55 protein-coding genes, 1 tRNA gene and 1 pseudogene (1 of these 57 only partly in view) are annotated in these 57,177 nt (G+C 67.5%); 29 read left to right on the top strand and 28 right to left on the bottom strand.

Annotated features, from left to right (window positions below; translation table 11 throughout):
* From GD1_RS11085 to GD1_RS25640, 5 genes are all read right to left on the bottom strand, one after another.
* Window positions 1-420: the 5' portion of an HK97 family phage prohead protease gene (locus GD1_RS11085; protein WP_162128904.1), read on the bottom strand. The gene continues 591 nt to the left of window position 1, outside the view; the window shows 420 of its 1,011 coding nt (coding positions 1-420); the start codon lies at window positions 418-420; its stop codon lies beyond the left edge, outside the window.
* A 122-nt stretch (window positions 421-542) separates the two neighbouring features.
* On the bottom strand, window positions 543-797 hold the full coding sequence (locus tag GD1_RS11080) for a hypothetical protein (RefSeq protein WP_059037048.1): 255 nt from the start codon (window positions 795-797) through the stop codon (window positions 543-545).
* Window positions 794-1,036 carry a hypothetical protein gene (locus GD1_RS11075; RefSeq protein WP_059037047.1) on the bottom strand — a complete coding sequence of 81 codons (243 nt, stop codon included), beginning with the start codon at window positions 1,034-1,036 and terminating at the stop codon, window positions 794-796. Before GD1_RS11075 ends, GD1_RS11080 begins: the two co-directional genes overlap by 4 nt.
* A 1,237-nt stretch (window positions 1,037-2,273) precedes the next feature.
* A complete protein-coding gene (locus GD1_RS11070) occupies window positions 2,274-3,950 on the bottom strand; it encodes an AAA family ATPase (protein WP_162128903.1) in 1,677 nt (558 codons plus the stop codon).
* A 173-nt stretch (window positions 3,951-4,123) separates the two neighbouring features.
* The gene (locus tag GD1_RS25640) at window positions 4,124-4,336 is read right to left on the bottom strand and encodes a helix-turn-helix transcriptional regulator (RefSeq protein ID WP_059037045.1); all 213 of its coding nucleotides are present in this window, start codon (window positions 4,334-4,336) and stop codon (window positions 4,124-4,126) included.
* A gap of 53 nt (window positions 4,337-4,389) precedes the next feature.
* Between GD1_RS25640 and GD1_RS11060 the strand changes: the two genes are divergently transcribed.
* Window positions 4,390-5,007: a hypothetical protein gene (locus GD1_RS11060; protein ID WP_059037044.1), complete on the top strand. Its 618-nt coding sequence runs from the start codon at window positions 4,390-4,392 to the stop codon at window positions 5,005-5,007.
* Entirely contained in the window at window positions 5,004-6,158 is a 1,155-nt protein-coding gene (locus GD1_RS11055; protein WP_059037043.1) for a site-specific integrase, read from the top strand. Before GD1_RS11060 ends, GD1_RS11055 begins: the two co-directional genes overlap by 4 nt.
* A 91-nt stretch (window positions 6,159-6,249) precedes the next feature.
* Here GD1_RS11055 and GD1_RS11050 read toward each other — a convergent pair.
* Both GD1_RS11050 and GD1_RS11045 read right to left on the bottom strand, forming a co-directional pair.
* Window positions 6,250-6,322 (bottom strand) — tRNA-Ala (locus tag GD1_RS11050).
* Window positions 6,323-6,446: 124 nt separating this feature from the next.
* Window positions 6,447-7,190 carry a DsbA family protein gene (locus tag GD1_RS11045; protein WP_174519041.1) on the bottom strand — a complete coding sequence of 248 codons (744 nt, stop codon included), beginning with the start codon at window positions 7,188-7,190 and terminating at the stop codon, window positions 6,447-6,449.
* Between the two features lie 483 nt (window positions 7,191-7,673).
* On the opposite strand from GD1_RS11045, the gene GD1_RS11040 reads away from it, so the two are divergent.
* A complete protein-coding gene (locus tag GD1_RS11040; RefSeq protein ID WP_059037042.1) occupies window positions 7,674-9,389 on the top strand; it encodes a flavin-containing monooxygenase in 1,716 nt (571 codons plus the stop codon).
* Between the two features lie 51 nt (window positions 9,390-9,440).
* Here GD1_RS11040 and GD1_RS11035 read toward each other — a convergent pair whose 3' ends face one another.
* The 3 genes from GD1_RS11035 to GD1_RS11025 all read right to left on the bottom strand — a co-directional run bounded on the left by GD1_RS11035 (window position 9,441) and on the right by GD1_RS11025 (window position 13,286).
* On the bottom strand, window positions 9,441-12,005 hold the full coding sequence (locus GD1_RS11035) for a patatin-like protein (RefSeq protein ID WP_059037041.1): 2,565 nt from the start codon (window positions 12,003-12,005) through the stop codon (window positions 9,441-9,443).
* A gap of 256 nt (window positions 12,006-12,261) precedes the next feature.
* Window positions 12,262-12,603 (bottom strand): histone-like nucleoid-structuring protein Lsr2, encoded by a 342-nt coding sequence (locus GD1_RS11030; RefSeq protein WP_020793321.1) that lies wholly within the window; start codon window positions 12,601-12,603, stop codon window positions 12,262-12,264.
* 128 nt (window positions 12,604-12,731) lie between these two features.
* Window positions 12,732-13,286: a hypothetical protein gene (locus tag GD1_RS11025; RefSeq protein ID WP_174519040.1), complete on the bottom strand. Its 555-nt coding sequence runs from the start codon at window positions 13,284-13,286 to the stop codon at window positions 12,732-12,734.
* Between the two features lie 259 nt (window positions 13,287-13,545).
* Here GD1_RS11025 and trhO point away from each other — a divergent pair, with 259 nt between their 5' ends.
* The 6 genes from trhO to GD1_RS10995 all read left to right on the top strand — a co-directional run bounded on the left by trhO (window position 13,546) and on the right by GD1_RS10995 (window position 19,145).
* Window positions 13,546-14,403 carry an oxygen-dependent tRNA uridine(34) hydroxylase TrhO gene (trhO, locus tag GD1_RS11020; RefSeq protein WP_053778714.1) on the top strand — a complete coding sequence of 286 codons (858 nt, stop codon included), beginning with the start codon at window positions 13,546-13,548 and terminating at the stop codon, window positions 14,401-14,403.
* Window positions 14,400-15,488, top strand: a complete 1,089-nt coding sequence (locus GD1_RS11015) for a CobW family GTP-binding protein (RefSeq protein WP_059037061.1) — start codon at window positions 14,400-14,402, stop codon at window positions 15,486-15,488. Before trhO ends, GD1_RS11015 begins: the two co-directional genes overlap by 4 nt.
* 219 nt (window positions 15,489-15,707) lie before the next feature.
* Window positions 15,708-16,733 (top strand): N-acetylmuramoyl-L-alanine amidase, encoded by a 1,026-nt coding sequence (locus tag GD1_RS11010; protein ID WP_373855311.1) that lies wholly within the window; start codon window positions 15,708-15,710, stop codon window positions 16,731-16,733.
* 88 nt (window positions 16,734-16,821) lie between these two features.
* The gene (locus GD1_RS11005) at window positions 16,822-17,757 is read left to right on the top strand and encodes an SDR family oxidoreductase (protein WP_059037038.1); all 936 of its coding nucleotides are present in this window, start codon (window positions 16,822-16,824) and stop codon (window positions 17,755-17,757) included.
* On the top strand, window positions 17,754-18,533 hold the full coding sequence (locus tag GD1_RS11000) for a fructosamine kinase family protein (RefSeq protein ID WP_059037037.1): 780 nt from the start codon (window positions 17,754-17,756) through the stop codon (window positions 18,531-18,533). The genes GD1_RS11005 and GD1_RS11000 overlap by 4 nt, the downstream gene beginning before the upstream one ends.
* A 24-nt stretch (window positions 18,534-18,557) precedes the next feature.
* On the top strand, window positions 18,558-19,145 hold the full coding sequence (locus GD1_RS10995; protein ID WP_244882665.1) for a nucleosidase: 588 nt from the start codon (window positions 18,558-18,560) through the stop codon (window positions 19,143-19,145).
* 76 nt (window positions 19,146-19,221) lie between these two features.
* Here GD1_RS10995 and GD1_RS10990 read toward each other — a convergent pair whose 3' ends face one another.
* From GD1_RS10990 to GD1_RS10975, 4 genes are all read right to left on the bottom strand, one after another.
* Window positions 19,222-20,256 carry a DUF6542 domain-containing protein gene (locus tag GD1_RS10990; RefSeq protein WP_059037036.1) on the bottom strand — a complete coding sequence of 345 codons (1,035 nt, stop codon included), beginning with the start codon at window positions 20,254-20,256 and terminating at the stop codon, window positions 19,222-19,224.
* A gap of 106 nt (window positions 20,257-20,362) precedes the next feature.
* Window positions 20,363-21,511, bottom strand: a complete 1,149-nt coding sequence (locus GD1_RS10985) for a DNA recombination protein RmuC (protein ID WP_059037059.1) — start codon at window positions 21,509-21,511, stop codon at window positions 20,363-20,365.
* A gap of 578 nt (window positions 21,512-22,089) precedes the next feature.
* Complete coding sequence (locus GD1_RS10980; protein ID WP_059037035.1) at window positions 22,090-22,626, bottom strand: methylated-DNA--[protein]-cysteine S-methyltransferase; 537 nt, start codon at window positions 22,624-22,626, stop codon at window positions 22,090-22,092.
* Window positions 22,623-24,134 carry an Ada metal-binding domain-containing protein gene (locus tag GD1_RS10975; protein ID WP_059037034.1) on the bottom strand — a complete coding sequence of 504 codons (1,512 nt, stop codon included), beginning with the start codon at window positions 24,132-24,134 and terminating at the stop codon, window positions 22,623-22,625. The genes GD1_RS10980 and GD1_RS10975 overlap by 4 nt, the downstream gene beginning before the upstream one ends.
* A 167-nt stretch (window positions 24,135-24,301) precedes the next feature.
* On the opposite strand from GD1_RS10975, the gene GD1_RS10970 reads away from it, so the two are divergent.
* The 5 genes from GD1_RS10970 to GD1_RS24265 all read left to right on the top strand — a co-directional run bounded on the left by GD1_RS10970 (window position 24,302) and on the right by GD1_RS24265 (window position 28,050).
* Window positions 24,302-24,556 (top strand): hypothetical protein, encoded by a 255-nt coding sequence (locus GD1_RS10970; protein WP_053778707.1) that lies wholly within the window; start codon window positions 24,302-24,304, stop codon window positions 24,554-24,556.
* A gap of 102 nt (window positions 24,557-24,658) precedes the next feature.
* A complete protein-coding gene (locus tag GD1_RS10965; protein ID WP_082366124.1) occupies window positions 24,659-25,903 on the top strand; it encodes an AI-2E family transporter in 1,245 nt (414 codons plus the stop codon).
* A 22-nt stretch (window positions 25,904-25,925) separates the two neighbouring features.
* The gene (gene ychF / locus GD1_RS10960; protein ID WP_059037033.1) at window positions 25,926-27,005 is read left to right on the top strand and encodes a redox-regulated ATPase YchF; all 1,080 of its coding nucleotides are present in this window, start codon (window positions 25,926-25,928) and stop codon (window positions 27,003-27,005) included.
* A gap of 191 nt (window positions 27,006-27,196) precedes the next feature.
* Window positions 27,197-27,451, top strand: a complete 255-nt coding sequence (locus GD1_RS10955; RefSeq protein ID WP_059037058.1) for a HigA family addiction module antitoxin — start codon at window positions 27,197-27,199, stop codon at window positions 27,449-27,451.
* Window positions 27,452-27,498: 47 nt separating this feature from the next.
* Complete coding sequence (locus GD1_RS24265) at window positions 27,499-28,050, top strand: putative immunity protein (RefSeq protein ID WP_244882662.1); 552 nt, start codon at window positions 27,499-27,501, stop codon at window positions 28,048-28,050.
* A 105-nt stretch (window positions 28,051-28,155) separates the two neighbouring features.
* Here the strand turns inward: GD1_RS24265 and GD1_RS10950 are convergent, their stop codons facing one another.
* Together GD1_RS10950 and GD1_RS10945 are read right to left on the bottom strand one after the other, a co-directional pair.
* Window positions 28,156-30,357: a DEAD/DEAH box helicase gene (locus tag GD1_RS10950; RefSeq protein ID WP_059037032.1), complete on the bottom strand. Its 2,202-nt coding sequence runs from the start codon at window positions 30,355-30,357 to the stop codon at window positions 28,156-28,158.
* Between the two features lie 6 nt (window positions 30,358-30,363).
* Entirely contained in the window at window positions 30,364-31,605 is a 1,242-nt protein-coding gene (locus GD1_RS10945; RefSeq protein ID WP_157079439.1) for a hypothetical protein, read from the bottom strand.
* Between the two features lie 139 nt (window positions 31,606-31,744).
* Here GD1_RS10945 and GD1_RS10940 point away from each other — a divergent pair, with 139 nt between their 5' ends.
* The gene (locus tag GD1_RS10940) at window positions 31,745-32,377 is read left to right on the top strand and encodes a class I SAM-dependent methyltransferase (RefSeq protein ID WP_059037057.1); all 633 of its coding nucleotides are present in this window, start codon (window positions 31,745-31,747) and stop codon (window positions 32,375-32,377) included.
* Window positions 32,378-32,575: 198 nt separating this feature from the next.
* On the top strand, window positions 32,576-32,983 hold the full coding sequence (locus GD1_RS10935; RefSeq protein ID WP_059037056.1) for a styrene oxide isomerase: 408 nt from the start codon (window positions 32,576-32,578) through the stop codon (window positions 32,981-32,983).
* 87 nt (window positions 32,984-33,070) lie between these two features.
* Here GD1_RS10935 and GD1_RS10930 read toward each other — a convergent pair whose 3' ends face one another.
* Window positions 33,071-33,943, bottom strand: coding sequence for an RCC1 domain-containing protein (locus GD1_RS10930; protein ID WP_238403450.1), 873 nt, complete (start codon window positions 33,941-33,943; stop codon window positions 33,071-33,073).
* 121 nt (window positions 33,944-34,064) lie between these two features.
* Between GD1_RS10930 and GD1_RS10925 the strand changes: the two genes are divergently transcribed.
* From GD1_RS10925 to GD1_RS10905, 5 genes are all read left to right on the top strand, one after another.
* Window positions 34,065-34,544, top strand: a complete 480-nt coding sequence (locus GD1_RS10925) for a GNAT family N-acetyltransferase (RefSeq protein WP_244882659.1) — start codon at window positions 34,065-34,067, stop codon at window positions 34,542-34,544.
* A gap of 52 nt (window positions 34,545-34,596) precedes the next feature.
* The gene (locus GD1_RS10920; protein ID WP_244882657.1) at window positions 34,597-35,166 is read left to right on the top strand and encodes a pyridoxine/pyridoxamine 5'-phosphate oxidase; all 570 of its coding nucleotides are present in this window, start codon (window positions 34,597-34,599) and stop codon (window positions 35,164-35,166) included.
* Window positions 35,167-35,479: 313 nt separating this feature from the next.
* A complete protein-coding gene (locus GD1_RS10915) occupies window positions 35,480-36,088 on the top strand; it encodes an imm11 family protein (protein WP_157079438.1) in 609 nt (202 codons plus the stop codon).
* 60 nt (window positions 36,089-36,148) lie between these two features.
* A complete protein-coding gene (locus GD1_RS10910; RefSeq protein WP_059037028.1) occupies window positions 36,149-36,727 on the top strand; it encodes a hypothetical protein in 579 nt (192 codons plus the stop codon).
* A 95-nt stretch (window positions 36,728-36,822) separates the two neighbouring features.
* Window positions 36,823-37,491: a DUF6891 domain-containing protein gene (locus GD1_RS10905; RefSeq protein WP_059037027.1), complete on the top strand. Its 669-nt coding sequence runs from the start codon at window positions 36,823-36,825 to the stop codon at window positions 37,489-37,491.
* 322 nt (window positions 37,492-37,813) lie between these two features.
* Here the strand turns inward: GD1_RS10905 and GD1_RS10900 are convergent, their stop codons facing one another.
* Both GD1_RS10900 and GD1_RS10895 read right to left on the bottom strand, forming a co-directional pair.
* On the bottom strand, window positions 37,814-38,668 hold the full coding sequence (locus GD1_RS10900; protein ID WP_059037026.1) for an aldo/keto reductase: 855 nt from the start codon (window positions 38,666-38,668) through the stop codon (window positions 37,814-37,816).
* Window positions 38,665-39,099 carry a cupin domain-containing protein gene (locus GD1_RS10895; RefSeq protein ID WP_059037025.1) on the bottom strand — a complete coding sequence of 145 codons (435 nt, stop codon included), beginning with the start codon at window positions 39,097-39,099 and terminating at the stop codon, window positions 38,665-38,667. Before GD1_RS10895 ends, GD1_RS10900 begins: the two co-directional genes overlap by 4 nt.
* Before the next feature lie 172 nt (window positions 39,100-39,271).
* Here GD1_RS10895 and GD1_RS10890 point away from each other — a divergent pair, with 172 nt between their 5' ends.
* Window positions 39,272-40,165 (top strand): helix-turn-helix domain-containing protein, encoded by an 894-nt coding sequence (locus tag GD1_RS10890; RefSeq protein WP_059037024.1) that lies wholly within the window; start codon window positions 39,272-39,274, stop codon window positions 40,163-40,165.
* Between the two features lie 200 nt (window positions 40,166-40,365).
* On the opposite strand, the pseudogene hchA reads toward GD1_RS10890, so the two are convergent.
* Window positions 40,366-41,223 (bottom strand): annotated as a pseudogene (hchA, locus tag GD1_RS10885) (glyoxalase III HchA).
* Between the two features lie 128 nt (window positions 41,224-41,351).
* Window positions 41,352-41,705: an HNH endonuclease gene (locus GD1_RS10880; protein WP_059037023.1), complete on the bottom strand. Its 354-nt coding sequence runs from the start codon at window positions 41,703-41,705 to the stop codon at window positions 41,352-41,354.
* 86 nt (window positions 41,706-41,791) lie between these two features.
* Between GD1_RS10880 and GD1_RS10875 the strand changes: the two genes are divergently transcribed.
* Window positions 41,792-43,060: an MFS transporter gene (locus tag GD1_RS10875; protein ID WP_059037053.1), complete on the top strand. Its 1,269-nt coding sequence runs from the start codon at window positions 41,792-41,794 to the stop codon at window positions 43,058-43,060.
* A 37-nt stretch (window positions 43,061-43,097) separates the two neighbouring features.
* On the opposite strand, the gene GD1_RS10870 is transcribed toward GD1_RS10875, so the two are convergent.
* From GD1_RS10870 to GD1_RS10860, 3 genes are read right to left on the bottom strand one after another with little or no spacing between them, the layout of a single operon-like run.
* Complete coding sequence (locus tag GD1_RS10870) at window positions 43,098-43,448, bottom strand: hypothetical protein (RefSeq protein ID WP_053778592.1); 351 nt, start codon at window positions 43,446-43,448, stop codon at window positions 43,098-43,100.
* 54 nt (window positions 43,449-43,502) lie between these two features.
* Window positions 43,503-44,543: a 2Fe-2S iron-sulfur cluster-binding protein gene (locus tag GD1_RS10865; protein ID WP_059037022.1), complete on the bottom strand. Its 1,041-nt coding sequence runs from the start codon at window positions 44,541-44,543 to the stop codon at window positions 43,503-43,505.
* A 1-nt stretch (window position 44,544) separates the two neighbouring features.
* Window positions 44,545-45,756 carry a cytochrome P450 gene (locus GD1_RS10860; RefSeq protein ID WP_059037021.1) on the bottom strand — a complete coding sequence of 404 codons (1,212 nt, stop codon included), beginning with the start codon at window positions 45,754-45,756 and terminating at the stop codon, window positions 44,545-44,547.
* 237 nt (window positions 45,757-45,993) lie between these two features.
* On the opposite strand from GD1_RS10860, the gene GD1_RS10855 reads away from it, so the two are divergent.
* The 3 genes from GD1_RS10855 to GD1_RS10845 all read left to right on the top strand — a co-directional run bounded on the left by GD1_RS10855 (window position 45,994) and on the right by GD1_RS10845 (window position 49,477).
* Complete coding sequence (locus GD1_RS10855) at window positions 45,994-46,926, top strand: AraC family transcriptional regulator (RefSeq protein WP_059037020.1); 933 nt, start codon at window positions 45,994-45,996, stop codon at window positions 46,924-46,926.
* A gap of 101 nt (window positions 46,927-47,027) precedes the next feature.
* A complete protein-coding gene (locus GD1_RS10850) occupies window positions 47,028-48,269 on the top strand; it encodes an acyl-CoA dehydrogenase family protein (protein ID WP_059037019.1) in 1,242 nt (413 codons plus the stop codon).
* A gap of 74 nt (window positions 48,270-48,343) precedes the next feature.
* Window positions 48,344-49,477, top strand: coding sequence for an acyl-CoA dehydrogenase family protein (locus tag GD1_RS10845; protein ID WP_059037018.1), 1,134 nt, complete (start codon window positions 48,344-48,346; stop codon window positions 49,475-49,477).
* Window positions 49,478-49,489: 12 nt separating this feature from the next.
* Here the strand turns inward: GD1_RS10845 and GD1_RS10840 are convergent, their stop codons facing one another.
* From GD1_RS10840 to GD1_RS10825, 4 genes are all read right to left on the bottom strand, one after another.
* Window positions 49,490-50,527: a hypothetical protein gene (locus GD1_RS10840; protein ID WP_059037017.1), complete on the bottom strand. Its 1,038-nt coding sequence runs from the start codon at window positions 50,525-50,527 to the stop codon at window positions 49,490-49,492.
* A 102-nt stretch (window positions 50,528-50,629) separates the two neighbouring features.
* Entirely contained in the window at window positions 50,630-52,057 is a 1,428-nt protein-coding gene (locus tag GD1_RS10835; RefSeq protein WP_373855309.1) for a S1C family serine protease, read from the bottom strand.
* Between the two features lie 132 nt (window positions 52,058-52,189).
* Window positions 52,190-52,999 (bottom strand): ABC transporter permease, encoded by an 810-nt coding sequence (locus GD1_RS10830; protein ID WP_059037016.1) that lies wholly within the window; start codon window positions 52,997-52,999, stop codon window positions 52,190-52,192.
* Window positions 52,999-53,919, bottom strand: a complete 921-nt coding sequence (locus tag GD1_RS10825) for an ABC transporter ATP-binding protein (RefSeq protein WP_059037015.1) — start codon at window positions 53,917-53,919, stop codon at window positions 52,999-53,001. The genes GD1_RS10830 and GD1_RS10825 overlap by 1 nt, the downstream gene beginning before the upstream one ends.
* Before the next feature lie 126 nt (window positions 53,920-54,045).
* On the opposite strand from GD1_RS10825, the gene GD1_RS10820 reads away from it, so the two are divergent.
* The 3 genes from GD1_RS10820 to GD1_RS10810 all read left to right on the top strand — a co-directional run.
* Window positions 54,046-55,215 carry a sensor histidine kinase gene (locus GD1_RS10820; RefSeq protein ID WP_059037014.1) on the top strand — a complete coding sequence of 390 codons (1,170 nt, stop codon included), beginning with the start codon at window positions 54,046-54,048 and terminating at the stop codon, window positions 55,213-55,215.
* Between the two features lie 16 nt (window positions 55,216-55,231).
* Window positions 55,232-55,885: a response regulator gene (locus GD1_RS10815; RefSeq protein ID WP_059037051.1), complete on the top strand. Its 654-nt coding sequence runs from the start codon at window positions 55,232-55,234 to the stop codon at window positions 55,883-55,885.
* A 338-nt stretch (window positions 55,886-56,223) separates the two neighbouring features.
* The coding region (locus GD1_RS10810) for a DUF222 domain-containing protein (RefSeq protein ID WP_169798190.1) at window positions 56,224-57,177 on the top strand (954 nt) is incomplete at its 3' end.

Raw genomic sequence — 57,177 nt, 5'->3', positions numbered from 1 at the left:
GGCGCTCTTGCGCTGGTCTCGCACCGAGTAACCGATCGAGAGCGCTCCCACGCGGCGGGCCTTCACCTGCCTGTAGGCCGCCTGTCCGGCGTCGGTGTCCATGTCGAACTGTCCAACGATCTTGAGCCCTTCGTCGGTCTCCTCGGCGGACTTGACCTCACCGACGAACGCGCGAGGGTCCTTGCTCTGGTGTTCCCAGATGAGGGGCGTCACGCGGCCGGAGTCCAGGCTCTTGCTGAACGCTCCACGCCGGACGATATCGCCCTGGTGGTCGAGGTGGTCGAATACCGAGGCGAAGCCCTCGAACTGGCCTTCACCGAGGCCGCTGGTCTTGATTCCCGTCAGAGCGACGGTCTTGTGCTTGGTATGCACGGGATAACCCTCCTTGAGGGATGAGAAATGGAGTGAATCAACGAACACGAAATATGAACTCCCCCTGGGAGTTTCGTGTCGGATAGCGTTCGCGGTCGGACTACGCGGGCCGTCCCGCTGGGACGATGGCGGCCGATCTGGCGACGTGCTCCGACACTGATGTTACCGGGTCACGCGGCCTGGAGGCGGTAGCCGACGACGGCGAGTAGCCAACGATCGTCACCGGCGTTGGACTCGCGGAACTCCCGTCGAGATCCGTCAGCGTCGAGCACGGTCACCAACGCCGTTCGGTCGCGGTGCCGGGTTATGACGATCTCGCCGCCGTCGTCGGCGCGGTAGGTGCTGTGCCAATGCCGTTTACCGCCTCGTCCGGTCGTGTGGCTCTCCTCGATCAGACGAGCGCCGACGATCTCGGGCGCGCTCATCGACCGGCCTCCCCGGCGAGCGCGTCGAGGTGAGCCGAGGCCATCGCCACCACTCGCTCGGCTGGCAGGTGGTCCGCGAGGACCGTGGCCAGGACACCGGCGAGACGGCCGCCCAGGCCCGCCCGCTCGGCCTCGTCGGTGATTCTGGCGAGGTTCTCGCGGTCGCCGTCCTGTGCCGCGAGGATGATCCGAGCGACCAGCGCGGCGAGACGGTCGGCGTCGGGAGATGGCTTGCTCATAGCGAATGCTCCTTGTTGATATTGGTGGTCATTTTCAGTAGCGGAATATGCGCTGGTCAGAGGTCCGCGTTTTTCAAACGCCAGGTAACCGGCGGAGCTGGGAAAGAGGTCGCGAGTTCGTGGCACCGACCCCCCTGGGCCTAGACGACCCGCTCGAACACGGGTCAAGTGTCGGGCGACCCGCGAGGACGACGAGCGTGGTGGTGACCGCAGCTACGGACCGCGCCGCCGGTGAGTCGTGCCGTCGCCACGAGCCGAGCACGACCGCAGTCACACTCACACCGCCACCGCCGACGCCCGCCATCCCAGCCGGTGGCCACGAGATCCCCGAACCGGCGGCCGACGAGATCGACGCGAGGCGCGACGGTCGGCGGGTCAAGCTCGTCAGCTCGCCATCGGCGGAGATAGCAGCGGGAGCAGAGCCCACGCGCCGAGACCGTGCGGTCGCATTGCTCGATCGAGCACGTTGTCGCACTCATCGTCTGCGCCGGTTCCGTCGTCGCTTGCGATTGATCGACGGCCGGACCTTGGACCGTGCGCCGCGCCGCTGCGCTGGCCGCTGGGCCTCGATCCCGCTCTCGGGCTCCCCGGGTGCCGGAGCAGGAGCAGCACGCCGCCGAGGCCCACGCCAGCGCATAGCACCGGCGATCGAGGTACTCGCGGCCGTCGGTCCGGTCACACGGTTGCCTGGGATCGAGGTCGCCCAGGCCCAGCAGGAGGAGCGGACCGGGCAACCGATACACAGCGCCTCGACGGCTCGCTCTCGGTCAAGAGCCGTACGGAAGCCGAGCGCCTCGGCCGTGCGATCGGGGTCGAACAGCGGACCACGACCGACACAGGCGGCACCGCGCAGATCTGCCGATCCGGCGACAATCGCCGCGATGAGCGCGACAGGTCCCTCGTGGGCAGTCTTGCCGTGGATTGCTTGTGGCCTACCCACGCGGTGCTCCTTGCTCGGGTAGCCCATGCCGCCCGTTGGGTTGGTGGTTGGTTTGGAGTTCTGTTCGTCTGCTCGCGCCAGTTCGCCCACTTCGCCAACCGCTGGCCCCCTCCCTACGGGAGAGGGGGGACCGGCGGCGAGGTCGATGGCGAGGTCGATGGCGAGGTGCGGCGAGGTGGTGGTGTTTATGGCGTTGATGCTGGTGAGAGTCGGTTTTGACCTCGCCGCCTGACCTCGCCGCCTGACCTCGCCGTGACCTCGCGGCGAGGTGGGGCCTTGGCGAGGTCGTTGGCGAGGTCACGACGGGCTCGCCAAGCGGTAGAGAATGGCCCCTCGGTCGCCGTTGGTCTCGGTGAAAGTGCCGTCGTCCACGAGCGAGGCGTAGGCGTCTCGAACCGCTCGACGCGGTGCCAGGCCAGCGGCCTTGGCGAGGTCCTCTAGCCGCTTCTGGCTCACCGGCCCCGAGTCGGTGACGATGGCTACCACCACCGACCGCGCGGCCTCCAGCTTGGCGCTGGCCTCCTCGGCGGCGTCGGCCTCCCGCTTAGCGGCCCGTTGCTCGTGCAGCTCCGTCACGGTCGAGTCCTGGACCTCGGGCTCCTCGTGGACGACTACCGGCGCTGTCGGGTAGACGGCGTGATCGACGGCCACCTCTGCCAGGCGCAGTTCACGAGGCGCAGCTCGTGGGAAACTGCGTTGCTTGGCCGTCGTCAGGTGGAGCCGGTTCCCTTTGGCCGACAAGCGGAATACCGACTCGGCGCTGTCCTCCCACGTTCCCGATCCGCGCCCCTGGGCACCTTGTCGCCCTGGATGATGAAGGATGAGGGTCGCCGCGCCGGTGAGCTGGCGAATCCGCTGGAGCTTGGCCTGGGTGGCGGTCGCGGCCGACGTCGCGTTCTCGTCAGTGCTGGACTGGTGAGCGGTCAACGTGTCGATGATGATGAGGTCAGGGTCGAAACGCGCCAGGGCGGTCGTCAGGGCGTCCCACGCGGGTGACTGGAAGTGCGGCGAGGGGTCCACCACCTTGAACCATCCCCGTATGTCGTCCCACGTCTTGCCGTGGTGGTTGAGCCAGGCGTCCACCCGGACCCGGAAGGCGTCCCCTCCGCCCTCACCGACCAGGTACGCCACGCGGCCGCGCGTGGTGTAGTCCGATCCCCACGGCGTCCCCGTCGATATGCACAGACCCATATCCGTAGCCACGGCCGTCTTGCCGGTGTTGTTCGGAGCCGTGAACATCGCACTAGTACCGCTGACGAGGTGACCGGCGATCAGCGCTTTCACTGGTCGGCTGGTGACCTCATCGGCGTCAGACAACGCCACGACCGTCCCGCCAGTGGCGGCGAGCTTCTCGGCCTCGAATCGGTCGGAGGCGTCGGCGCTGGTCCGTCGGCGTACCAACGCCGCCCGCTCCCGGGCCTCGGCTACGGTGCGGCCGGTGAACAGCTTCTTACGGTCACGATCGACCAGTGGCTCCAGCGGCGTGATCGGGTAGGCCCCCAGCGGTGGCCCGGTGGGGTCCACGATGTGCAGGTGCATATCGGGATTACGGTCGTCGGGGTCGGCACCTCCGCTCACCGTCGCCTCACGAGCCAGCTCGTCCAGAACCTCGGGGTCGGTCAACGGCTGATCGAGCGGACCCGATAGCCCGCCGGTCAGGTCGTCCGAGGCGACGACGACGTGGATCTCGTGGCCCGCGTACCGCGACCACTCGATCCCGAGCGGGTTCGCGCCGGATCGGTTGACGATCTTTCGATCGGGCACCGAGTCGAACGGGGTCGCGTCGCGGCGGGTTAGGTTGACCCACACCACCGGGTCGTCGTGCTTGGTGGTCGATCCGTGAGCCGTTACCCTGGGCTTACTCGCTTTTGAGTTGGCTGAGTGATCGGTGGCGACGGTTTGGCGGACCATCTCATCGAGCAGATCGGGAGTGCCGTCGGACAGTGTTCCGACGGTGCTTTCGTTTCTGGACACGCTAGGTCTCCTGTTTCTCAGATAGGTTGTGCCGCAAAGGCATTGGCGTGTCCTATGCATGTGGGTTGGTAGTCAGAAGTGGCGCGGCCGACGCCCCGCGAGGGAACCGAGGGCGGTCCCGACTGGCCAGGCCGCGAGCGCGACGAGCACGAGGGCGAACACGACGGCCGCGCTCATGCGTCCACGCCCAGCATTGCGAGCAACTTGGCCGACGGCACGCGTACCCGGCGAGGGCCGAGGTGGATTACCGGGAGCCGACCCTCTCGGGCCATGAGGTAGGCGTAGGCCCGCGAGACGCCGAGGTACTCCCCGGCGCGCTCGACCGAGACCGTCGGAATGGTGCGGAGTTCGTTTATGTCCAGTGGCGCATGGCGTTGTGTTTTCATGACTCAAGCGTGGGCTATTGATTGCGAAGTGTCGAGTACGTTAAGCTATCAACATGCGCACACACCGAGAAGAGAAGCGAACCGGCGACGTGATCCACGTAGACCGGGTGGAGGGATCTCCCGGCGACCTCGCCGGTATCCGCGTGACCCTCCACGGCCACGATCACCAGTACGTCGTCGGCGTCGTCACCGGGAAAGGCGGGCCGCGTCTGGTGGACCTCCAGATCCGCTCCGAGACCGACGCCGCGATTTCGCCAGAAACGTTGCGCGCCATACCCTCCCGACGCCTAGCACACGCGGCGGCGAAGTTCGCGTATACGCACGACGGCAAGTTCGGGACGCCACTCCTCGACGTCGGGACTCAAACAGCCTTGGAGCATATGGACGATCCCGCCGAGGCCGACGCCGAGTATCGACGTCTCGCGTCGGCCGCTAAGCAACGTCCCGAGGAGCGGACCGCCCGAGGCAAACTCCCCGACTCGCACTTTCAGGAGGTGGCCCAGCGCGTAAGGGCGGCCGTCGTCGCCGGGTTCCCGGTCCGGGAGACCGTCGCCGGTGACATGCATACCACCGTGCCGACCCTGGACCGCTGGATACGCAAGGCCAAGGATCTCGGCTACCTGGACGAGGACGAGCTTCCCCGACGCAAGAATCCGGAGAACAACCGATGAACGAGGAGAAGCGGACCCGCCGGTCCGAGCCGATCACCCGACGCACGGCCAAGAACGGCACCGTGAGCTACGAGTTCCGCGCCGACGTCGGCGTGAAGCCAGACGGGAGCCGGGACCGGCGTCGGTTCACCTATCGCACGCTGACCGAGGCCCGTAAGGAGTACAGAAGGATAACTACCGAGGTGACTTCGGGCTCCTACGTCGGCCGCTCTCGTGTCACGGTGGCCGAGCACGTCGAGGCATGGCTGGCAGGCAAGCGCGATATCCGGCCGAATACGTTGCGCAACTACACCGACGCCGCGAAGCCGATCGTCCGCGAACTCGGCGGCCTGGAACTCCAGAAGTTGACCAAGGCGCATATAGACAAGTTCCTCGGCGGGCTCACCCGGCGCGACGGGCGGCCGTATTCTGCCGACTCGGCCCGGTTGGTTCTCGCCGTGCTCCGACAGGTGACCAAGGACGCGCACCGACAGGGGATCATCGCCCGCGACCCGGCCGAGTTCGTGGAGCCGCCCAAGGCCAAGCGTCGCACCTCCGAGGACCTCGACGTCTGGACGCGCGAGGAGGCCAACCTGTTCCGCAAACACGCGGCCGAGGACCGCTTGGCGGCGTGCTGGCTCCTTACGCTGTGCGGGCTCCGCCGGTCCGAGGTGCTCGGTCTCCGCTGGAAAGACGTGGATCTCGACGCGGGGACGATCACCGTCGCCCAGGGGCGCGTCGAAGTCACCGCGACGTTCATCGACACCGCCGAGCCAAAGACGGCACGCGGGTACCGCACCCTACCGATCTCGGGCGAGATCACCGAGGCACTGCGAGCCCTACGCGTCGCCCAGTCGGCCGAGCGGGTGGAGATGGGCGGCGGGTACGTCGAGACGGGACTCGTCTCGGTGGAGGCCGACGGGACCGCGACGCTGCCACGGACGTACTCGGATCGGTTCCGGCGATTGGCGGCGTCCGCTGGAGTCCCGGCCATCACGCTCCGCAACGTGCGACATACGTCGGTGTCGGTGATGTTGGACGCCGGTATCCCGCCGACGGTGGTCGCCGCCTGGCATGGGCACGACCCGAGAATGACCGTCTCGGTGTACGGCCGGACCTACGACGACTCGCTCAAGTCGGCCGGGGCGGCATTGTTCGGGACGTCGGCGTAGGCCGCGACTCACTGGGACACTCTTGGGACACTGGCCTCGGCGACGAAAAAGCCAGGCCCGAGGATTTACCCTCTGACCTGGCTTTATTCTGTGGAGCTAAGGGGACTCGAACCCCTGACCCCCACACTGCCAGTGTGGTGCGCTACCAGCTGCGCCATAGCCCCTTGTCAACTTCTTGTTTGCCCTCTCTGCGGGCAAGAGAAAAGTTACACCACCGTCGTTACGGGTACCAAATCGCCTGGTCAGGGGGCTGCAGCCGAAAACGGTCGCTGCACGGCTGCGCCGCGATCACTTGGTCTCCTTGGTGAGGATCTCGGTCAGCCAGCCCGGGCCGTCCAGGATGCCGGGAACCGGCTCGCCGTTCAGCAGGACCGTGGGGGTCGCGGCAGGGCCCTCGAGTGCCTTGGTGAGCTGATTGCGGGAGATCTCTGCGGCCTCGTCGGCTTCGGCGACCATCGCGCCGGTCGAGATGCACTGCTGGGTGGCCGGGGTGGCGCCCTGGGCCGCGGCGATCTGGGCCAGCTGGGCGTTGGAGTGGTCGGAGGAACCGTTCTCCTCCGGCTGGTCGTCGAACAGGGCGGTGTGGAAGCGGAAGAACACCGCGGGGTCCTTGGCGGCGCCCACACATTGCAGTGCGCCGGCGGCTCGGGACGAGTAGTCGCCCGACGAGGACATGCGGTTGAGGAAGGTCAGCATGTGATATCGGACACGCAGGGTGCCCGCGTTCACGGCGTCGACGATCGCCTGCCCGGACTTGGATTCGAATTCCTTGCAGGCGGGGCACATGAAGTCCTCGAACACGTCGATCGTGGTCGGCGCGGCCGGCTCGCCGACGATGAGTGCGGCGTTCTCGTTGAGCACCTTCTCGCTGACCTCGCCCCGATCGGGCTTGTTCGCGTTCCACACGAAGCCGCCGATCACGAGTGCCGCCACGATCACGACAGCTGCGCCGATGAGCACATATGTCGCCCTGCTGGACGTCGCACGTGGTTGGTGGCGCGACGCGCCCGATGATTTCCGCCGGTCAGTCACCCGCTCGACTCTAATGTGTGTCGGCCGCGTGGATGGTCGGCGGGCGGAGTGCCCACCGGGCGGTGCGTGGGAGAGCCGTCGGCGGCGAACGTCTGCGGTCGGGGAGTGGCGCCGGGCCGGTCCTCGCGGCCGTGCATTCGGGGCCGCTGTTCGCAGCGAATCTGTGGAGTTGCTGCCAATGTGCTGAACAAAAGTGACCCGACAAAAGTTAGTCAGACCTAATGGATCGGAACCGGACGCATTTCCGGGAATCCGAGGTCGGGCGGCGAGCGGGCATGAATTACGTGTGTTTTGTCTGATTTACGCGATACAGAAGTAGACATATAGCTTTGGTATGCCTACCCTTACCACTCGCTGGTTCGAGCGATCTCGGGCCGCTGACCGACCCGCTATCCGATGCCGGTGCGACGCCTTCGACGACGCCGCCGACAACCGAGCGGGCGGGCACTCACCACTTGGGCTTGTTCATGTTCGGAGGAATTCATGAAGGTGTGTGTCGTCGGAGCGGGCCCGTGCGGCCTGACGACCATCAAACAGCTGCTCGACGAAGGGCATGAGGTGGTCTGCTTCGACAAGAATGCGGATATCGGCGGTCTGTGGCTGAGGCACAACGGCGACGACGAACAGATGAAGGCATACGACAACCTTCACCTCACCATCTCGATGAAGCTGATGGCCTATTCCGACCATCCGTTCTCCGGCGACCGGGTCTTCTACACGCGCAAACAGTATTTCCGGTACCTCGCCGAATACGCCGACCGCTTCGGGCTCCGTCCGGCGATCCGATTCGGCAGCCAGGTCACCGACGTCCGACGGGACTCCGGCGGGTGGGCGGTGACCGTGCGTCACGACGGCGTCGAATCGCAGGAGACCTTCGACGCGGTGGCGGTCTGCTCCGGACCGTTCAAGACACCCAACCGGGCGATCCCCGAGATCAAGGGCTTCACCGGCGAGATCGTGCATTCCTCGGAATACCGGAACAACAAGCGATTCCAGGGCAAGAAGGTGCTCATCGTCGGACTCGCCGAGTCCGGGGCCGACATCGTCCGGGAGATCGGAGACGTCGCCGACACCGCCACGTTGTCCATCCGGTCGCGGGCCTATCTGCTGCCGCGGGTGTTCAACAGCACCAGGACCACCGACCACGGCACCATCCGGTCCCATCACCACGAGATGCTCCGTCGGGCAACCGATTACCCATTCGCCTACGAATCGTTCTGGGGCCGCACCACGATTGCCGAGGTGGTCTTCACCGTGGTGTCGATCATCTACGGGATCGCCACGACCGCGCTCGGCGCGCTTCGGGTCCTCACGGAGAAGATGGTTCCCGGCCGGCGTCCGGCCGCGCCCACCGTCAACCCGTTCGGACAACCCGCACACCCGCCCCAGCTCGACATCGACACCCCGCACACCGACGAGAACTGGGACTTCATCCGGACCTGGAACCGGAAATCGCATCCCGACGGCAGCTGGGCCCAACGCAGCATCTTCAGCAAGAACGTCAGCTTCGTCCCGAGCATCACCAGCGGCAAGGTCTTGTTGAACGACTCGGGAATCGCCGATGCGGACGGCACCACGGTGCGGTTCCAGGACGGAACGGCCGCCGAATTCGACACCATCGTGTTGTGTACCGGATTCAGCACCGACGAGATCTCGATCGGTGAACTGCGGGTCCGGGACGGCAATGTGCGCAACCTGTACAAGCATTTCCTGCACCCCGACCACCAGGGCACCGTCGCATTCATCGGCTTCGTCCGGCCCTTCTCCGGTGGCATTCCGATCTGTGCGGAAATGCAGGCCCGCTACTTCGCGCAGGTGTGCAGTGGGACGCTGAGGGTTCCGCGGAACATCGACGAGGTGATCGACCGCGAGAAGAAATGGGAGGAGCACTGGACCGCGCTGAGTCCCCGACACACCGAGTCGATCCCGTCGAACATCGTCTACCTCGATTCGCTCGCACGAGAAATCGGTTGTCTGGTGCCGATGTGGCGGATGATCCTGAACCCCAAACTCTTCATCCAACTCTGGTTCGGCCCGTTCAACCAGGCCGGCTACCGAATCGTCGGACCGCATGCCCTCGGCCGTTCGGCCGTCGACGACCTGTACTCCGAGCTCGTCGACAACCGACGCGAGATGGCATTGCGGATGTCGCTGCTGCAGCTGATGCCGTCGCATGTGCACCCCGAGCACATGATGTGAGCCCACACCGGCCGACGGCGAGCCGACCGGCTCGTCGTCGGCCGGCGGGTGTCAGTCGCCGAAGAACCCTTGCAGCCACTGTCGGGATTCGGCCGGGATGTGGGTGAGACCGCCGATCTCGGCGCGGTAGATCGTGTCGAGGACAGGGCGCGCGAGCTGGGCGACGAGGGCGTCGTCGCCGGTGGTCTCGGCGAGCAACCGGATGATCAGGTCCGCGCCGTCGAGACGTCCGTTGAGGTAGTCGCTCTCGCGGTATCCGGGCTCGAGGAATGCTGCGAAGTGGGCGAGCTTGGCGCCGTACAGCTCCGGACGCGCGGTGGGGTGGCCGGACAGGGTGGCGGCCTGGCGCGGACTGAACTGGCTCACCGGGATCGGCGTCAGCTGCGGAATCCGCGACAGCGCCGTGATCGGGAACAGGGCACCGTCCCACTTCGGGAAACCGAGGTAGCGCGATGCCAGCAACCGGAAGTGCTCGTCGGTCCAGCCGTCGCCGAGGCGAAGTGTGCCGGCCGCGTCGTGGGACCCGGCCGACACCGCAGACAGTGCGGTCTTCTGGAACGTCGACCAGATGGTGTCGTTGTCGTTGCCGATGCGGACGTCGACCAGAGCCGCATACCGGGTGAAGAGGTCGTCGAGCAACGCGGTGAACTCCGCAGGCAACTCGTCGGTCCCGACCGGTCGTGGGGTCTCGGCATAGGCGACCGCAGCATTGGTGATGCCACGCGTACCGATGGTCGTGACGATCTTCTCCGGCGCGTCGTGCAGTTTGGTCAGTTCATCCCAGACCGCGGCCTTGAGCTTGTCCACCGCGGCGCGGTCGGGTCCGCCGTCACCGTAGAGCTTGTTGATGCCGTCGATGATGAACATGTACCGCCGGACCCGATAGGGGGTGTCGGCGGGTTTGAGGAACCTCTCCGCCAGTCCCTGTCCACCGTCACGCCATTCGGCGGTGGCGCGCATATGCGACGACAACGCGTCGCGAATCGCGCTGGCGGTCAACGATTCCGGTGGCAGCTGTTCGACGTCGATGATCGCATCGGCCACGCGGTCGGCGATCGCCAGTGCCTTCATCCGCTGGTAGGTCCGCCACGTCTCGGACAGGTCGGTCTCGGCGTCCTGATAGAAGCTGTCGGAGACCTGCTGCGCCGACGCCAGCGTCAGCAACTGTTCGAGGAAGGAGGCGGGCGGAGTCGCCTCGACGCCAGGAGAACTCGCCGCGTCGGCTTCCACCACCTGCTGTGCGGCGTCCCGGACCCGCTGACTGATCACCGCCTCCACCTCGGCGCGCTGGAGCTCGGCGATGCGGCCGATCTCGGCGATCCGCCCGTTCATGTCCCGCAGGTGCAGCAGATCGCCCAGGTAGGAGTGGCTGGTCAGCGGCGCCTTGATCGCCATCAGGTCGTCGGCGAAGCTGTGTGAGCGCCGCTGGTACTCCTCGACGGCCGCGGTCAGCGACTTACCCGGGTCGGGTTCGATGTACACCAGGCGCCGGATCACCTCGTGCTGTGCCGGTTCGCGGGCGATCGCATCGACCACGAGGTCGAACGGTGCGTTGTCGAGGAGCCCGCCGTCGATGAAGTGACGCTCGGAGTCCTCGACGGTGCTGCCCCGGGGGAGCAGTCGCGCCCACCACGGCCGCTTCTGTTGGCTCGACGTGTCGGTATCGGTGTCGGTGCTGTGATACCGGAACAGGAACATCTCCCCGAACCGCTTGGGGTCCAGGGAGATCGCGTTCTTGACCTCCTGGAGGAAGCCGCTGCGGGTGACCGGGGCGAACGCCGCCGGGAACGCCGACGTCGCGCGCGCCGCGAAGGCGAGCGCAGGGGTGTCGTCGGAGCCGAAGCCGGACGGTTGCACCCGCGGATCGGGATTGCTGCTGCGGAACTCCATCACCTGCGCGTAGGCCCGGTCGCGTTGCCCGATCCCGCCCGCACCCGAGGGCACGACCACATCGAATCCGGACTGGTCGGTGGTGGTCACGAACAGTTGGAGCCGACGCAGCCGCGGGATCAACGACGACGACTGCACCACGGCATTGGGCCGAGTGCTCGAATCCATGGTGGCCAGCGCGTGGACCAGGTTCTGCGACATCACATCCGAGCGCAGCAGCGAGGTCGGCCGCCACGCATTGGCCACCGCCCACACCGCCGCGGTGGCCGCCTGGACGGCCAGACCCGCGAACTGCGGGCCGCGGAGCAGCTTGCGGAGGTCGCCCTCGTTGATCCACAGACTCCGCAGCGCATCCTGGGACGCGTTGATCGCGAGAGCCTTCGCCAGCACCACGCCGTTGATGCCACCGGCGGAGGTGCCACCGATGATGTCGATGGCCACCGACAACGGCCGGCCCGCATCCTCGAGCCGACGCAGCGCATCGAAGTAGAGGGCCTCGGAGTCGAAACCGTCGAGGATCTGCGTCGGATCGGTGGCCGAGCGGAACGGGTTGGCCGTGGCCCCGGCGACCCGGGCGGCATCGAGCGCCCGGGACGCCACGACGAGCTTGTGTAGTTCCTTGGTCACACCGTGCATGTAGACCGCCAGGGACACCCCGCCGTAGCAGACGAGGGCCAGCCGGAGTTCGACGGTCTCGGGGTCGGGATGACTGGCGGACTCGGGCATCGGGTCTCCACTCGGGTTGATTCGTCGGCATCGGCGCGTGCGGATCGAATTCTGCCCCGATCCGGCGCCGAACGGGAGTCCCGAGTCGGCTACTCGGACCACCTCCGGCGCGCACCCCGCCGCCGGGGTTGCCGGCACGACCGGCATATCGGCACAACCGGACAGCGAAAACGGCCGGTGCCGGGAGGGTTGTCCCTCCCGGCACCGGCCGGTGAAGCCTCTGGTCTTCGGCTCGGCGACCTCTCTGGTCGTCGACTCAGTGAGCGGCTTCGAAGGCCTCGAGAACGTGCGCCGGAATGCGGCCGCGCGAGCTCACCTCGTACCCGTTCTTGGTCGCCCATTTCCGGATGGCCTGGGTTTGCTCTTTGCTTCGCGAAGCATCTGCCGTACGACGCTTCGCCGCAGAACTACGAGCGGTACCCGCGGTCCGGGAGACCTCGAGGTATTTCGACAGGGAGTCACGGAACTGCTGGGCGTGCTTCACCGAGGTGTCGAATTCGTACTCTTTGCCATCGACGGCCCAACGAACGGTTTCGTACTTGTCGAGTACCTTACCGTCGATGTCGTCGATGACCTGGACGGTCTGGACCTTTGCCATCTGGCCTCCCGGGGCTTTCCTCTTTGGGGTGATCGGTGGACGCCGATCAATCTCGCCGTTGATTATAGGCATAGGAAAATGAGAAATTCCTGGGTGTCGCAGGTCGGCGTGGTGGGAAAGCTGTGAATTCACCGCGTGGGTGAAGTAGTGGTGGTCACATCCTCGTCGTCGGCACTATCGGTCCGGGTGGTCGTCGACTCGGAATCGATGGTGCCCAGCAATGCGCCAGGAGCTCTTTCGTTGGCGTAGATCTTCTGGTAACCCTTTGCGGTACTGGAGAATCCGGTCTTCGAACGGGATTCGAGGCAATAGATGCCGGAGCTTTCGACCAGGCACGAGAATCTGCCCACCGCGATGGTCGTCCCATAGTCGACAATCGCGCTGCGATAAAGAACCGGGAACTCTTCGGCACACGCCCCGTGCTGCGGACCGGAGGCGTCGAGGATCACCAGGTCAGAAGCCCACTTGCAGCCCGCCGCCGTCGACGATGTTCGACGCGAATTCGACGAGTCGTCGGCGATCCGGCACGCGAGCGTCGGGGTCCCGGTGGAGAAGGTGGAACAATTGACCGACCGGTCCGGGGTGGAGAAGTGATAGTCCGAGGTGTCCTCGAGTGGCGTTTGCGGCCCGGTGGACCCCTGGTGATATCGAGAATTGTCGGCGCGCGGTGCGAGCGCGATCACACGACCCATGCTCCAATTCGGCAATTCCGTCGGGGTGTCGGAATCCGGGGGTGTGGTCCGGCTCGAACTCGAGAGTTCTGATTCGGTGGTCAATTCATCGGTCGGGGGCAGGACGATCGGTGACGGTGTGGTATCGGCGGAAAACGAACAAGCGGCCACCGCGGCACCGGAGCCGATCACGGCGATGGCCGCGAGCGCGAGAAAGGCAACCCGCCCCCACCGCGATCGGTACTCACCCCGTGATCCGTACCCTTGCATTGTGTCGACCCCCAAGATCGTCCTGTTCTACGTGTTCACCCCGTTGCCCGATCCCGATGCGATTCGGCTCTGGCAAGAGGCGATATGCGAGTCGCTCGGGCTTCGCGGCAGGATCATCGTGTCACGTCATGGGATCAATGGCACCGTCGGTGGCGAACTCGCCGATGTGAAGCGATATGTCCGCGCCACTCGTGGATATCGCGCATTCGGCGATGCCGATATCAAATGGGCCGAGGGAACGGGAGATGATTTTCCCCGTTTGTCGGTGCGGGTACGGCCGGAGATCGTCACCTTCGGGGCTCCGGACGAACTGCAGGTGGACGATTCCGGTGTGGTGGGTGGAGGCAGGCACCTGGACCCACACGAGCTGCACCGGCTCATCGACGAGCGCGGCGACGACGTGGTGTTCTTCGACGGTCGCAATCGCATCGAATCGCAGATCGGGCGGTTCGCCGGGGCGATCACCCCCGACGTCGAGACCACTCGAGACTTCGTCCCGCTGATCGAGTCCGGGGCCTTCGATCACCTCAAGGACCGGCCGGTCGTCACCTACTGCACCGGCGGAGTGCGCTGCGAGGTGCTCACCGCGCTGATGCGCAATCGCGGCTTCGGTGAGGTCTATCAGCTCGACGGCGGCATCGTCCGATACGGCGAACAGTTCGGCGACGACGGGCTCTGGGAAGGATCGCTCTACGTCTTCGACAAGCGCATGTCGGTGGACTTCTCCGATCACCCGGCGGTCCTCGCCACCTGCGTCGAGTGCGGCACCCCCACCTCGAATGTCGCCAATCATCCCGACCGGCTCGGCCGCGACCTGGCCGTCCTGTGTACCGAATGCGCCGGCCCGGGGCCGTCGTGACGCGCGAACCCATCCCGGTGATCGTGGTCGCCGGGTTTCTCGGTGCGGGTAAGACCACTCTGCTCAACCACCTTCTGCGGGGTGGGTCCGGTGCACGAATCGGCGTGCTGGTCAACGACTTCGGCGCGGTCAACATCGACGCCATGCTGGTTGCGGGACAGGTCGGCGACGTCGTCGGTCTGACCAACGGCTGCATGTGTTGTGCGGTCGACCGTGCCGGCCTCGACGATGCGCTCTCGGCGCTGGCACGTCCTGCCGCGCAACTCGACGCCATCGTGATCGAGGCCAGCGGGATCGCCGAACCGAAGTCGCTGATCCGGATGATCACCGCGATGGCCGATCCGCGGATGCGCTACGGCGGCCTCGTCTACCTGGTGGACGCGGCGCTGTTCGAGACCGCGCGGCGGGCCCATCCGGAGATCGACGGTCATGTCGCGGTGGCCGACCTCGTCGTCCTCAACAAGACCGACCTCGTCGACGTCGACGCCCTGACGGCCACCCGCACCGAACTCACCGCGCTCAACCCGAGTGCACCACAGCTTTGCGTCACCGGCGGGCGGATCGACCCGGCACTGCTCTTCGACATCCCGACCCGCGCGCCCGACGACGGCGGCGACCGTCCGATCCAGCTCTCGCTCGATGCACTGCTGCGGGAGGCCGACGACACGCACGCGGGGGAGTCGGGGCATGTGGGCGAGTCGGGGCATGTGGGGGAGCTGGGGCACGCCCACCTGCACGATGCGTTCGAGTCGGTGGAGTTCTGCACGCCGGAAGCGATGGACCCGCGGGCACTCGCGAGCTTTCTGACCCGTCCGCCGGCCGGGATCTACCGGATCAAGGGAGTGGTCTGGTTCGACCTTCCCGGCCACCGGCAGCGTCACGTCGTGCACGCCGTCGGCGGGTTCGTCGACGTGTCCCGCGACTCCTGGCACGGGCAGGACCGCCAGACCGCACTCGTGGCGATCGGTACCGGGATCGATCGCGACGAGGTGTGCGCGCAACTGGCGGCGGCGTCGGCGACCACGGCGACCGCCGACGACGAGCACGGCATCCTGCACATCACCCGATTCCTGCCGCCGGCCTGAGCGGCCACGTCTCGGGTGGATACCTGCAACGTCACAGGTGCCTAACGAAACCGATCGGACCAGGCGGCTTCGTCGCTGAACGTCGACCTCGGGTTGACTCTGTTAAACCTGTGACTATTGTGGCCCATGTTGCTGGATGGAAGGAGTGAGGCGCGGGGGCCGATCCGGTGCACCCGTGTCCGTACCGCGATGACCCAGACACGCTTCTCGCGAATGAGGATGTCGATCACCGCCGCCGCGGTTGCCGTGGCGACCGGTGCCGCGGTGCTCAGCGCTGTGACGACCGCCCCGGCGTCGGCGGCCCCTGCCGCCGGCACCTCGCTGGCAGGCAAGACCGTCTTCCTCGACCCCGGGCACCAGGGCAGTGCTGCCGGCCACAACCTCTCCCAGCAGGTCGTGGACGGTCGTGGGGGCAAGAAGGACTGTCAGACCACCGGCGCCACGGCCGTCAACGGGACTCCCGAGCACACCATCAACTGGGAGGTCGCCCAGTTGGTGAAGGCCGGCCTGGAGAGCCAGGGGGCCCGAGTGGTGCTCAGCCGTCCCGACGACACCGGATGGGGCGGCTGCGTCGACGAGCGCGCCGCCGCGGCGAGCCGTTCGGGTGCCGCGATCGCGGTGAGCCTGCACGCCGACTCCACCACCACCGGCACGGATGCCACCAAGAAGGGCTTCCACATGATCGTGCCGACCCTGCCCATCCCGGATGCCACGGTCAACGCCGTGCAGTCCGGCGAGGGCCGCAAGGCGTCGACGGTCATGCGTGACGCCTTTGTGCGCGCGGGATTCCCCACCGCCAACTACGCCGGCGTCGTCGACGGCATCCAGACCCGTCCCGACATCGCCGCGGTCAACCTGACCAAGGTGCCCGCGGTGTTCATCGAGATGGGTAACCTGTCGAATCCGGCTGATGCCGCCGCGCTGACCGGCAAAGACGGTCAGCTGAAGTACTCGATGGCCATCACCGAGGGCATCGTCAACTACGCCAAGGGTGCCGCGGCCGCGTCGACGACGCCGAGCCCGCAGAACCTCGGTGCCGCGCCCGCGCCGGAGGCCACCCCGCAGGCGGGTGACGGCGAGCTGTCGGCGGTACTGCCGTTCGTCCAGAAGCTGCTCGGCACAAGCGATCCCGCCGAGATCGGCCAGCTGCTGCTGACCGACGGGCAGGATGCGTCGGCGCAGGTGCTCAACGCGATGCTGGTGGTGTTGTACGGATTGTTCGACGGCAAACTCCCGATCGGCTGAGCCCCGCCGCTCCGGCAGCGGCATCGTGGGTGAGAAGAGTTGTCCCGGTTCTGCTGAGCGTCACAGAATCGGTGGCTAGGGTCGAGGCATGTCGCTTCGAGATCTGATCCGGATGGATCCGCCGGTGCCGACGCTGCGGGGCCGCAAGGTCCTGATCACCGGTGCCGCGAGTGGGATCGGGCTGGCCACCGCGCAGGCCGCAGCCCGGGCCGGCGCCGAGCTGGTGCTCACCGATCTGCACGCCGATGCCCTCGACACCGCGGTCGCCGCGATCGTCGACGCCGGCGGGACGGTGCTGTTCCATGCCGCCGGGGACGTCTCCGACTACGACTGGGTGCACGGCTTCGCCGGGGAGGTCGACGCCGAGGTCGGCGTGATGGACGTGGTGATGAACATCGCCGGTGTCTCGGCCTGGGGGACCGTGGAGAATCTCGAACACCGTCACTGGAAGACGATGGTCGACGTCAACCTGATGGGCCCGATCCACGTGATCGAATGCTTTGTACCCCAGATGGTCCGACGCGGACACGGTGGACAGCTGGTCAACGTGTCGTCGGCGGCCGGGCTGATCGCACTGCCGTGGCATGCCGCCTACAGCGCCAGCAAGTTCGGTATCCGCGGGGTGTCGGAGGTCTTGCGTTTCGACCTGCGCCGCCACCACATCGGGGTGTCGCTGGTGTGCCCGGGAGGTGTGGACACTCCCTTGGTGAACACCGTCGAGATCGTCGGCGTCGACCGCGAGGACCCGCGGGTCATCAAGCAGATCAACAACTTCCACAAGGTGGCGGTGAGTCCGGAGAAAGCGGCAGCGGCCATCCTGGCCGGGATTCGCAAGAACCGCTTCCTGGTCTACACCTCCTTCGACATCCGCTTCGGCTACTGGTGGGCCCGCAAGTTCGCGCTGCCGTACGAAGTCGTGATGCGCATCGCCAACGACCGATTCGACCGACTCGCGCAGATCAGTCGTGTGGCACAAGGGGACTCGGCGATCACCGGCTCCGACGTCGAGTCCAACCACGGGTGAACCCCGACGCCGCCTTCCGCAAGGTGCGCCGCGACGTCGACCCGGATTTCTTCGCCGCCGAGGCCGCCGGTCTGGGGTGGCTGGCCGCGGCCGGTGCCCCGGTGGTCGAGGTGGAGTCGGTGTCTCCCACCGGGATCACGCTGCGCCGACTGACCACGGTCCGGCCGACGCCGGAGGCCGCCACCGCCTTCGGGGTGGCACTGGCCCGCATGCACGACGCGGGTGCCGACGCCTTCGGGGCGCCGCCGGCCGGCTACACCGGATGCCAGTTCATCGGTGAACGGCCGTTGAGCTCTGTCATCCACGACAGCTGGGGCGAGTTCTACGCCGCCGAACGTGTCGAGCCCTACCTCGCGCCCGCGATCGAGGCCGGTTTTCTCGACACCGCCGACGCCGAGGCCACCCGGGCGGCCTGCACGCTGATCGCGTCCGGGGCCTTCGACGACGCCGATCCGCCCGCCCGCCTGCACGGCGACCTGTGGAGCGGCAACGTGATGTGGACACCCGACGGTGTGGTGATGATCGACCCGGCCGCACACGGCGGGCACCGCGAGACCGATCTCGCGATGCTGATGCTGTTCGGCTGCCCGCATCTGGAGGCCGTCCTCGACGGCTATCTCACCGCGCATCGGATGCGGCCGGGGTGGCGTGAGCGGGTCCCGCTACATCAGCTGCATCCACTGGCGGTGCACGCCGCCGGTCACGGACCGGCCTACGGTCAGGCACTGGGCCGGGCCGCCCGGGCCACTCTCCGGTCGGCCGGCGACGCGACGTGACCCCGGCCCCGCGATAATCGTCGGGTGACCGTCGATCCCACGTCCCGTGACGCCCATCCCTTCGATCTGCTCGACCCGTCGGTGCTGGTGGTGTCGGCCACCCGCTCGGAGGCCCGGTACATCCCGAAGGGAACCCGGTTGCTGATCACCGGGATCGGCAAGGTGGCGGCGTCCATGGCGTTGACCCGCGAACTGTCGGCGTGCCCGCAGACCCGGCAGGTGATCAACATCGGCACCGCCGGTGCCCTCCACGACCACCACTCGGGGCTGTTCGTGCCGTCGCAGGTGATCGAGCACGACATCAGCAGTGCCGAACTCGTCGCGATGGGCTATCCGGTGGTGGACCGCTGGAACCTGCCCGACGGCGACGGCACCGTGCTCGCCACCGGCGACACCTTCGTCGCCGACAGCCTGCGCCGCGCCGAACTGGCCGAGCGGGCCGACCTCGTCGACATGGAGGGCGGTGCGATCGCCCACGTGTGTGCGGCGTTCGAGGTGGAATGCCGGCTGATCAAGATCGTCAGCGACCCCGCCGACGAGACCGCGATGGACTGGCCTGCGCTGGTCGACGATGCGGCCCGACGGCTGGGGGACTGGCTCACCGGGCGGTGACGACCGGGCGGGTGGTCTGGAGCCGCCGATCGGGTCGTCGGGTCGGCCGCAGGGATTGGGACCCGAGCCGGGACCGTCAGTGCTGTCGGCGGGTCCGTGCCGGACGGGGCGCCGCGGCGGTCTGGCCGGCTGCGGACTCGTAGCGGTCGAGGTCGGCCGCGGCGGAGCGGGGCCGGGGCCGCGGAGTACCCGCGGCTGCCGCTCCGGTGCCCGCAGCACCGGTCGTGGCCGCCTCGCGGGCGTTCTCCTCGGCCGCCCGACGACGTCGCGCCCGGGCCTCCTGCTGGCTTCGCTCACCGGACGTGGCACGTTCGGCGTGCTGGGCTCGCTCGCCCGCCGCGGTGCGTTCACCGGACTGACGGCGGGCACCGGACTGGGCCCGGCGGGGCTCCTCGGCTGCCCTGGTGGTTGCGTCGGTGCGTGCGGTGGTGCCGTTCGTGCTCGCCGCCTGCGCGGTGGCGTCGGGCCGCGGCTTCCGGGTCCGGGCGGCGTCGGCCTTGCGGGTGCGACCCTCGGCGGCGACGGCCCTCGCGGACCCGCGCTCGCTCCGTTCGTGCTGTCCGGCGCGAGGGGTGCCGGGGTCGGCCCGCCGGGATGTGGGGTTCTTGCCGGCGGCAGGCTTCTTGGCAGCAGCGGCCGACGAGCTCGTCGCGGTCGGGTTCTTCGCGGTCGGGTTCTTGGTGGCGGCCGACGTGCGTGTGAACGGCGAGTCGGTGCCGGGCCGGGTCAGGTACCACCGGCCCACCACCACGACGAGGGTCACCAGGAAGGTGATCGCCATCCACGGGAAGTTACCGGCGATCGGCAGCAGCACCTTGAGGATCAGCGACTTCAGTTCCGACGCCTGATCGGCGGACGCGTAGAGCGCGATGAGTGCGATGACGAACGAGATCAGCGGCGGCTGCGCGGCGGCGGTGAACAGCGCGCGGCGGCGGACCGCGAGGGCGGCGAGGACGCAGCCGACCAACTGGCAGAAGTTGAAGGCACCACCGATGGTGCTGTTCGCCGAGGTGTCGATGATCGCACCGATCGCGGTGATGACCGTCGCGATGAGGATCGCTCCCCACCAGGGGACCCCGCGCACGCTCGGCAGGACCGACTGCTGGTCCACGGGCACCGTCGAGGAGCTTGACTGCGGGAAAGGCACAAGTAGACGGTACCGGTTGCGACGCGATTTCCCGTGAACCGCCGGGTCATGTTGGTCATCCCGACCGAGGTCAGGTGTCTGCGTGCACGCCGCCAGCATCACGGATCGTGTCATGGATCACGCGGGGACTGGTCGGTTCGTCCAGATTGCCCAGTGCCTCCAACGATGCCAGCTTGCGGGCGGTGACCCCCACCCGGCTGTCGAGGGCACCGACCGTCGAGTTGTAGGCCTCCACCGCACGCCGCAGTGACACCCCGACCCGGTCGACATGGCCCAGCACGGTCTCGAGCCGATGGTGCAGTTCCACACCCAGTTCGTGGATCACCGCGGCGTCGCGGGCCATCGCGTCGTGCCGCCACCCCAAGGCAACCGTCCGCAGCAGCGCCACCAGACTCGACGGTGTGGTCAGCACCACGTTCTTGGCGAAGCCGAAGTCGATCAGTCCGGGGTCGCTGCGCACCGCCCACTCCAGGACGGCATCCCCCGGGACGAACAGGACCACCATCTCCGGACTGTTGGGCAGCGCCGCCCAGTAGGCCTTGGACGAGAGTGTCTTGATGTGCGCGCGCACGGCCTGCGCATGGGAGGCGAGGAGTTCCTCACGTAGCGCCGGGTCGTCGCATTCGGCAGCGTCGAGATAGGAGTGCAGCGGCACCTTGGCGTCGACGACGATGCTGCGTCCCCCGGCGAGACGCACGATCATGTCCGGGCGTTTGGCCTCGTCGGTGCCGATGGTGACCTGGGTGTCGAAGTCGCAGTGCCGCGTCATACCGGCCAGCTCCACCACCCGCTCGAGTTGCATCTCGCCCCAGCGTCCCCGCAGGTGCGGGGTGTGCAGCGCGTTGGTGAGTGCGCGGGTCTGGTCGCCGAGACGGGTGGAGGCCGCATGCACCCCGCGGACCTGCTCGGTGAGTCCGGCATAGGCGCCCACCCGGTTCTGCTCGACCCGACGCAGTTCCTCGGCGAGTTGCCCGACGAGCGCGCGCAGCGGATCGACGATGTGGGTCATCTGCGCGCCGATCGCAGTGGACTGCCGTCGCGCCGCATCCTCGGACGCCGCCGACAACGACCGCCCGACCAGCTCCTGGGACTCGCGGACGGCCTCGGTCTCGGCGCGGGCGGTGGCCACCGCCGACGCCGCCCGGCCGGTGGCCGCGAACCATCCGATGGCCACGCCGGCCAGGATGCCGACGACGAACGCGATGAGGGCAAGGGTCATGGCCGAGATGATGCCGGAGACCTCCGACAGAAATGAGCGGGCTTCGTCGGCGGTGGTCTCGTCGGCCACCGCCCTGGACGGTCGCCATCTGACGTCGGCCGGCTGTCGGCGGATGTGGCGCGTGACCACTTTGGATGGTTGAGCCGGGACCGAGCATCGCGAGGCCCCGTGTCGAAACCCGGTGAGTCGAGGGTGTTGGTGACCACCTCGAACGTGGTGGTGGCGTTGCGGGGTTGGCCGGCGGAGATTTCGACACGTCTCGTCGCTGCGCTCCTCGTCGGATCGATCAGCGGATGCGGGGTGCGTGACCACGGTGGATGGTCGCCATTTGACGTCGCTTGGTTGTCGAAGGCTGCGTCGGCGACCCCCTTTGGATGGTTGAGCCGGGACCGAGCATCGCGAGGACCCGTGTCGAAACCCGGTGAGTCGAGGGTGTTGGTGACCACCTCGAAGGTGGTGGTGGCGTTGCGGGGTCGGCCGGCGGAGATTTCGACACGTCTTGTCGCCGCGCTCCTCGTCGGATCGATCAGCGGATCAAGGCGCTTGTCGAGCAGCAGCGTCGAACGACGACAGCCCACTCACTTCGCCCGGACGGACTCCCGGGCCAGTAGCGACTGCTTGATCGGTAGGCCGTATCGGAATCCGCCCAGCGACCCGTCGAACCGTTGCACGCGGTGGCACGGGACGAACAGTGCGGCCGCGTTGCGGGAGCAGGAGCTCGCCGCGGCCCGGATGGCCTGGGGTTCACCGGCCAGCTCGGCCAGGGCGGTGTACGTGATGGGCGCACCCGCCGGCACGGTTCGCAGCGCCGCCCAGTTCTTCTCCAACACCGGGCCGGACTTCTGGGTGACCGGGATCGCCGCGGGGGCGTCGAAGTCGCCGTCGTAGTAGGCCTCGACGGCGGCGACGATCGGGCCGAGAGAGTCGGAGCGCCGCAGGTCCGACGGCCGCAACGCGCGATTGACCAGCGCGAGTAGGTACTCGGGCTCGTCGGTCCAGCCGGATGCGAGCACCGTCGCGGCATCGTCGGCGATCACGGTGAACGCGCCGTCCGGGGTGACGACGGTGGCCCAGACGGCCACATCGGTGGCGTCGGTGGTGTGCGGATCGGTCATGGGTGCTCCTCAGGGGACGGGGTTGCGAGAGTCGGGGTGAACAGGCGGTGACGCCACAGATGCATGGATGCATAGGAACGCCATGGTGACCAGTGGGCGGTGTCGGCGAGGTTGAGTCCGAGGTCGGCGGCGGCGTGCCGCACCACCAGGTCGTGATGCAGCAGGATGTCGGGATCGCCGGTGATCTGCAGGGCGACCTGATCGGCGGTCCACGGCCCGATCCCGGGTAGTGCGAGCAACTGTGCATGTAGATCGGACGCAGCGACCCCCGCGTGTAGTTCCACCGAATCGCCGGCAATCGCCGAAGCGGTCTCGACGATCGCCCGGATTCGCCGTTGTGGCCCGGTCAGGACCGCGGCACCCGACGCCGCGATGGTCGCCGCGGTGGGAAACCGGCGCCACCCTCCCGGCCAGCCGGTCGGTTCGCCGAGCCGGGCGACCAGCGCGGCGATGTGGGTGCGGGCCGCGGCAACACTGATCTGCTGACCGATCATCGTGCGGATGACGGTCTCGGCACCGTCCACCGAGCCGGGTAGCCGTACTCCCGGGGCAGCCGCCACCACCGGGGCCAGCACCGCATCCGCCGACAACGCCTCTCCGACCGCCGCGGTGTCGGCATCGAGGTCGAACAGGCGGCGCAGCCGGTTGACGGCCGCACCCAGATCCCGCAGGTCGAGGTGCTCGAGGCGGGTGAGCAGATAGCCGTCGGCGGGTGAGATCACCGCAAGCGCGGGACCGTGGGCGAGGTCGAGAACGCGACGATACGACCAGCCGCCCTCCGGATCGGGGACGAGTTCCTCCACGCCCGCGACCGCGTGCGCGGCCAGCCGATGACCCAGCCAGGCGGCGTCGAAGGGACGACGATGCGCCAGGCGCAGGACGATCACCGGGGAGTCGTCGGATGAGGCATCTGCGCCGACGGCCGGCGTCGGCGCGCGTCGGCGGGCCCGCAATTGCGTCGGTGTCACCCCGAACACCTCACGGATGGTGTCGTTGAACTGCCGGATGCTGGCGAATCCCGCGGCAAAGGCCACCTCACCCATCGGTAGTTCGGTGCACTGGGTCAGGATGCGGGCGTTGGTGGCCCGGTGTGCGCGGGCCAGGGCGAGCGGCCCGGCACCCAGTTCCGCGGTGAGCACCCGGGTCAGATGACGCTGCGAGTAGCCCAGGCGCCGGGCCAGTCCGCCGACGCCGTCACGTTCGACGGTGCCGTCGGAGATCAGGCGCATCGCCCGCGCGGACAGGTCGGCACCCAGATTCCAGCGGGGTGAGCCGGGGACCGCGTCGGGCAGACACCGCAGACATGCCCGGAAGCCGCGGGCCTGGGCGGTGGCCGCGGTGACGACGAAGTCGACGTTGCGGGGCAGCGGTGTGCGGGATGGACACGACGGCCGGCAATAGATGCCGGTGGTGCGTACGGCCACGAAGAACTGTCCGTCGAACCGGGTGTCGCGGGCCTGCAGCGCTCGGTAGCAACGGTCGAAATCGAGGTCGACGGTGGTGGTCACCTCTCCACCCTGACATCGATCCGGCGATCGAGCTGGCGGAAATCGGCCACGGCGGCGGAACGGCCGGTGAGGGGGCGTGCGGGGGCCTGCGCGCCACCTCGGGATGCCGGTGGAGTGCAATGGGACAACTGGGTGACGTAGATCATAGTTCGTGTCACGATGTCACCATGAGCACAGGGGAGATGCAGCTCGCGGACTATCCGGAGTGGGGACTCGACATCATGCGGGGACTGTACGGCTGTGATGCCGTCGAAGCCGAGTGCGCCCGCGGACGGCGCCGCAGACCGGTGCACTGCGAGCCGGTTCCGCCGCTCTCCCCGCTGCAGGCCGAGCTCGAGGCACTCGACGCGGTCGGCGAGCTGGTGGTGTCCTTTGTGCGCCGCAGGGTGGCCGCGCATCGTCGTCGCACCCGCGTGCACTGACCCGGCAGGCATCCGGAAGCCGCTGCCGCCGGGTTCACCGACACCGGCCGAGGTGACATCGATCCCTGCCCGCTGACGTCCGGGCCGTGCCTGCGCGCCGCGATGCGGTCGTTATGTGAGGATCGACGCGTGACCGACGCCGCAGCGCACGATTCCGACAGCGCTCCCGAACCCGACGGATCCGTCGAGGCTGTGAAACCCGACCAGTATCCGACCCGTACCCAGGTCTTCCTCGGAGGTCTGCGATCCAGCGCGATGGTCGGCGCCCAGTTCATCCTGTGTGTCGCCGCATTCGCCGTCCTGATGTGGGTGGTCGGCCGGATCTGGGTGATCCTGCTGCCGGTGCTGTTCGCGATCATCGTGTGCACGCTGCTGTGGCCGCCGGTGCGGTGGCTGCGTAACCGCCGGGTACCCCCGGCCGCGGCGTCGCTGCTGATGATGCTGATCGGCGTCGGTGTCCTCGGCGGGGTGATCGGGCTGATCGTGCCGTCGATCATCGACCAGGCCCCGGACCTCGCCTCGCGTGCCATCCAGGGTGTGCACGAGTTGCAGGACTGGGTGCAGGGGCCGCCGCTCAACATCCGCGACGAGCAACTCGACAACGCCGTCCACGCGATCACCGGGAAGCTGCAGTCGAGTGCGTCGACGATCGCCTCCGGTGTGTTCAGCGGTGTCGGCACCGCCACGTCGTTGCTGGTCACGTTGTTCACCACGCTGATCCTGGTGTTCTTCTTCCTCAAGGACGGTCCGCGGTTCGTGCCGTGGCTCGACCGCACCGTGGGCGCATCGGTCGGCACCCACCTCGGCGAGGTCCTGACCCGGATGTGGAACACCCTGGGCGGCTTCATCCGCACCCAGGCGATCGTCAGCTTCATCGACGCCTTCTTCATCGGCCTCGGGCTGTTCATCCTGCAGGTCCCGCTGGCCGGAGTGCTGGTGGTGATCACCTTCCTCGGCGGGTTCATCCCGATCGTCGGTGCCTTTGTCGCCGGGTCTCTCGCAGTGCTGATCGCGCTGGTCTCCAACGGGCTGACCACCGCGCTGATCGTGCTCGCGATCATCCTGGTGGTGCAGCAGTTGGAGGGCAACGTGCTGCAGCCGTGGCTGCAGGCCAAGTCGATGGACCTGCACGCGGTGATCGTGCTGCTCGCGGTGACCCTCGGCGGCAGCCTGTTCGGCATCACCGGAGCCTTCCTCGCCGTGCCCGCCGCAGCGGTGATCGCGGTGATCCTGCGCTACCTCAACGAGCAGATCGCGATCCGCGTCGGCGAGACACCGCCCGGCCGAGAACCTCCTGCCGTCGACGATCCGGTGCCCGACGGGGAGGCCTCGCCCGACCCGGCGTGACCGGCCGATAGACTGTGCGCCCGTGAGTCTCACCCTCGGTATCGTCGGGCTGCCCAACGTCGGCAAGTCCACCCTGTTCAACGCGCTGACCCGCAACGACGTGCTCGCCGCGAACTACCCGTTCGCCACCATCGAGCCCAACATCGGCGTGGTCGAACTGCCCGACACCCGGCTCGTCCGGCTCGCCGAGATCTTCGGCAGCGAGCGGATCCTGCCCGCCACCGTGTCGTTCGTCGACATCGCCGGCATCGTCAAGGGCGCCTCCGAGGGCGAGGGCATGGGCAACCAGTTCCTGGCCAACATCCGTGAAGCCGACGCCATCTGCCAGGTGGTCCGCGTCTTCGCCGACGACGACGTCGTGCACGTCGACGGCCGGGTCGATCCGCTCGCCGACATCTCCGTGATCGAGACCGAGCTGATCCTCGCCGACCTGCAGACCATCGAGAAGGCCATCCCGCGCCTGGAGAAGGATGCACGCAAGAACAAGGACCTCGTCGAGGTGCTCGAGGCCACCAAGAAGGCCGAAGAGATCCTGACCTCGGGCAGCACCCTGTTCGCCGCGAAGGACTCCTTCGACACCTCGCTGGTGCGCGAACTGCACCTGATGACGGCCAAGCCGTTCCTCTACGTGTTCAACGCCGACGAGTCGGTGCTCACCGACGACGCGCGCAAGGCCGAGCTCAAGGCCTCGATCGCACCCGCCGACGCGGTGTTCCTCGACGCCAAGGTGGAGAGCGAACTGCTCGAGCTCGACGAGGCCGACGCCCAGGAACTGCTCGACTCGATCGGCCAGGACGAGCCCGGCCTGCGGTCGCTGGCCCGCGCCGGCTTCCACACCCTCGGCCTGCAGACCTACCTGACCGCCGGTCCCAAGGAGTCGCGCGCCTGGACCATCCACAAGGGCGACACCGCCCCGCAGGCCGCCGGCGTCATCCACACCGACTTCGAGAAGGGCTTCATCAAGGCCGAGATCGTGTCCTTCGACGATCTCGATGCCGCCGGCTCCATGGCCGCAGCCAAAGCTGCGGGCAAGGTGCGGATGGAAGGCAAGGACTACGTCATGCAGGACGGCGACGTGGTGGAATTCCGGTTTAACGTCTAGCGTTATTGACGCCCTGCGTTATAGGTTGTCCGCGTGATCAGATCGTTCGGCAGCAAGGGCACCGAGCGCATCTGGCACGAGCAGTAGGTCAAGCGCGTCGATCGGACGGTACAGCGGACGACCCTGCGGAAGCTCGAGCTGATCCATGCGGCGAAGGATGTCGAAGACCTCCGGGTCCCGCCGGGAACCGGCTGGAGGACTTCATCGAGGGCTTCGGGATCACGCAGAACAAGCTGGCCGTTTCGATCGGTGTGCCGCCGCGCCGAATCAACGAGATCGTGCACGGCAAGTGGGGGATCACCGCAGACACGGCGATTCGGCTGGCGCGGTACTTCGGCGCCTCCGAAGAGTTCTGGATGAACCTGCAGTCCCACTATGAACTGCGGATCGAGCGGCGTGCCCTGGGCGACCGGGTTGACGCTATCGAGCCGCTCGGGACCGCCTGACAGTGCCGGAGCCGCTGGGGCCGTCGTACATGTAGGGAGTTGGGTTCGTGACGACCGTGTCGGGTGACTTCGAACTGACCATGGATGAACTGCGTGTGGTTGCGCGCTTCGTCGCTGAGACTGCTCAGCGCATCCTTCCGGCGTTTGAAGAGATGCATCCAGATGATCCGCGACCACGTGTTGCAGTGGACTCCGCATGGACGTTTGTGAACGGCGCACCCCGCACCAAGCTTCAGCGCATGGCTTCGCTCGACGCACACCGCGCGGCCAAGGAATCGTCCACCGAGATCGCTCGCCTCGCCGCTCGTTCTGCCGGTGATGCAGCTGCTGCTGCGTACCTGCACCCGATCGCGCAAGCCAGCCAGGTCGGGCACATCCTGCGTGCCGCCGCGAGCGCCGCGCGCATTGCAGAACTCCAGGCGGACGGCGACCCTGCATGCGGAACTCGAGCAATCGAGGAGGCCTGTCGACGCGCTACGCCGACCCTGATCGATGTCCTCAGCCGATACCCGGTTGCGCCGGCCACCAAGACCCGAGTCTCCCAGCTCCAAGCCGCACTGGATGCCTCGCTTCGCGCGGCCCACTCGAGAGCACGCTGAACCTCGCGCACACGCTGTTCGTGCTCACCGGGTCCGGTGAGTCTTCGTCTGGCAGATGGTTCTCCGTGCCGGAACCCGGTGGAGTTCCGGTTCTTGTCGAATCCGTCAGCCGATTCCCCCGTCTTTCATCATCGCGGTGAGGGCTTCCTGGGCTCGGGGTGAGTAGATGACATTCACGTACCGGCCGTTCGTGCCGGTTCCCTCGTAGGCGGCGATTCCCAACACGGAGCCGGCGGCGGTCGGCGTCGTGCCATCGGCGGTGCGTTCGATCAGGCCGGCATTCTCCAGCGCGCGGTTGAGCGCGACGACCGAGAGGTTCTGGTGCTTCGGAATCCCGTGGGCCGTATCCCAGTGCGCGACAAGGTCCCTGCCGATCATGTAGCCGGGTTGATCGCGACCGAAGACGTCGAAAGCGCTGCCGCTCGGTGTTGTGGTGGCGACCGTCTCGGCAGCCGCTACCGGCGGGGTCGGGTGGTTGGGTGCGGCGCTGGGGGCCGTCGCCGTCGGATGCGCGAACTCGCAGGCGTCCACGGTCGCGAGCTTGCGGACCAGGGAGAACACCGGTCCGTCGTCCTTGCGTCGGACCGCTCCGCCGAAGACGATGAACAGATCCTTGGCTCGGGAGACGGCGACGTTCATGAGTTCGAGGGTGGCGTCGACGAAGGATGCCTGGGGCGAGTTGTCGCCGTACACCGACGAGAAGAGCACCACCGGGCGCTCGGCGCCCTGAAGCCGATGTGCGGTGCCCACGGTGATCTTCTTCGACAGGCTCGCGTCGCCGATCTCGCGGATCTTGCGTGAGATGAGCCTGGCCTGCGCAGCGAAGGGGGTGACGACTCCGATGACGGCGCCCGGGCTGGTGCCGTCGGCGTTGTAGATGTCGTCGAAGTAGTCGTAGTTCGCGACGACCCACTCGGCGACTGCGGCCGCTTCACGCTCGTTCACCCGACTCGAACCGCTTCTCTTGTCCTGCGACCCGGACACCTCGCAGAACAAGAACGGGCTCGGCGTCTTGCCGTCGAGCTTGTACCCGTCGAGGGGACGGCTCGGGACGAGCAGCCCTTTGTACAGCAGTGCATTGCAGTAGTCGATGATGCCGGGGTGGCAACGGAAGTGCTCGGACAGGAACAGCCCGGGCAGCTCGTCCCCGCCGTAGGACCAGATACCGGCCGTACTCGCGGCGGCCATCACCGACGAATGATCCGACGATGTGAGCCCGCGCTCCTCCAGTGCGGTCCATCGCTCTGAAAGTCTATGAACCGCTGCGATTTCCGAATCGGAAACCGGGTCGATGCTCCATACCGGCGCCAACTGCCGAACATCGCCGACCACCAGGGCCCGCTTGGTCACGGCGAAGGCTGCGGCACCGACCGAGGTGTCCACCTGGCCCGCTTCGTCGACGATCAGCAGATCGGCGCGCCCGTGGTCGAAGGTGTGGCCGCCGCCCTTCCTGGACAGCTTGAAATACTTGGGCAATTGGTAGGCGGTCATGACGAAGCATGGCGTCAGCGCAGGAATCTGCTCCCAATACCGGCCCATCACTTCTGCGGTCGTCCGCCAGCGATCGTCCTTCCGGATGAGTGACTCACCGGCGGCTGCCCGCAACCACTCGGCCTCGTACAGGTGGATCGCGAGCCAGAACTCCGTGTACCGGGCGGTGGTATCGACGAGTCTGTCGAGCTGAAGAAGGCTTGTGGCGTAGGCGATCTGAGCGCCGGTGGCGTCGTCGATATTGCCGAGGCGCTGGATCCACCGAACCGCATCGTGCACCTCGGGTGTCGGAGCCGATTCTCTGATGACCTGGTCCGCGGCCATTCTGTGCCGACCGCGAGCGTCGTCGACGCGCATGGACCATTCCGTCACCCAGTAGTCGTAGAACGAGACGTAGTCCGAAAGGCTCTGCCGGCGGCCCGCGGGTTCCTTCGGATCGTGGTTCGCCTCGATGACGAAGCGCTCGTCGTCGGGGCGACTGTTCGGGTAGGCCGCTGCCCGAGAACGGGTTTCGGCCCAGAACTCCAACCGCGACCGGCAGTGCTCCCGTTCGCGTTCGATATGCTCGATCTGACCTTCGAGAACGACCTTGTCCCTGGCGGCGGGTGATCCTTCGGCCTTCGCCCGCGTGGTGATCAGCACCCTGCGACTGTGATCGACCCGGGAGAGTGCAGTGCGCAGCGCGCTGATCGCATCGGCGAGCGATGTTGCCACCCGCACCATCCCGCCGGTGGAATCGGCATACTCGCGAAGCCTCGTGAGAAAGAACGCCGTCGCCTGAGACACGTACTCAGGCTCCGAATACTCGGAGTACACACCGCGTTACCGGCTGTCCTCGACCAGATATCCGTTGGCCCGAGCCTCTCGCGCCTTCTGTTGGGAAGGGCAGTAGGTGGCCAACCCCGACAATGACTCGCCGGTGGCCCCGTTCTCGTCGGCCCGCGGAAGCCACCGACGGTCCAGCGGTCCGGGCATGTCCTTGGCGACCGAGTTGAACGAGTCGATGATGTTGGTGACGGCCTGGTTGTTGGTCGACGTTCCGACGATCAGCGGCGCCCGAAGACCATCGAGAGCATGTCGGACGATGGTGCTGGCGACGACCGACTGCAGCATCGTCGTCTTCCCGGTTCCCGGAGGACCGCTCACCGCGGTCAGCGGGTTCTGGCCGAGAGTGTCGAGGGCGAACCCATGCACCGCCCGGCGCTGGGACGGCGTCAGCGGATGCCGATCACTCATGCTGCCGCAGGACGCCAGGGCGGCGGGCACGAGCGTGGTGAGATCGCTGTCGATCGTGTCCGAGGGTCGTCGTTGTGTTCCGGTGAGCGAGACCAGCCGTTCATAGGCCGGAACCTTCGGTTGCTTGTCCGAGAGGAACTTGTAGAGATCGAGGATCGCCCCGTTGGCGATGATCACCTCCTCCGTGGAGATGAAGCACCTGTCGCGGATGACCTCGGTACCGGCATCGGCGGCCATCCGGTCGAGGTCGGGAGCCGCGACCGCGGCAAACATCCGCTGTGTCGCCTGCACCGCGGCAGCCCAGGAGTCGGCTTTCGACACCTCCCGCGGCCACGTCTTCAGCCGGTGGCTCCAGAACGACGCCAACGGGCCGACCATGACCTCGAGGTCTGCCACCTTGGCGGAGCTCAACCGGCCGGCCGGAATCCAGGGTGGCTTCGACTCGAGGTCGGCGTCGAGCGTGCCATCAGGTCGCACGGAGGCAGGCAGCAGTAGAAGGCCGTTCTTCTTCACTCCCTCCAGGGTCACGAGCGAGATCACCACATCGATGGGTTTCGAATCCTCGGGTGGCATCTCCGGCGTCGATGTCCGGCCACTGCCGGACCGCCGTCCGGGCCCGGACTTGCGTTCGTTCGCCTGGTGGAAGAGTGCAGCCGTGGTGGCGGGGCCCAACCGGCCGGAGGTGAGATCGTCGAGCGAGGTCTCGTCGAACGGCGAGGACGAACCGAAGTCGAAGTCTTGAAGATTCGCCCGCTCCTGGACGTCGCGGTAGTAGCGAGTGAGGCAGAGAGTGGCCTGGTCCATCGTGCCCTTCCCGAAAGGCGTCATGAGTGCTCAGAATCTAGCAGCGGGGACCGACCGAGAACGGTGACCGGAGCGTGGCGATCACGGTGATGTCGGTCCACTGGTCGACGGCGTGACCGAGATTCGGACGACGCGGCTTCCGATAGCTGCTCTAATGATGGGCATGTCGCTCGTCGACCGTGCGCTCACCGCGTTGGCTCGCCAGCTCGGTGAACCGACCGGGTTCGCAGGCCGAATCGTCGGACGGTTGCTCAATCGGACCAATCGGTCGATCGTCGTCGCGGCAGTCGCCGCCACAGAGTGCGGACCGGCGGCCCACGTCGCCGACATCGGCTTCGGCGGCGTCGGACTCGAGGCCCTGCTCGAATGCGATGGCACGGTTGTTCACGGTGTCGAGATGTCGGAGACGATGCTCGCCGAAGCACGGCACCGCTTCTCCTCGGACATCGCTCGCGGGCGGCTACATCTGCAGTCCGGCCGGATGGAGAGTCTGCCTCTCGCCGATTCCGCGCTGGACGCGATCATCTCGACGAACACGATCTACTTCGTATCCGATCTCGCCACCGCGCTGCGTGAACTGGCCAGGGTGCTGGCGCCGGGCGGGCGATTGGTACTCGGAGTCGGTGACCCCGACCAGATGTCCACAATGCCCTTTACCCGCACCGGGTTTCGGCTGCGGCCGATCGACCAGCTCGTGTCGGCCCTGCGCGACGCGGGTTTCGATCCGATCGACGACAGGCGCGTGGGTGACAAGCCGGGGGCCTTCCACCTTCTGGTGTGTGACCGGCCGGTCTGATCGTCCGACTTCCTTGCGCCACTGGGGAAGTGTCGAGATGACCGTCGACGGGCCACACGCGACCGAAATCCGTACGACGTGCGCGCTGACCGACGCGGATCTGCGCTGAACGACGGTCAGGTCACGGCAGCGTTCCAGGTCGGGGCAACATCGGCGAACAGCGGGAGGGCCGGTAGCCCTGCTTTCTACGATCAGATCGTGCAGACAGTGCTGTTCGTCCTGGGCTTGGTGCTGTTCCTCCTGGGTTTGGTCACCGGACTCGCGGTCCCGGCGGTGAAGAACCCACGGATGGGACTGGCCAGTCACCTGCAAGGTATGACGAACGGACCGTTCCTCATCGTCGTCGGCCTGCTCTGGCCGTATCTGGAACTGCCTCACGTGTGGCAGGTCGTCACGGTGGTGCTGCTCGCGTATGGCACCTATGCCAACTGGCTGGCAACGCAACTGGCGGCGATCTGGGGTGCCGGTCACAGGTTCGCGCCGGGCGCGGCGGGGGCCCACACCTCGACGCGGGCGAGGGAGGGTGCCGTCGACTTCCTGCTGGTGTCGCTCGCGCCCGCCATGATGGCGGCCACGATCATCCTGATCGTCGGCGTCGTGCGGTGAGGATGACCGCTGATGTCACCGGAGTGCTTGTCATCGCCGGGCTCTCGATTCGACCAGGCGACGGTTCGGGCAGCGGACCCGAGACGATCAGTCGCCCCGATCCCAGTCCGCCACATCGCACTGGCCGTCGGTGTCGGCGCCGGTCGCCACCACGGTTCCGTCGACGTGTAGCCCGATAGTGTGCGCCGATCCCGCGGCGATCGCGGTGATGTTCTTCCACTCGTGGACATCACACTGCCCGAAGTCGTTGTCCCCGACAGCATGTACGGTTCCGTCGGCGTAGAGCGCGACGGTGTGGTGGCTACCCGCCACCACCGCCGAGACATCGCGCCAGTCCTCGACGTCGCAGGCGCCGCTGCGGCGGTCTCCGGCGGCGACGACCATCCCATCACGCCGCAGGCCGACCGTGTGCAGATGGCCCGCGGAGACGGCGGTCAGATGCCGCCATCGGCCGACGTCGCATTGCCCGCGAGCATTGTTGCCGGTGGCGCAGGCACTTCCATCGGCACGGACTCCGACCGAATGCCAATCTCCGGCCGCGATCCACACGATCTCTCGCCACTCATCGACGTCGCACTGGCCTTCGCGTCGACGTCCGCCGGCCACCACGGTGCCGTCGCCACGCAGGCCCAGGGTCGTCCGCCATCCTGCGGCGACCGCTGCGATCGCAGTCCATCCGGCGACATCGGTCTGGCCGTCACCGTTCCATCCGGTGGCGACGACGGTGCCGTCGGCACGCAGACCGACAGTGTGGGAACGGCCGGTGTTGCGGGCCGCGTGGACATTCCCGGCCGCGACCGCCACGACATCCGACCAGCCGCCGACATCGCATTCACCGGCACGGCCGTCGCCGCACGCGAGGACGGTGCCGTCGCCTCGGCAAGCCAGCGAGTGGCGCCGACCGGCAGCCAGCAGCGCCATACCGTTCACCCCGTTCCGCTCGTCGACCGTGGCTCTCATCTAAACACCGGGGGGCAACCAGGGTTTCGCGGACGGCCGGCGTCACCGTCACCGGAAAATGGTTTGCCGCAGGCGGAACAAGCTGCCAGTCTCCAGGAATCGACGACGGAGAGCGGAAGGCGTGAGAGTGGACAACGGTGTGCCCGATGTCGTGCGGCTGGGGCCCGACGATGCGGGCGAGATACTCACCCTGCAGCGCGCGGCGTACGTCAGCGAGGCGATCCTGCACGACGACCTCACGCTCCCGCCACTGGTGCAGACCCTCGACGAGCTGACGGCCGAACTGTCCGATCCGGACGTCACCGCGCTCGGGATTCGCCGCGATGGTCGACTCGTCGCCGCCGTCCGGCTCCGAACTCGGGGTGACACCGCCGAACTGGGGCGCCTGACGGTCGTGCCGGACCTGCAGGGGAACGGGCTGGGAACCCGGCTCCTGACGGCGATCGACGATCACCTGCCCGAGGAGATCGATCGGGTCGAACTGTTCACCGGGGAACGCAGCGTCGCCAACATCGGCCTCTACCGACGCCTGGGATACATCGAGACGCGACGCGAGAGAATCGGCGACTACCACCTGGTGTTCATGTGCCGCAGGGTGTGAGCACGTGAAACCATGTGGGGCACTATCCATGGCTGCGGCAGGAGAGACCGGCGTGACAACAGACGACACCAGACCGGGCGACACGCGGTCGCTACTGCGAGAACTGCCGGCGCTGGCGGGTGTCGCTCCGCCGCTCGACCTCGACGCCGTGCCGGACCATCCGGTGACTCTGTTCCTCGACTGGCTGGACGTCGCGATGCGCCATGCCGTGCCCGAACCGCACGCGATGACGATGTCGACGGTGGATGCCACCGGTCTGCCCGATGCGCGGGTCCTGGTGCTCAAGGACGTCGATGCGCGCGGCTGGGCGTTCGCGAGCACCAGGACGAGCGCGAAAGGCGGTCAGCTCGCGGCGAATACGCAGGCGGCACTCACGTTCTGGTGGCAGCCGATCGTCCGGTCGGTCCGAGTGCGCGGACATGTGGTCGAGGCCTCCCGAGACGAGAGCCTGGCCGACCTCGCGGCCCGCAGTGCAGCGGCACGCGCCGACGTCGACCCCGACGACTGGACCCTGTGGCGGGTCGTGCCCAGCCGGGTCGAGTTCTGGCAGGGGTCATCTGACCGACGCCACCTCCGCATCGTCTTCGATCGGGACGGCGACGACTGGCGACGGCAGATCTGAGTCCGGTCCGCCCGGTTCGATGCAGATCTGCTCCGGGGGAGGAGGCCGGCGTCCGGAACATCCTCATCCAGGACGCGCCGAGTCGACACCACGGATCATTTCGCATTCCCGTTTGACCCCGCCGCCGTGGACATCGTCGTGAATGTTCTGCGTGGGGACCGGAATCCGACGGCGAATGTCCCATGTTCGCTCGTGGTCCCCTTCGTGGGGCCGGTGTCCGGGCCTGCTGGCGGTGCCGGGTCGTAGGTCACCGATACGGTGGATCGACCCGGTCGGGTATGCCGACCGTGCACAGACGTGGGTGGAGGACGAGTTGACGCTCTGGATCGTCGATTACGTGGCCGGGGCGCGCGGATGCCCGGTGGTGCTCAAGGGTGAGCTCGACCGTCGGTGGGAATGGGATGCGTTCGCGCCCACCCCGCCAATGGGGGAGATCCCGTCGGAGTACGTGCTGACCACCCGGCATCCGGTGATCGACCTCGACTACTGGGGCATCAACTGGCTGGCGTCGGAACGATTCCTGCAGATCTGCCGGGACTTCGGCATCGGCGTGCATCCGGTGCCGGTGCAGATCATCCAGTCCGGTGGGACGCCGACGGTCAAGCCGTACTCCTACCTCCGATGGTCGGAGTGGGCATCGGTGATCGACCTCGAGGCCTCGTCAGACGAGGCCGACAAGATATACCCGAGTGGAGAACCCGCCTACCACAATCACTTTCAGAATATTTCGGTGCTCGAGTCGGTGGAACGGTTCGTCGTCGACGAGACGAAGGTACCTGCGGCCGCGGCATTTCTGTGCCTCGACCTCGGCCATGAACTCGTCTGTGACGACGACTTCAAACGGGCATGCGAGGATGCCCGGTTGCTCGGCATGGGGTTCCGACCGATCACCGAATACACCAAGGGTGGGTTCTGGGATTGAGCACGGGGCACCACGAGGCCTCGGCGGTGCGGCGTCACGCGTCGTCCTAGGATTCCGGCCATGTCCACGTTCTTCGTCCCGTCCCTGCCCGATGCCCGCGACGGTGGACGGCTGGGTGGCGCTCCGCCGGTGGCGATCGAGACCCATCCGCTGCTGAGCACCCATCGCTACCTGCTGACGCTGCCCGCCGGTTGTGCCGGGTGGGCGACGGGCATCGAGGTGTCGGTGCTGTTGCGGGACGGATTCGACATCGGCGACGACGATCTCGTGTACCCGGACATGGCCATGCGGGCGCTTGTGCACAGTCCCTCTCCGCGCGGGGTCCGGCCTGATCTCGGGTGGCTAGGACTGCGATCGGCCGGTCTCACCGTCCCGGGTGGCGGCGGCGACGTGGTGCCGTTGGTGCGGATCGACGACGAGCCCGTCCTCATCCAGAACGAACCCGGCTATGGTGACGCCGTGCGAGCCGCGGGACATCGCTTCCTCTTCCAGATCGACGAGGAGGGATGGCCGGTCGGCGGCGAACTCGATGACGTGATCGACGAGTATCTGTGGGGGTACGGGTCGGTGTACTTCTACGGAACATCTGGCGCCGGTGGCGTCGTCGAGGATGTCGTCGCCGGATTCATCGACTTCTGACGGTCCGGCAACGGTCCGTGTGCCGGAAGCATGGCTATCATCGTCGCCGTCGGGTGAATCGGCCCGGCTTCCGCTCACTGTCCGGAGGTGGCGCCATGAGTGCTGAGTCGAAGAACCCGAACGAGATCCCGCCGTACGCCGTTCTCCCCGAACTGCCGCTCGACGAGGAAGCCCGCACCGACCTGACCCAGGAGATCTGGGACCTGCTGATCACCGGCCAGGGTGACGTCGACGAGTTCATCGACATCTACGGCGACGACTACGAGCTCACCGAAGACCAGCTCACCGCTGCGCACACCGCGCTACGCGACGCCCGGCTGCGTCAGCAGAAGGAGATCGGCGAGTACACCGCCCGCACGATCACCGCGTTCGAGGAACTCATCGACAACGGCGTCGTCGCCCGTGCCGACTTCTCCTGCTGCGGCAACTGCGCATCGGGTGAGATCTGGGACGAGCGCGACGACACCCGACATTGGAAGGGCTACGCCTACTTCCATCAGCAGGACACCGAACGACTCGTCGAGACCGGCGAGACCTACATCGGTTACGGCGCATTCCCTCCCGAGGACTTCGACGAGGAGACCTACAACAAACTCACCGAAGCCGAGCAGGAGAACCGGTACAAGGCCGACGTGATCCGCCTGCTCGACGACGTCGTCTTCCCCGTCCTCCGCAGGCACGGCATCGAGCCCGAGTGGAACCGTGACCTCGACACCCGGGTCCTGCTCAAGAACGCCGACTGGTACGACCCGATCGAGGCATAGGGCGAAGAGTCGGGTACGGTCTGTCCGCTTCTGGTTGCGTATCGAGTTCGGCCCACGGAGATTTCGACTCGACTTGTCGCTGCGCTCCGCGTCGGCTCAATCATCGTGGTGGTGGCTGGGTTGCTTGGGGTTGCGTATTGGGTTCGGCCGGCGGGGATTTCGACTCGTCTTGTCGCTGCGCTCCGCGTCGGTTGAATCATCGTGGCTGGTCGGCCGGGTGCGGTGGCTGGTTGAGCGTGGTGGTTGGTTGAGCAGGTCGACCGAGCGTAGCGAGGACGCCCGGTTGTCGAAACCTCCGCCGGCCGAGATGGCGGCGGCTGGGTCACCGACCGCTGTACACCGGGAATGCGCTCGAGTCGCCGTAGTCGCGCTCACGCAGGGTTCGCAGGGCATCCATGTCGTCGTCGGAGATCACGAAGTCGACCCGGGCGTTGGCGCGCATGTGCTCGGGATTCGCGGTCTTCGGTAGCGACACGGTGCCGAGCTGCAGGGTGTATCGGATGCACAGCTGCGGCACGCTCACACCGTACCTGTCCGCGATCGCCGCCACCGCCTCGTTGTCCAGGATCTCGCCGTGTGCGATCGGTGAATATGCCTCCACCAGAATCTCTTTGGAGCGGCAGTGGTCGAGCAGATCGTCGGGGGTGTTGCCGGCGTGCACCAGTATCTGGTTCACGTGGGGAGTCACCGTGGCGCCGTCGAGGTTCGCGAGATCGGCGGACAGGAAGTTGGAGACGCCGACAGCGCGCAGTTTGCCTTCCGTGTAGGCCTTTTCGAGTGCGCGCCACGCCGCACGATTGCCGTCGGCGTAGTCACCGCCGCGAAAGTCGTTCCAGGGCTGCGGACTGTGGATGAGCATCAGGTCGACGTAGTCGAGCCCGAGGGTCTCGAGCGAACCGTCGATGGCGGCCACCGCGTCGTCGAAATCCTTGATCTCCGCGGCGAGCTTGGTCGACACGAACAACCGGTCGCGGGGGACCCCGGACGTCCGCACCCCCTCGCCGACACCGCGTTCGTTGCCGTAGGCCTGGGCGGTGTCGATGTTGCGGTACCCGATCTCGACGGCGTCACGGACGGCCTGCGCGGCCTTGTCGTCGTCGATGAACCAGGTGCCCAGCCCCAGCTTGGGGATCTCGACCCCGTTGGACAGGGTGTAGGTCTCGGTCAGGATGCTCATACGGTCTCTCCGTTCTTCGGCAGTCGGCGGTACTCCTCATCGGCGACGGGGTCGAGCCACTCGTTGCGTAGGCCCTCGCCCGGCACGATGAAGGCGAGATGACTGAACCAGGAGTCGGCCTTCGCGCCGTGCCAGTGTGTGGTCCCGGCCGGGACCCGGATGACAGTGCCCGGTTCCAGGCTGATCGGCGGTTCACCCTGGGCCTGGTACCAGCCACTGCCCGCGGTACACAGCAGGATCTGGTCGCCACCGGCGCCATCGCTGTGGTGGATGTGCCAGTTGTTACGGCATCCCGGCTCGAAGGTCACATTGCTCACCGCGACCCCCTCGGTGGTCAGCGGAGCAAGGTAGCTCTGTCCGATGAAGTACTGCGCAAAGGCGTCGTTCTTCTCTCCCAGCGGGAACACCGGGTCGAAGGTGTTGTCTGTCATGTCAATTCCTTCTGCATACGGCTGGCGGTCGGCATGGTGACTTCGGCCGGGGGGGCTGTGCCGACCCTCCGGAGACCATGGTGGCCCCGCTCGCGCATGCGTGGGAGCCCCGCTCGATGCAGGTACTGCGGGTACCTCCCACACCGGCAGGCCTCGGCCTACCGTGGGACACGTGGACAATCGAGCAGAGGTGCGGGAGTTCCTGACCTCGCGGCGGGCTCGGGTGACCCCGGACGACGTCGGTCTGCCTGCCGGAACCAACCGGCGTGTGGCGGGACTGCGGCGCACCGAGGTCGCCATCCTGGCCGGGGTCAGCGTCGAGTACTACACGAAGATCGAGCGCGGCTCGATCAGCGGTGCATCACCGGAGATCCTCGATGCGCTGGCCAAGGCACTGCTCCTCGACGACGCCGAACGGGCGCACCTGTTCGACCTGGCGCATGCCGCGAGTCCCGTTGCCCGGCCGCGTCGGCGCAACCCGAAGAGCTGGCGGCCGCACGAGAGTCTGCAGTGGATTCTCGACGCCATCACCGACGGCCCGGCGTTCGTGCGCAACGGTCGCCTCGACATCCTGGCCACCAACACCCTCGCCCGGGCGTTCTACAAGGACACCTTCGACATGCCGGGGCAGCCACCCAACATCGCCCGGTTCACCTTCCTCGACGCCCGGGCCCACGACTTCTCTCCCGACTGGGAGAGGTTCGCCGACATCACGGTGGCGATCCTGCGGACCGAGGCCGGCCGCGACCCGCACAACAAGGAACTCCACGATCTGATCGGTGAACTGTCCACCCGCAGCACCGAATTCCGTACCCGGTGGGGATCGCACGATGTCCGCCACCACGGGACGGGAACCAAGACCTTCCACCATCCTGTCGTCGGCGAGATGACTCTGGCCTACGAGGGCATGGAGATGGAATCGGAGCCGGGTCTGTCGATCACCGTGTATGCGGCCGAACCGGGTTCGGCGTCGGCCGAACGCATGCAACTGCTCGCCTCCTGGGCCGCAGGCGAATACGGCCAGAACACGTCGAGGATGCCGGCGCAGGAGTCGAGCGAGCGCTGACGTGCCCGCGCGATGACATCCGGCCGTGACGGTGGACGAGCGTCGAGACGTGTCGATGTCGGCCGGCGTCGGTTTCGACGGCCGGCGTCCTCGCTGTGTTCGGTCGACCTGCCGGGGGTGCTGATCGGGTTGGGTGTCCGGGGTGTGCGCGGTTGACCTGCTCGACCAGTGCATGGTGGGTGAGGGTCGGGAGCGACTGCTCAGCTGCCGAACTCCTCGAGCAAGGCGAGTACCGACTCCTTGCCGAGTCGGTTCGCGGCCAGCGGGCTGTCGCCGGTGAGCAGGTTGCGGTCGCGGGTGGTGGCACCGGACATGTCGTCGTTGCCGATCTCGATGCCGGCCTCCCGCAGTCGCTCACCGAGATTCCACGGCATCTGACCGGGAAGGTATCCGATGTCGATGTTGGCCCCGAGGTCCAGGGAGTCCGGGAAGGCGACGATCCGGTATCCGGCGAACGGATTGGCGTCACGGCCGACGCCGGCCGCCAGCAATGCGGCCGGCCCGTGGCAGAGGGTGATGATGAGCCGGCCGTCGAGGAAGAAGTCCAGCGCATCACGCACATCGGTGTGCGCCGGGATGGTGTTCATCGCGCCGTGGCCACCGGGGATGAAGATCGCTGCGTAGTCGTCGAGGCCGCCGGCGATGACGTCGGCGAGTCGCCTGGGGGACCTGAAGGCATTGCGGGTGGCGTCCAGGGCGGTGCGCGTCGCGGCATCGTCCTTCGGATACGCCCACCACTCGAACTTGCCGGGACCGCCGCTGACGGTCGCGACATCGATACCGTAGCCGGCCTGCGCGATGTGGTGGATGGGTAGCAGTGTCTCCACCGGATGGTTGCCGGTGGAGAAGAAACGGCCGTTCCGCATCAGCATGTAGCGCTCGTCGGTCGCGATCACCAGCACCTTCCACCGGCTGCCGGTGTAGCGGTCTTGAGTTGCCAGACCATCGAAATCGGTTTTGTCGGAGGTGTATTGGGACAACGATTACGGCGAGGGGAAGTATGCGTTCTCCTCTGCCGGATCCGGTGTCGGGTTGCGGTCCTGCGTGTCCTGAGCCATCGGAACTTCCTCTCTGACGGTGGTGATGTCCAGATGCTCGCCGAGTCAGGCCTTCTCCCGAACATAGGAGCCGTCGCCGGGCAGCGCAAGGTGCCGGCGGTGGGGAAGTCGTCGAGAGTGTGGCGTACTCAGATGTCCTCATCGGCGAGCAGTGCGCGGATCTCGGCATAGCGCAACAGGAACCGCTTCTCGTCGAGCTTCTTGCGGCGCATCCAGCCGGTCACCTCGGCATTGCATTTACCGGCATTGCACGACCGGCAGCACGGCACCACGTTGGTCACGGTGTAGCGGCCGCCCCGGGAGATCGCGAGTACACAATCCTTTTGCAGGGCAGCGTCTTCGGCGCCGCAGTAGGCGCACCCCGCCCACAGGCTGCGCAGGCGGTCCCACTGCAGATCGGTGAGATCGTTGTCGGCGGCGGCCACCCGCTTGCGACGGCGACGGGCATAGCGGTTGGCGCGGGAACGGTTCGGGGTGGCCACCCGACCGACGCTATCGTCTGCGGCGGCGATGACCGGGGGTGACGCGCCGGGGGTGGGCCGGTGAGGGATCTGACACCATGACCGCCATGACCACCTCGGGAAAGGCGCCCACCTCGGCCGTGGGAACGTGCGCTGTGGGAATGGGCACGTTCTCGATCCTGACGGCGCTCTACTTCGCGCAGGGACTCCCGTTCGGCTTCTTCACCCAGGCGCTGCCGGTGGTGTTGCGCGACTCGGGGTTCTCGTTGTTCGCGATCTCGGCGACCGGCATCCTGTTCGCCCCGTGGGCCCTGAAATTCCTGTGGGCGCCCGTCGTCGACAGATACGGCACCCGCCGTCGGTGGCTGCTGACCCTGCAACTGTCTTCGTCGGCGCTGGCCCTGGGCATGGCCTGCCTCGACCTCGAATCGACGCTGCGGTGGCTGTTCGTCGGGATCGCGATGATGAACGTGCTGTCGGCGGACGTCGCGACCGACGGCCTCGCCGTCGAACGCCTCGGGCCCCGGCAACGCGGCCCGGGCAACGCAATCCAGGTGGGCGCCTACCGCGTCGGCATGATCGCCGGTGGCGGGGGACTGCTGTATCTGTTCTCGATCGCGGGCTGGCGTGGACTGTTCGTTGCGATGGCGATCGCCTTGCTGGCGTGCACGATCCCGGTGTGGTGGCTGCCGCGCACCGGCGAATCGAGAGCGCCGCGCCCGGCGGCGTCACCGGCGACGACGGCGGTCGCGTGGTGGAGCAGGCTCCGCCGGCCCGGGATCGTGGCGCTGATCCTGCTGATCGGCGCATACAAGTTCGGCGATTCGATGGGGTCGTCGCTGATCGGGCCGTTCCTGACCGACTCGGGGTTGAGTCTGTCGCAGATCGCCCTGGTCAAGGGTGTGCTCTCGTCACTCGGCGCGCTGGCCGGGGCCGCCGCCGGAGGCTGGGTGGCCTACCGGTACGGCCGCCGTTCGGCGCTGCTGATCGGCGGGATCTGGCAGACGGCGAGCCTGGGGCTGTACCTCGCGTCGTCGATGGAGATCGGCGGCTTCGGGCTGATCGTCACCGCATGTCTGGCCGAGCATGTCTTCGGCGGTGTCGCCACCGTCGCGGTGTTCACCGTGATGATGGATGCCGCCGAGATCGCGCACGCCGGAAGCGATTACACGCTCCTGGCCTGTTCGATCGTGGTGGTGCAGGGGGTCGCGGGTCTCGCGGCCGGGCTGATCGGCGATCTCGCGGGTTACCCGATGCTGTTCGCCACGAGTGTGGTGGCGTCGGCGATCGGCTGCGCGGTGATGGTCATCGCGCTCGATCGGGGTGTGGGCCCGGCCGGGGTGCATGCGACGCTGCGTGCCACCAGCGCCACCTGAGCACCATCACCTGCGCACGGCCATCACCTGTGCGCGACTACCAGATGACCGCGACTGCCGTGGCCGCCGCCGACAGCACTGCCGCGATCGTGACCCAGACCGGTCCGACGGGCTTTCCGTCGCGCTTCTGGAAGGCGCTGCCCATGCCCAGGACGCCACCGAGGATCACCAGCAGGACCAGCTTGACCGCGATCTTGGGGTAGTTGGGCTCGAAGCCGCCCCACGGCGCGGCCAGGGCGAGTCCGGTGATCAGGGAGACGACGATGCCGTAGTCCATGATCCGGGTGAACTCGAACCTGCGCGACGCCGCGGCGGCCACGAGGGCGCCGAACGTCACGCCGAACCCGAGGATGTGGACGAGAACTATTACGCTGCGTAGTAGATCCATACCCGCAGCGTACCGCGTCGGTACGCTGCGGGTGGGTGCCTGATATGTCCGAGATCACGCACTGAGGACGGCCGGGGTGTCGGTCACCGCGGCGGTGAATCGTTCGCGATGGATGTTGCGGGCCGACATGCGACGGCGCTTGCACACCTTGACCCCCGCGTCCACCATCGCCGGCGGACCGCAGAGGTAGGCCGTGAAGCCGCGCAGCGACGCGAAGTCCTCGGCGACCGCGTCGCCGACGTAGCCGTGGCGATCACCGCCGTCGGACCGGCTCAGGCACCGGATGTAGCTCACCCCCGGATGGGCGCGGGCCAGCTCGGTCCAGAACTCGACGTCGTAGAGATCCGACTCGTGACGCACCCCGTGATAGAGGTGGATCTCCCGGTCCGGGTTGTCGGCGAGTGCTTGCAACGCGATGGATTTCAGCGGGGCCAAGCCGGTACCGCCGGCCAGCAGGAGCAGCGGGCTGGTGCACTCGGCGTAGGTGAAGTCACCCCATGGTCCGCGCAGCGCCACCTCGTCGCCGGCGGTGAGATCGGCGAAGATCCAGCGGTCGGTCGCCGCCCCCGACGGCACCCGCCGGATGTGGAACTCCAGCCGCGTCGACGACGCCGGCGGATTGGCCATCGAGTACTGTCGCATCTCGCCGCAATGCGGGATACGCAGCTCCATGTACTGGCCGGCCGAGAAGTCCAGCGGCTCATCGAGTTCCACATGGACGGCCACGGTGTCGTCGGCGACGCTGCGGATCTCGCCGACCCTGCCCTGCAGGTCCCGCAGGACATGCTGCGGTGCAGCAACTTCGGGGGCGTCGACCTCGATCTGCGTGGGTGAGCACGGGCGGGTCTGGCAGGCGAGGACGTAACCGCGAGCCTGGTCGTCGGCGCCGAGCACCGTCTCCGACACCGGCGGGGCGGCGACGTCACCGGCGGTCAGGCGCACCTTGCAGGTCCCGCACGTGCCCTGGTTGCAGGAGTTCGGCAGGTACACCCCGTTGCGGAGGAAGGCATCGAGCAGGGTCTGGTCGTCGCGGCAGCCGACGGTGGCCGTCGCCGATCCCGACACTTGCACCGGATGCTCGGTGGGAGTGGACATCTCACACCTCCCAGGTGACGTTCAGCGCGGTGGGACCGCGGAAGCCCCACCCCCAGAACTCGACGTCGGTGGTCAGATCGCGCTCGAGGCTCGGGATCGAGTCGAACAACTCCTCCAGTCCGATCCGGCACACGTGATTGGCGAAGTAGATCCCGGCGCACGCGTGCTTGCCCGCACCGAAGGCCAGATGCGGCAACGGCGGCCGGGAGATGTCGTACTCCGACGGCGCGGCGTAAGTGGCGGTGTCGTGGTTGGCCGAGCCGTACGACAGCAGCACCACGGTGCCCTTGGGCAAGGCCACCCCGGCCACCTCGACGTCGGCGGTGGAGATGCGGGCGGTCGCCGACCAGATCGGCGAGGTCCACCGCATGCCCTCGGAGATCGCCCGCGGGATCAGCTGCGGCTCGTCGACCACCTGCTCCATCTGGTCCGGGCGGGTGAACAGACCCACCAGCGTCGACGCCATCGCATGTCCCGGCTCCTGCATCGCGCCCAGCAGATACACGTAGAGCGTGGGGTAGATGTACTCGCGGTCGCGGGTCTGGCCCGCCGGCATACCGTCGTGCAGCCAGTGCGAGATGGCGGTGTCGTCGGGGTGCTCGATCCAGTGGTCGATCTTGGGGTCGACGATGGCCCGGATCTCCGCCTTGGCCTCGTCGCCTTCGCGGAAACCGTCGGGATTGGTGAACTCGCCGTTCTCGTCCACGCCGGCATTGGTGAACGAGCGTGACAGCTTGTGGAACCAGTCGCGCAGGGTGTCGGAGTCGACGTCGGCGAGTCCCAGCAGATCGCCGAGTGCGCGGACGCTGACCGGCTCGCAGTACTGCGAGACCAGTTCGACGTTCCCATCGTCCCCGAAGGTCTCCAGGAACCGGCGGGCGATCGGTCGCACCAGGTCGTCGATCCAGCGGTCCACCTCCTGCGGCTGCAGCGCCGGGTCGACCATCGACCGCAGGTCCTCGTGGATCGGTCCGTTCACGCCGATCACCGCGGGATGGCCGAAGGTCCGCCCACCCGCCTTGGTGATCACGGCCTCGAAGTCGTCGCTGGTGGCGATCTCGCGGCAGATGTCGGTGGTGGTCGCCACATACGATCCGAGCACCGGCAGGTAGGCCAGTGGCGACTCGGCGCGCAGCCGCTCGTAGATCGGGTAGGGGTTGCGCTCGAGTTGGCTCATCGTGATCTCGTCGATCCAGCTCAGTGTCGCGGTCATGGCGACCCTTCCTCTCCTCGGTGTGGTGTCGATCGGCGGGGGTGTCGGTGGGTTCCGATGGACTGGTGAGCTGACGGTAGGGCTCGGCGAGGCGGCATTTCGACACCGATTGCGCGACGTCGGGACGTTCTGCGCGGTCGAGATGTGACGGGCGTCGCACTCGGTGTGTCGTGTGAGGTAGACAGGAGATGGCCGACCCAGCCCGTCGGCCCTGACCGACCGAAAGACGCGTACTCGATGTCCACCGAACGCGACTGGGACGGCGCACACCGCGCCGTCGCCGAGGCATACTTCCCGCATGAGCTCACCGGACTCGACGGTTCCGAGGAGCTCGATCTCTCGCTGCGGACCGTCGAGTTGGGGCCGGTCACCATCGGCCGTCTGTCCTGGGGTGCCGATGTGTCGATCGCCTGCGAGTATCCGGGCGCCTACGAGGTCAACATCCCGCTGTCGGGCCGGCTGCACTCGACGGGGGAGGCCGGCGAGATCGTGTCCGTACCGGGCACGGCGACGGTCTTCGCCGCCGGTCGCGCCTCGCTGATCAGCCGGTGGACCGCCGACTGTGAGGTGCTCGGGGTGAAGTTCGACGCCGGCCACCTCGAGCGGGAGGCCGAGCGCATCCATGCCCGGCCCGCTGCCGGCCGGCTGTCCCTGCCCGCGCAGGTCGACGTCGCAGATCCGGCCGGGAAATCGTGGGTGAGTCTCATCGAGGCGCTCACCGCCCGCCGCTGCGAGCCCGGCGAGCCCTCGGATGTGCTGGCGAATCCACTTGTGGGACCGCAGATCGCGAGCGCGGTGACCGTGGCGTTCCTGCTCGCGGTGGACCCCGAACCGGTGGATGCCACCAGGGCGTTGCGGCCTCGTACGGTCAAGCGGGTGCTCGATGCGATCGAGGCGGATCCGACCCGGGCGTGGACCCTGGCCGAGATGGCCGGGCTGGCGCAGACGAGTGTGCGCCGATTGCAGGAGGCCTTCGCCGAGTACGTGGGCGCCAGTCCGACGGCAACCCTGCGCGACATCCGGCTCGCCCGCGCCCATGCCGACATCGAGGCCGGGGTCGCGACGGTCTCGGATGTGGCTGCGCGCTGGGGTTTCAGCAGTGCCAGCCGGTTCGCCGCGGCGTACCGCCGTCGGTACGGCCAGAGTCCGTCGCAGGCGCGGCGTCGCTGATCCGAGGGGTCACCCCTGTCCGATACGTGACCTGTGTCGTACATTGGTGCAGATCATATATTTGATAGATCGGCGCGGGAAGCGATGAGAGGTGGCACGGGATGGACGTGACGTGGTCAGACGAGGACATCGCGTTCCGCGATGAGGTGCGCGCCTTCCTGGACGCCGAACTCACCCCGGAACTGCGGTCGGCGGGACGCCTGCGCACCAGCGTCTACACCGACCACGAGGCATCCATGCAGTGGCAGGCCGTCCTGCACCGCCGGGGCTGGGCCGCACCGGCCTGGCCGGTGGAACACGGCGGCTGCGACTGGACGCTCACCCAGCACTACATCTTCAGCCGCGAATCGGTCCTCGCCGGCGCTCCGGCGTTGTCGCCCATGGGAATCCGGATGGTCGCCCACGCGATCGTGGCGTTCGGCACCCCGGAACAGAAGGCGTTCTTCCTGCCCGGAATCCTCACCGGCGATGTCTTCTTCTGTCAGGGCTATTCGGAACCGGAGTCCGGCTCCGACCTCGCGTCGCTGTCGATGGCCGCCGTCGACGACGGCGACGACCTGGTGTGCACCGGCAGCAAGATCTGGACCACCCATGCGACCGAGGCGAACTGGATGTTCTGCCTGGTCCGCACCTCTCGCACGGGCAAGAAGCAGGAGGGGATCACCTTCCTGCTGATCGACATGACCTCACCGGGGATCGAGGTGCAGCCGCTGGTGATGGCCTCCGGGGAGAAGGTGCAGGCACAGGTCTTCTTCGACGGGGTACGCGTGCCCAAGAAGAACGTGCTCGGGTCGATCGACGACGGCTGGACCGTCGCCAAGTATCTGCTCGTCTTCGAGCGCGGCGGCGGCGCTGCGGCCCCGGCACTGCAGGTGATGGTGGAGAACCTCGCCGAGCATGCCGCGACCGTCACCGGCCCGTCCGGCGCTCCGATGGTCGACGAGCCGGCCTTCGCCGCGAAACTCGCCGACGTCCGGGCCCGGGCCAAGGTGCTCGAGATCCTGGAATACCGTGCCCTGGCCGACATGAACGCCGGCCGCAATGCCGGCGCCATCTCGTCGATGCTCAAGATCCTGTCCACCGAACTGAGCCAGCACATCACCGAACTGGGCGTCGAGGCGGCCGGCCCCCGGGGACGCGTCTACCAGCCGCACGCCACCAAACCCGGCGGGCCGATCGAGGACTACACCCCGCCGGCCGACGGTCATGTCAGCGGCGCCGACTGGCAGGCCGTGGCCCCGCTGCTCTACCTCAACGACAGGGCGGGCTCGATCTACGCCGGCAGCAACGAGATCCAACGCAACATCCTGGCCAAGGCCGCACTCGGCCTGCCCCAGTTCTGATCCCGGCGCCCATCGCCGAAACCTGGTCTCTCCCCGCCTGATCCGCACCGTCCACGACTCGAACAGGACCTCCGATGGATTTCGATCTCACCGCCGAACAGCAACTGCTCGCCGACGGACTCTCCCGTTTTCTGGCCACCCGCTACGGTCTCGAGGAGAGCCGCAAGGCCGCCAAGATCGGTGCCGGGTGGCAGCCCGAGGTGTGGCGTGCCTTCGCCGACGAACTCGGGGTACTCGGCGCCTGCCTGCCCGAATCGGTGGGCGGCGACGCCGGCGGACCCGAGGAACTGATGGTGGTGACCGAGGCGCTCGGCGCGGCGCTGGTCGTCGAACCGTTCGTCGACACCGTCGTCCTCGGGGCGCGCCTGCTGGCCCGCACCGGGCATCCCGGCGCACTCCAGCTCGCCCGCCGCGTCGTCCACGGGGATGCGCTGCTCGCGCTGGCCGCCCTCGAGGACGGTTCCGGCGGTGTGCCGACCCGGGTGACCACCACCGCCACCCGCGCCGACGACGGCTGGGTGCTCGACGGCGCCAAGCCGGTGGTGACCACCGCGCCGCTGGCCTCACACCTCATCGTCGTGGCCCGGTTGGCCGACACCGATGACCTCGGGCTGTTCCTGGTGCCCGCCGGCGACGATGCCCCGGCCGGTCTGGGTATGCAGGTCTTCCGCACCGTCGACGACCGGCGCGCCGCCGATGTGGCCTTCGACGGCGTCCGCGTGGGGGCCGATGCGCTGGTGGTGTCGGGAGAGCAGGCCACCGCACTGCTCGAGCAAGCCTGGGACGAGGGCACCGCGGCCGTGGTGTCCGAGGCGGTCGGACTGATGCGCAAGGTGCTCGCCGACACCGTCGAGTACACCAAGCAGCGCCAGCAGTTCGGACGTCCGCTCGCCGGGTTCCAGGCCCTCGCACACCGCATGGTGGACATGTACATCGAACTCGAACAGGCCGTGGCCGCACAATATCTCGCGGTGCTGAGCCTCGACGCCCCGGCTGCCGAGCGGGCATCGGCGGTGTCGGCGGCCAAGGCCACGATCAGCCGCGCGGCACGGTTCATCGGGCAGAACTCGGTGCAACTGCACGGCGGCATGGGGATGACCGAAGAACTCGCGATCGGCCACTACTTCCGGCGCCTGACCGTCATCGAGAACGAATTCGGTTCGGCGGATGCACATCTGGCACGGTTCGAGCGGCTGGCGCGCGCCTGACGCCGGGGTGCGCTAGTCGGCCGTCGTCGGCAGTGTGCCGCGGCTGAGCATCTCCCGACCCAGGAGCTGCCGGACCGACGGCAGTCGCGAACTGGAGACGGCCAGTACCGACAACAGGATCCAGATGAGGGTGCCGCTGGCGAGCATCAGCAACTGCAACGACCACGACGGTGCGCCGAACCGTTCCGTCGCCGATTCCCGCGCCCAGAGACGCCAGTAGATCATCAGGTTGACCGTCAGGCCGACCCCGTAGGAGATGCCGAACGAGAGCAGGTAGGCCCGCCAGGTGCCGTCGTGCAGGCGGGCGCCGAGCGGCTCGTGCCGCAGCGGGCTGATCACCGACAGCAGATTGCCCACCCCGAGCCAGATGAGCACCATCACCACGAACTGGTCGATGACGGCGATCGTCTCGAGGTCGGTGGTCACCGCGAGCAGGGCGATCACCGGCGCGGCGGCCACCGTCACCAGCCCGCCCATGGTGAGGTTCTTGGCGATCAGGATGCGCCACAACCGTTCCCCGTCGGCGAGCTCGCCGAGCACGCGGTCGGCCTCGAAACACAGGGCATTGGTACACACCACGCTGCCGATCACCGCGCCGAACAGATACAGCGACAGCGAACCGCGTTCGGCGTAGTCGGCCCACCCGGTCAGTCGGTAGAACACGACCAGCGCCAGGCTGGTGGCGAGGGTGATGACCACCCGGATCAGGATCGAATGGGGCCGGTCGCCGAAGACATGACCCACCTCGCTCCCGGTCCGTGCGACCAGCCGTCGGGCGGCCATGCGGGCATGGCCGAGTGGGGAGGTCGGGTCGTCGTCACCGCCGACGACGTCACCGACGGCGTCGAGGGCCTGCGCGAGAACGAGCCGTGTCCGCCGGACCGCGACCACAGCGTCGGCGATCGATGCCGCGGTGAGCGCGGACGGCGCGGCACCGTCGGCCTGGGCGACGGCGGCGCGCAGACGGCCGGCGTCGGCGACGATGTCGTCGGCATCCTCGGACATCGCACGCAACGGGTCGCCGGGGCTGCGCGGCGGGGCGGGACTCATGGACAACACCTAAGCACCCGCCGCGGACGAGTTGCACAGGGCAGGTCTGTTTCTGCGCCCCAACCGATCGCCGGAACAGCGCGATCACCGGGCCGGGCCGGATCAGTGCAGGCCGCGCTGCGGGAGCGTGCTCTGGGGAACGGTGGTCTGCTCGGTGTCCACCACACTGCCCAACGTCACCGTCACGGTGTGCTCGGAGCCGCCGCTGCGCACCGTGAGCGGCACACTCTGGCCGGGCGAGTAGCCCAGCACCGCCGCCATCAGATCGGCGTAGGAGCTGATCCGCTGGTCGCCGACCTTGGTGATCACATCGCCCGACGAGAGCCCCGCCGCAGCGGCCGGACCATTGGCCTGTACGTCGGTGATCTGCGCACCGGAGGTCTGGGTGGTGGCCGCCGCGTTGGTGGCGGCGATCGAACCGGTCACGCCCAGAACGGGTTTGGTGGCCTGCCCGTTGTGCAGCAGTTCGTTGGCCACCCGGCTGGCGGTGTCGATCGGGATGGCGAAGCCCAAGCCGAATGCCTGCACGCCGTCGGAGGCACCCGAACCGGTGTCGACCGCCGAGTTCACCCCGATCACCTGCCCTTGCAGATTGACCAGTGGCCCACCGGAATTGCCGGGATTGATCGGGGTGTCGGTCTGCAGCCCGTTGTAGACGGTGACCTGCGATCCCTGCCCGTCGCCGGCGGTCACCGTCCGCGACAGGGCACTGATGATCCCCGACGTCACCGTGTTGGACAGGCTCTCCGGACTCCCCACCGCCACCACCTGTTCGCCGACCTGGAGATCGGCCGACGAACCGATCGGGGCCGGGGTGAGACCGCTGACCCCGCCGAGCTTGATCACCGCGAGGTCATAGGACGGTGCGGTGCCGACCACGGTGGCCGGATGCGAGTCCTGGTCGGCGGTGGTCGCCGAGATGGTGGCCCCGGAACCGAGCGCGGAGACCACGTGATTGTTGGTGAGGACATATCCGTCCTGGCTCAACACGATCCCGCTACCCACCGCGACTCCCTGGGCGCCGGTCACCTGGATGTCGGCGGTGTACTTCGACGCCGCCTGTGCCGCATAGGTGATCGAGCCCGGCTGTGACGGTGCGGCCGGGGTGGGCGCCGCGGTGGTGAGGGTCGGTGCGGTCGACGACGTGCCGACCGCGGTGTGGTCGAGGACGGCCTGCCCACCGAGGGCGACCGCCCCGCCGAGGAGTCCGGCGATCAGCGCTGTGGCGACGATCGGGGTGGCCGAGCGTCGGCCGGTCCGCTGCGATCCCGGCGGGGGTGTCGGATATCCGGGGATCGGCTGGGTGGCGTTCGGCCGGCCCGGATGTGGTTGCCCCGGATAGGGATGTCCCGGCTGTGGTTGTCCGGGACCAGGCTGTCCGGGACCGGGTTGCCCGGGATGCGGTTGCGCCGCCTGCGGTCCGGGCGCTTTGTGGTCGCCGGGCTGCGGGTCGGGCTGGTCGGGGTTCGGCTGTTGCGGGTGCGGCGGGGGAAACGACGACGGCGGCACCGGGGGAGTGGGATGAGTCACTCCACCACGGTGCCGACGGTCGCTGAGAAGAATCCCGGTGAAGTCCATAGAATCGGCTGACCTTTTCCTGACGACCACCCGCACGGTGGGCAAACCGTGTCGTCGGCGTCGCCGGCCGCCTCACCGTGGCGGCTACTTGACCTCGCTGCGCAGAATCCGCGCGATCCCGAACGTCAGCGGTAGTGCGATCCAGATGATGCCGGAGACGATCAGTTTGGTCCACTCACCACCGGTGGCCCAGTCCTCGGTCTGGAACGCGGCATTGGTGGAACTGACGTCGACCCAGGCGCCGATGTTGCGGCCGAACCACGGCACCAGCTCGGTGGCCAGCGACAATGCCGTCGGGAGCGCGAAGTAGGCGACGATCGCACCCGGTGTGCTCAGGATCAGCGCGGCGAACCCGAACCCGAGCAGCAACCCGAACAGTTGCAGGACAAGGGCATTGACCAGACCGGCACCGGTGAACGTCCACGCGCCGGCGGGGTCGGCGGCGATGATCCCGGCGACCACGTTGGCGACCGCACCGAGCAGCAGGGACAGCGCCACCGCGACGACCGCGGCGATCAGCATCGTCAGCAGCTTGGCGATCACGATGCGCTGTCGGCGGGGTTCCATCGTGAACGTCGTCAGGGCGGTGCGCTGACTCCATTCTCCGGTCACCAGCAGGATCGCCATGACCGGCAGGATGATCCCGGTGGGGATGTTCATCATCCCGAAGAACTGGCCGAAGTACAGGTTGGAGGGGTCGTTGCGGTTGGCGATCAGCATCGCCACCGCCACGACCACCGAGATCACGCCGATGGATGCGGCCAGCCAGAAGCCGGCCCGGGTGTCGGTGAGCTTGCGCAGTTCGACGGTGACCAGGCGGCTCATCGGGATCGCGCCCGCCCGGGATGCCCGCGGTGTGGCGGGCAGATCACGTGTGTTGGTCAGGGTGGTCATCACAGGGCTCCTGCGGTCAGCGGTTGTTCACGTTGGTCGGCTGCGGTGAGGGACAGGAACATCTCCTCCAGGCGGGCGCCGTCACCTGCGCGTAGTTCGGTGAGGGCGATGCCCTGTACGGCGGCGACGGCGCCGACGTCGGCGGGCTGCGCGTCCACGTTGAGCCCTCCGCCGGTCGCGGCCTGTGCCCGGAGTCCGGCGGTGATGAGGGCGGTGGCGAGGGCGGTGTCGTCGGTGGACCGGACGACGGTGCCGGTGCCTGCGAGCAGTTCGGCCTTGGTGCCCTGCGCGACGATCCGGCCGTTGCCGATCACCACGAGGTCGTCGGCGACGATCTCGATCTCGTGCAGCAGATGCGAGGACAGCAGTACCGTTCCGCCGCGGTCGGCGTAGTCGCGGAGCAGACCACGCATCCAGTGGATACCCGCCGGGTCGAGACCGTTGGCCGGTTCGTCGAGGATCAGGATGTGCGGATCGCCCATGAGCGCGTTGGCCAGGCCGAGCCGCTGCCGCATGCCGAGGGAGTAGTTGCGCACACGGCGCCCGGCCTCCTCGGGGGTGAGGCTGACCAGCTCGAGCATGTCGTCGACGCGGCTGCGCGGCACCCCGATCGTCATGGCGCTCAGCCGCAGGATCTCTTCGCCGGTGCGTCCGGCGTGCTGGGCGGAGGCGTCCAGCAGCACGCCCACCTCGGTGGCCGGGTTGTCCAGATCGCGGTAGGTGCGGCCGTCGATGGTGGCCCGGCCGGCGGTGGCGGGGGTCAATCCGGCCATGATGCGCATGGTCGTCGACTTGCCGGCACCGTTCGGCCCGAGGAAGCCGGTGACCTGCCCTGCCCGGCATGCGAACGAGATGTCGTCCACTGCGACGTAGTCGCCGTATCGTTTGGTGAGGTTCTCCACGGTGATCATGGCATTCATGGTTTCGCGGGTGGCCGGTCCACCACATCGGCCACGAGGCTCGAATCGGGATCAGCCGAAAGTCGGATACCACCCCCACCCCTGGGATGAGGCGTATCCGGGGTGACCCCCATTACGGTGAGGGGCATGCGCCCGGAGGACTATCAGCCACCATTGACCAGATGGGGGCATCTCTGGCGGCTGCTGCTGATGCTGGTGATCTCGGCGGTCGCCACCGCCGGTCGGCTCGAGTACCAGATCGAGCATGCACGGTGGTGGTTGGCGATCGACCTCTTGCTCGGGGTCGTCGGTCTGATCGCGGTGTGGTGGCGCCGGGCCCATCCGGTGGTGGTGTGCACCTTCACCGCGCTGGCCAGTGCGGTGTCGATCACGGTGTCGGGGCCGGCCGCGCTGGCGCTGGTGTCGTTGTCGACGCGACGGCGATGGCGAGAGATCGTGCCGCAGGCGGTCATCGGCATCGGCGCGGGCGTGCTGGCCGAGCGGATCGTCCCCGGACCGACGGCGCCGTCGCCGGAACCGATGTTCCTGATCGTGGTGCTGACCGTGGCGATCGTCGGCGCGCTGATCGCCTGGGGCCTCTACATCGGTTCGCGCCGTGAGCTTCTCGCGAGCTGGCAATCGCGGGCGATGCTCGCCGAGCAGGAACAGCAGGCAAAGATCTCGCAGGCGCGGTCGGTGGAGCGGGCCCGCATCGCCCGCGAGATGCACGATGTTCTCGCACATCGGATCTCGACGGTCAGCATGTATGCCGGTGCGCTGGCGTTCCGCGACGACCTGTCGTCGGAGGAGATCGCCCAGACCTCCCGCACCATCGAGGAGAACTCCCGGCTCGCGTTGACCGAGCTGCGAGAGGTACTCGGGGTGTTGCGTGAAGGCCCCGGCGACGCCGATCCCGAAGTCCCGCAGGTTCGTCCGGCCGACATCGATGCGCTGATCGAGGAGAACCGGGATGCCGGTATGCGCGTCGGGTACACCCGATCGGCCGACCTCGACGCGGTGTCGGCGAGTACCGTCCGCACCCTGTATCGCTGCGTCCAGGAGGGCCTGACCAACGCACGCAAACACGCGCCGGCGTCGACGGTGACCGTTCGGATCGAACCGGCCCGCGCATCCGGGATCGACCTGCTGGTGGTCAATCCGCTGCCGATCGGCGACGCGCGGACGTCGTTGCCGCCGTCCGGTCTGGGGTTGATCGGCCTCGGCGAACGGGTCGCGCTGAGCGGTGGCCGGCATTCGGTGACCCGCACCGACGACGCGATGTTCATCCTGCACGTCTGGCTACCGGCGCAGGACTGAGAGGAGAATGCACGCGGTGAGTGCACGCATCATGATCGTCGACGACGACCCGTTGGTCCGTTCCGGACTGAAACTGCTGCTCGGCGGAACCCCCGGCCTGCAGATCGTGGCCGAGGCCGCAGACGGGCGCGCCGCCCTGGAGACACATACCGCCGAACCGGTGGAAATGGTCCTGATGGATCTGCGCATGCCGGTGATGGACGGGATCGCTGCGACCGCTGCCCTGAAGTCAGGGGAGAATCCGCCGGCGGTGATCGTGCTGACCACCTTCGACGCCGACGACTACGTGGTCCGGGCGCTCGCCGTCGGCGCCGACGGCTTCCTGCTCAAGGACACACCGCCCGGCGAGATCGTCGACGCCATCACCGGCGTCCTCGACGGTCGGCCCGCATTGAGTCCCTCGATCACCGCCGCCCTCATCCGGCAGGTGGTCGACGGTGGTGACACCGGCGGGACCGCGGCGGCGCAGGATGCGTTGTCGGCGCTCACCGACCGCGAGCGCGACGTCGCCATCGCCCTGTCCCGCGGCGCGTCCAACGCCGAGATCGCCGCCGACCTGCACCTGTCCGTCGCCACCGTCAAGGCCCACATCTCGCACATCTTCACCAAACTCGACGCCACCAATCGCGTCCAGGTCGCGATCCTCGTCCACGACGCGGGTCTCGTCTGACGTCGGCCGAGTTCTGGCTCGGCCCCTGCTCTGTCTTCGAAAGTGATTGTTGCGTCAGGGTGTTGAGCACGATGTGGAGCGGAGCGACGTGTCGTGTCGAAACCTCCGCCGGTCGAGGTACTCAACCCAACCAACAGGTCGCTGGTTGGTTTCGACATGTCCAACCGGCGGGCCAGGGCACCCTCTCGCTGCCAGGCCGGTCGTCGCTTGGGTTGAGCAATGAGGACGGGGCGGACGTCGAAACCAATCCGGTGAGCTGACGATGTCGGCATCCCAACAGCCCCACAGGTGAACCCGAACCCCCAGGGTGAACAGGTTTCGCAACTTATCCACAAATCTTGTTCTACTTGCCAATTCGGCTGATCATCGCCTATACGTTCGCTACGATGGAATACATGCAGGGGGAGCTGGACACCGTGATCGACATACTCACCAACTGTCGTTTCGATCAGACCGGGCAGATCGTCTTCGCGGACATGCAGAAACTGGTCACCATACGCAACCTCGTCGACTCGCTCACCGCCGCCGGGGCTGGTCATCTCGACCGGCTGGGTTTGGCACAACGGCGCGGCCACAAACCGATCACGTTGCTGATCGAGATGGGACTCGCGCCCGCCGTCGCCGCACGCATGCAGCGGATCGGCACCTCGGCGGTGGTGGAACGCACGCTGAAACATGCTGCTGACGGTGCGATCTCGGGTGAGCATGTGGACGCGATCGTGCGCGGGCTCAACCAGATCGGCTTGCGTGCCGGGGAGGCTCCGACTGCCGAGACCTGGGCCGAGTTCGAGGGCGACCTGTTGGCGCAGGTGTTGTCCGGGGCGAAACCGGCTGAGGTGATGGCACGAGCACATCAGTTGGGGGACCATCACTCGTCGGATACCGAGGGTGGGCGCCCGGCGAACGAGGACCGCAATCTGAATGCCCTGGATATCGGGCGGACCGATGATGGGCGGGTATCGGTATCGGGTTCCCTCGATGTTGTTGTCGGGGAGAAGTTGGCGACGGCGATCGAAAAACTCTCGGCCCCAGTGCCCCAGCCGGATGGTTCGAAGGACCCGCGTGAAGCTCCTCGACGTCGGGCTGACGCGTTGGAGATGGTTTTGGATATGGCCGCTGGTGCGGGGGATCGGTCGGTGACCGCGCTACCTGCGGCGTTGATCAATCTGTCGGTGCCCGCGGATACACCCGACAAGTCGGCGTTGGCGTTTGGTGGGTCGATCACCCACAACACCCTGCTCGAAACGAGCTGTGACGGTGTGGTGGTGATGACCATCGTCGACGGCGAACAC

This window comes from Gordonia desulfuricans NBRC 100010 (assembly GCF_001485495.1).
Taxonomy (GTDB): domain Bacteria; phylum Actinomycetota; class Actinomycetes; order Mycobacteriales; family Mycobacteriaceae; genus Gordonia; species Gordonia desulfuricans.
Note: the sequence above shows the minus strand (reverse complement) of the source record. Positions and strands in the feature narration are given on the sequence as shown.

Bases quoted from the DNA above. Each gene is read 5' to 3' on its own strand.
- GD1_RS10830 (WP_059037016.1), bottom strand. From the start codon at position 52,999: ATGACCACCCTGACCAACACACGTGATCTGCCCGCCACACCGCGGGCA.
- GD1_RS10945 (WP_157079439.1), bottom strand. From the start codon at position 31,605: ATGACGCCTTTCGGGAAGGGCACGATGGACCAGGCCACTCTCTGCCTC.
- GD1_RS10855 (WP_059037020.1), top strand. From the start codon at position 45,994: ATGTCCACCGAACGCGACTGGGACGGCGCACACCGCGCCGTCGCCGAG.
- GD1_RS10930 (WP_238403450.1), bottom strand. From the start codon at position 33,943: ATGAGAGCCACGGTCGACGAGCGGAACGGGGTGAACGGTATGGCGCTG.
- GD1_RS10895 (WP_059037025.1), bottom strand. From the start codon at position 39,099: ATGACAGACAACACCTTCGACCCGGTGTTCCCGCTGGGAGAGAAGAAC.
- GD1_RS11055 (WP_059037043.1), top strand. From the start codon at position 5,004: ATGAACGAGGAGAAGCGGACCCGCCGGTCCGAGCCGATCACCCGACGC.
- GD1_RS11040 (WP_059037042.1), top strand. From the start codon at position 7,674: ATGAAGGTGTGTGTCGTCGGAGCGGGCCCGTGCGGCCTGACGACCATC.
- GD1_RS10865 (WP_059037022.1), bottom strand. From the start codon at position 44,543: ATGTCCACTCCCACCGAGCATCCGGTGCAAGTGTCGGGATCGGCGACG.
- GD1_RS10905 (WP_059037027.1), top strand. From the start codon at position 36,823: ATGAGTGCTGAGTCGAAGAACCCGAACGAGATCCCGCCGTACGCCGTT.
- GD1_RS11030 (WP_020793321.1), bottom strand. From the start codon at position 12,603: ATGGCAAAGGTCCAGACCGTCCAGGTCATCGACGACATCGACGGTAAG.
- GD1_RS11005 (WP_059037038.1), top strand. From the start codon at position 16,822: ATGTCGCTTCGAGATCTGATCCGGATGGATCCGCCGGTGCCGACGCTG.
- GD1_RS25640 (WP_059037045.1), bottom strand. From the start codon at position 4,336: ATGAAAACACAACGCCATGCGCCACTGGACATAAACGAACTCCGCACC.
- GD1_RS10825 (WP_059037015.1), bottom strand. From the start codon at position 53,919: ATGAATGCCATGATCACCGTGGAGAACCTCACCAAACGATACGGCGAC.
- GD1_RS10985 (WP_059037059.1), bottom strand. From the start codon at position 21,511: ATGACCCTTGCCCTCATCGCGTTCGTCGTCGGCATCCTGGCCGGCGTG.
- GD1_RS11075 (WP_059037047.1), bottom strand. From the start codon at position 1,036: ATGAGCAAGCCATCTCCCGACGCCGACCGTCTCGCCGCGCTGGTCGCT.
- GD1_RS11010 (WP_373855311.1), top strand. From the start codon at position 15,708: ATGTCGATCACCGCCGCCGCGGTTGCCGTGGCGACCGGTGCCGCGGTG.
- GD1_RS10860 (WP_059037021.1), bottom strand. From the start codon at position 45,756: ATGACCGCGACACTGAGCTGGATCGACGAGATCACGATGAGCCAACTC.
- GD1_RS10875 (WP_059037053.1), top strand. From the start codon at position 41,792: ATGACCACCTCGGGAAAGGCGCCCACCTCGGCCGTGGGAACGTGCGCT.
- GD1_RS10970 (WP_053778707.1), top strand. From the start codon at position 24,302: ATGAGCACAGGGGAGATGCAGCTCGCGGACTATCCGGAGTGGGGACTC.
- GD1_RS10965 (WP_082366124.1), top strand. From the start codon at position 24,659: ATGCGGTCGTTATGTGAGGATCGACGCGTGACCGACGCCGCAGCGCAC.
- GD1_RS11080 (WP_059037048.1), bottom strand. From the start codon at position 797: ATGAGCGCGCCCGAGATCGTCGGCGCTCGTCTGATCGAGGAGAGCCAC.
- GD1_RS11035 (WP_059037041.1), bottom strand. From the start codon at position 12,005: ATGCCCGAGTCCGCCAGTCATCCCGACCCCGAGACCGTCGAACTCCGG.
- GD1_RS10840 (WP_059037017.1), bottom strand. From the start codon at position 50,527: ATGAGTCCCGCCCCGCCGCGCAGCCCCGGCGACCCGTTGCGTGCGATG.
- GD1_RS10910 (WP_059037028.1), top strand. From the start codon at position 36,149: ATGTCCACGTTCTTCGTCCCGTCCCTGCCCGATGCCCGCGACGGTGGA.
- GD1_RS10940 (WP_059037057.1), top strand. From the start codon at position 31,745: ATGTCGCTCGTCGACCGTGCGCTCACCGCGTTGGCTCGCCAGCTCGGT.
- GD1_RS10845 (WP_059037018.1), top strand. From the start codon at position 48,344: ATGGATTTCGATCTCACCGCCGAACAGCAACTGCTCGCCGACGGACTC.
- GD1_RS10900 (WP_059037026.1), bottom strand. From the start codon at position 38,668: ATGAGCATCCTGACCGAGACCTACACCCTGTCCAACGGGGTCGAGATC.
- GD1_RS10980 (WP_059037035.1), bottom strand. From the start codon at position 22,626: ATGACCGATCCGCACACCACCGACGCCACCGATGTGGCCGTCTGGGCC.
- GD1_RS11060 (WP_059037044.1), top strand. From the start codon at position 4,390: ATGCGCACACACCGAGAAGAGAAGCGAACCGGCGACGTGATCCACGTA.
- GD1_RS10820 (WP_059037014.1), top strand. From the start codon at position 54,046: ATGCGCCCGGAGGACTATCAGCCACCATTGACCAGATGGGGGCATCTC.
- GD1_RS10870 (WP_053778592.1), bottom strand. From the start codon at position 43,448: ATGGATCTACTACGCAGCGTAATAGTTCTCGTCCACATCCTCGGGTTC.
- GD1_RS10850 (WP_059037019.1), top strand. From the start codon at position 47,028: ATGGACGTGACGTGGTCAGACGAGGACATCGCGTTCCGCGATGAGGTG.